Genomic DNA, 57,671 nt, shown 5'->3' with positions numbered 1-57,671 from the left:
ACTGAAGATGGCAGGAATCTCAGACGTAAAGCCCATGAGACCCTGCAGAAAGCGGACGACGATTTTGGTCGACGGGTGCAGTTCAATACTGTCGTTTCTGCCGTGCATGAGCTTGTCAATCTCATCAGCCGGATGACCATTACCGCGCCTGCCGATCGCGCGGCAGTGCACGAAGCGCTGAAGATCGCCGTGCTCGTATTGTCACCGATCGCGCCACACATCACCCAGGCGTTGTGGAACAGGCTGGGTGAGAAGACTCTGCTGGTCGAAGAGTGCTGGCCGGCTGTCGATGAATCCGCTCTGGTTCTGGAGCGGCTGCAGCTGGTGGTGCAGGTGAACGGCAAGGTCCGTGGCCAGGTCGATGTTGCGGCGGATGCGGATCAGGCGGTGGCTCAGGAGGCGGCAATGACAAATGAAAACGTGGTGCGGTTCCTCGAGGGCAAGACGATCCGCAAGGCGATCTTCGTGCCCGGTAAACTTCTGAATCTGGTGGTGGGATGAGAGTCCGGCTGCTGATTCCTGCTGCGCTGCTGCTGCTTGCCGGCTGCGGTTTTCATCTGCGTACCTGGGATCTGGAAACCAATGTCGCATCCGCCGCAGTCGCGGCACAGGGGCGCAGCGTTCTCGATGAGCCCCTCAAGCGCAGCCTGCGGAATTCAGGCGTCGAGCTGCTCGAAGAGGGTGCTCAGATCACCATAGATCTGCTCAACGAACAGCGCGGCCGCCGCAGTATTTCGGTAAATGATCAGGCACGCACCGAACAGTACGAACTGTCGCTGAATATTCAGTATGAGATCCGCGATGAAAGTGGTGCAGTGCTGCTCCCGCCCCGCTGGATTCGAGCGCTGCGGATCTATCGTGTGGATCGGGACAATCTCGTTGGCAGCAGCGAAGAAGAGGCGCTGCTCGAGCGGGAGATGGTCAATGACCTGATTCAGCAGCTCATGCGCAGTGTCGATGCGGTAACCCGGGAGCGGGCGGTTGCAGCTTAAGGCCGCAGCGCTTGGCGGACACCTCAAGAAAACGCTGAGTCCCGTCTACTTTGTCAGTGGTGATGAAACCCTGCTGGTGGAAGAGGCCTGCGACGACATCCTGAAGCAGGCCAGGGCTGAGGGCTTCTCCGAACGATCCGTGCAGCATGTGGAAGCCGGTTTCAGATGGCACGACCTGCTGCAGGAGGCCGCGAGCCTCTCCCTGTTTGCCGAGCGACGTATTATCGATCTGCGTAATCCGTCGGCGAAATTTGAAAAAGAGGCTTCCGAAGTATTACGCACTTACTGTGAATCACCCGCCGACGATACCCTGCTGCTGCTGCGCTGTCCGCGCATCGACGGCAGACAGAAAACGAGTGCCTGGTTCAGGGCGCTCGATGAAGCGGGGGTGATCGTGCAGATCTGGCCGATCGGCCATGCGGAACTGCCGCGCTGGCTGCAGAGCCGGCTCAGCCAGGCGGGGCTGCAGCTTACCCCGGGAGCGCTCGGAGCTCTCGCGGAGCGGGTGGAAGGCAATCTGCTGGCCGCGGTGCAGGAGATAGAGAAGCTGCGGCTTGCCGAACTTACCCGGCCCGTGTCAGAAGAAGCGCTGCTCGCGGTAATGGAAGATTCGTCACACTACGGTACCTTCGATCTGCTCGATGCGGTTTATGCCGGTGACCGCACGCGGGTAGCGCGGATGGTGCACGGGCTGCGCAACGAAGGCGTCGCGGTGTTTGCCATTCTTGGTGCGCTGACTTCCCAGCTGCGGATGCTGCAGTCTGGTGCGGGAGGGCGGATGCCACCCCAGCGACGCCGTCAGATCGATGCGTTTCTGTCACGGCTCGGGCGGGTCGAAGATACCCTCGACCGTGCGCTTGCCCAGTGCGCGCTGGTGGATCAGCAGGGCAAGGGGCAGCTGCTGGGTGATCCCTGGTTGTCCCTCGAATCCCTGCTCCTGCGGCTGGCCGGTGTGCGGCTGCCTTCGCTCGAAGCATCGGCCGGTTATCTGACTCGACCCTGAATCCAGAGTTCTGTAATGACCCCTCAGGCGGGTTCGACCAGCAGTCCGTCGATGGCCCGGGGCAGCTGGGTGGTGATGATCGCCGTATCGGTCTCAAGCTCGGGGGAACGAACCAGTATCCGATACTCGCCTTCCGCTGTCTGGCTCTCACCGACCCGCTCCACCGTGATGGCCTGGAGGCGGTTGTTGTGCACCTGATAGATGCGGTCATTTTCGTAGATTGACTGTACCGGGACAGCCACCACGGCCGCTTCCTCCGGCAGGGTGATCACCAGTTCCATGAGTCTTCCCAGCGCGTTGGCCGGAGTCGGGGTCGAAGATTCGAAACCGAAGAAGGCATCGAGGCCCGACTGGCCCCGCTTGACCTGGCTCGAGAGCCGGCTGAGCTGCAGGTTCAGACCCTCCTGGCTGGTGGCAGTGATGGATTCCGTATCCAGCATTCTCCGCTGCAGACGTTGTGCGTAGCCATCCGGCAGCTGCACACGCACTTCGAAGGTCCGGGCATCCGCGACATCCGCGAGAATCATGCCCAGGTTTGAACGATCACCGGGTGCGACGAACACCCCCAGTACGGGCCCGCTGAAAGGAGCCAGTACCCGGGACTTCTCCAGGTCATACTGAGCCTGCTGCACCCCTGCCGCAGCGCGTGCCACGGCAGCGTCCAGCGCGGCGGATCGATTCGGAAAGTCAGCCAGCGCCCGCATGTGTGCCTGATACTGAATGTCTGCTTCGTCGGCCTGGGCGACCACCTCGTCGAGCAGTGACTGACTGATCAGCCGTTTGGACATCAGGTCTTTGTGGCGCTGCAGTTTGTTCCGGGCCACGGTGAGCATCGACTGGTAGCGCCCGGTGTTGCCCTCGGTAGATGCCTTTTCAATCTGCAGAGAGTCGCGTGCGGCCTGGAATTCGGCGAGCTCGGCGCGGGCCTCGATGAGACGCAAGGCCAGCTCACGATCGTTCAGGGTGATCAGCCGGTCACCCGCCTGCACCCAGTCGCCTTCCCGTACGTGCACTTCGTCCACTTCCGCCACCAGGTCGGTACGCAGGTGTGCGATCCGGCTGGCCTCCACCCGTCCATAGGCGCGGAAGGTCGGGCAGATCCGTCCGGGAGTTACCCGCATGGTCGCGACCGGCCAGGCTTTCTCCAGCCTCGGCTCGGGGATGGCCTGGGGCCCGGTGGCGAAAATGGAAGCGCTCATCAGCGCGGCGGCTGTCAGAAAAGCCGCGCCGGCCCAGAGTCTTCTGCCCTGAACGGAGCGGGATTGAAAAAAGCGCAAAATTGGGGCGAACATGATCAGGAGTCTCCTTGGAGCCTGGTGTTGCCGGTTGCCACCGGACTGGATCCGCTATCGGTCTGGAACCAGTGACGCTGCAGATGGCCACCCAGGGACTGGAAACGATCCCGACCCGACTCCAGCAGCACGATGAGAGCGGGAATCACGATCAGTACCAGCAGTGTGGCAAAGGCGAGGCCGAAACACAGTGTCACTGCGATCGGCGCGACATAAAAGGCCAGTGACGAGGTTTCGAACATGAGCGGCAGCAGGCCGGCTATGGTGGTCAGTGAGGTCAACAGCACCGCGCGGAATCTGGCGCGGACGGCCTGATCCATGGCGGATCTCACGCTGGCACCAGCCTCGATCGATCGCTTGAAGAAGCTGATCAGCACGATGGAATCGTTGACCACGATTCCGGTCAGCGAAAAGAACGCGAGCAGCGTCATCGCACCCACATCCCAGCCGGTGACCCAGTGGCCGAATACCGCTCCGGTAAATCCGAAAGGGATCGCCATCATGATGGCGAGCGGCCACAGGTAAGAGGCGAATACCCAGGTCAGAATCAGGTAGATGAGCAGCAGCGTGAGCAGACCGCCGAGCGCCATGGTGTCCATGATCACCTCATCCTGCTCGGACTTGCCGCCCAGCCCGAAGCTCAGGTTATAGCGATCGAGAATTTCCGGGAGTGCATTCCTGCGCAGCTCGCCGGTGATGGCGATGGCGTTGCCCTGCTGCGGATCCACGTCCGCTTCCACCGTGACCGCCATCTGTCCGTCAGTATGTCGGATCACATCGATACCGCGACGGTTGTAGAGCACGGCCACACTCGACAGCGGCACGAAAATGCCCTCCGCAGTGCGTACCGGAAACTGCTGCAGGCGGGCGAGATCGTTACGCTCGACATCCGGCAGCATCATGCGGACTTCGAGTTCACTGTCCCTGTCATTGAAGATCTGTACTCTTGCGCCACTGTAGGCTGCCCGGAGCTGGCGGCCGATGCTGTCTGAGGTAAGTCCCAGCGATCTGCCCTGGGGGGTGATTTCGAAGATGACCTGCTCCCGGCCATAAGGGAGGTTGTCGATCACGTTCGATACGCCCGGATAGCGGGACAGGGCTTCGGCCAGTTCTTCCGCGCCGCGCTTGAGTGCATCCAGATCTTCTCCGCGCAGGACCAGCGACAGATCCGCTTCGCCGTTGTTCGCACCTCCGGCGACCTGCACCGTGAGCTGTTCGACAAAGGCGGGTTTCACGATCCGTTGCCGCCACTGATCGAGAAAGGCCGCCGGGGAGAGGGTGCGGGTCTCTTCGTAGCGGTAGCTGGCTGTAATCGACGCGTACTGCTCACCCGTCATGCGCTCCTGTCCGAACCAGGCGAGATTGTGTTTGGTGACCCAGCCGAGCAGGTTAGGGCTGGATTCGTTCACCGCCGCCAGTTCGGTTTCCACATGCTTGAGGAACTCGATTTTATCCGTTTCTGTCGCTGCGGAAGAAAATTCGACATCCGCCTGCAGCGACTCGATGTCGAAGCCCGTGACGAATGCGAAGCCAACATGCTGGGACAGCAGCAGCGACAGCGCGATCACCACACCGCCGATGGCGGCGCACAGGGTTGCCCCCGGGTAGTCCAGCGCGCGGTTCACGAAGGGCATGAAACGGCGATCGCGGAAGCCGAAAAATGCCCGATCAAAACGCGCCCGCCAGCTGTCAGCAGCGGGTCGCTTGAGCCTGCCGAGACTGCCGGAGAGATGGCCGGGCAGCACCAGGAAACATTCCACCAGGGAGGCGACGATCACACAGAGCAGCACCGTCGGCAGCGCCATGATCACATCTCCCATTTCGCCGCCCATGATCAGCAGGGGAATGAAGGCGGCCATGGTGGTCATCGACGAGGTCAGTACCGGTACCCACATGCGTTGCGCGCCGGCGACGGCGGCATCCAGGGGTGATTTCCCTTCTTCGAAGTGGGTGACCGTGTCTTCCGCGACCACAATGGCGTCATCCACCACGATGCCGATGGCCATGATGAAACCGATCAGGGCGATGATGCTGATGCCGTAACCGAATCCCAGATGGAAGAACGCGAGCGCCAGCATGAAGCTTACGGGTATGCCGAGGGTTACCCACCAGCCCACGCGACCACTGAGAAACAGATAGAGGATGCCGATCACCAGCACCAGGCCGGAAAGGCCGTTCTTCAGGATCATGGACAGCTGGGCGCCAAGCAGTTCCCAGACATCGTTGAGCACCAGCATTTCGACTCCGGACGGGAGACTGGCGCGGGTGTCCTGCAACCAGGCATCCAGAATCTCATGTGCCCGGAATGCGTCCGCCTCGGTGGCGCGATGCACGGTCATCTCGATGGCCGGTTTACCTTCCCGGGTGATCAGTGGCTGACCGCGCTGAGGACGCTGCACGATCTCGGCGATGTCTCCGAGCCGGATCACCTGCTCGCCGCTGCGGATGTGCAGTTGCGCAAAGGCGTTGAGATCCCTGCGCTGATCGAGACTGCGCAGTTGCCGGGAACCCTGGCCGCTGCCGATGGTGCCCGCGGGGTTGTCCTGACTGACCCGGGAAACCTCGCCGGCCAGTTCTTCCAGGGTGAGCCCCATGGCCTGCAACTGACGCCCGCCCACCTGGAGGGCGATTTCCTCCATCGGCAGACCGTCGTAGGTGATGGCATCGAATCCCCGGGCGAGCAGGTCCTTTTCGTAGCGTCGCAGCAGCGGGATCAGTTCCGAAACGTCTTCCGCACCGCTGAAGAGCAGGCTGGCCACCGGCTCGAGGTCCACGGGTCGGCGCACCACCGGGGGTTCGATTTCCGGCGGCAGGTTGCGGATGTTGGCCACCCGCTGCTTGACCTGATCCATGGCGTGGGCGATGTCGGCGTCGTAGTCAAAACGCACGTTGATGAAGGTGTAACCGTTGCGGGTGATGGAGTTGATCTCGTTCAGCTCGGTCAGGGTACGCAGCTGCTGCTCAATGGGTGTGGTGACCAGAGTCTCCAGATCTTCGGCGCTGGCGCCGATCCAGCTCACTTCGACAAACACCATGGGAAAGTGCATCGGGGGATCGAGCTGGGAGGGCATCATGCGGATGGCCCAGATGCCGGCGAGGATCATCATGACCATGGCCAGATTTGCCGCGACTCTGTGGGTCGCGAAACGCGCGATTAACGATGTGCCCCTCACTGTCGTTCAGATTCCGCTGATTTTTTAAAAAGGAATATGGCCTTCAGATAATCAGAATTCGTGCCAACTGGGGAAACGGGAAAAAAGCGTGGAAATTCAAGGGATCAGGAAGGGCCGGGGGTACCACGGGAGGGCGGTGGAGCAGGAATTCTGGCGAGATCTGCCAACTTGTGGTCAGGGGTTCGGGATCAGTTGATCCGCTGGTCAGGGTTCCGGGATCAGTTGACCCGGGTGACGGCGGTGCGACCCAGTTCGAGTACCTGCAGCTGACTGCCATCGGTACTGATCCGGGTGATGGAGCCGTTGTCCGGAGAAAAGATCACCATGCGGTCGTCCTCCCGGGCGGCACCCACCACCACATTGATCGCGATGAAGTGACAGAACACGACCGAATCCCCGGCCAGCCCGGACACGCAATCGATGAGTGCCCGGCGCCAGGCCAGCAGACTGCTGTCCAGATCGCTCCAGCGTCCGGCCATGGCCCGGCGCAGCCAGGCAGAGCGGGTCGCCAGGTCGTCACTCGGAGACGGTATTTCCGCCACCCGGGGTTCGATGAGGATCTCGCGCTGCCAGCGTCGGGCCAGTGGCTGCGCAGTTTCTCTGGCCCGTGCCAGTGGCGATGAGTAAACGGGCAGAGGTCCCAGCGCCGCGAGATCGTCGGCAACGGCGATGGCCTGCCTGCGGCCGAGTTCACTCAGCCCCGGGTCTGCATGGCCGTCGAACCCGGCCGCCGCCTGGCCGTGGCGGACCAAATAGATTTGGGGCACGTGTTTGGGCTGCTCTTTGGGACGAGGTTCCTTACAATAGCGCGCTCGCCCGCAGTTGGGGAATTGCTTTGACGGTACACGAATCCGGCCTGTCGCCGGAGATGAAGCCGGACACCACCGTGAATGTCCGGGAAGTCTTTAAACTGGATCTCGATCTGGAGGTGCCGGCGTTCAGCCGTCGCACCGACTATGTGCCCGTGCTCGACGAAGACTACCGCTTCGATCACGACACCACCCTGTCGATTCTCGCGGGGTTTGCCCACAACCGCCGGGTGATGATCCAGGGTTACCACGGCACGGGTAAGTCGACCCACATCGAGCAGGTGGCCGCGCGGCTCAACTGGCCCTGTGTGCGGGTGAATCTCGACAGCCACATCAGCCGCATCGATCTGGTGGGCAAAGACGCGATCGTGCTCGAAGACGGCAAGCAGGTCACCGAGTTCCGCGAAGGCATTCTGCCCTGGGCCATTCAGCATTCCGTTGCGCTGGTATTCGACGAATATGATGCCGGGCGTCCGGATGTGATGTTTGTCATCCAGCGGGTGCTCGAGGTGGAAGGCAAGCTGACTCTGCTCGATCAGAACCGGGTGATCGCGCCCCATCCCTACTTCCGGCTGTTCGCCACCACCAACACCATCGGTCTGGGCGACACCACCGGTCTCTATCACGGCACTCAGCAGATCAACCAGGGTCAGATGGATCGCTGGAGTATCGTCACCACACTGAACTATCTCGACCACGATGCGGAAACACAGATCGTGCTCGGCAAGGCCAAGCACTACCTGCTGAGGCCGGATGGTGAGCGCATCATCTCCAACATGGTGAGTGTTGCCGATCTGACCCGCAAAGGCTTCATCAACGGCGATGTGTCTGTGGTCATGTCACCACGAACCGTGCTGACCTGGGCGCAGAATGCGGAGATATTCGGCGATATCGGCTTCGCCTTCCGGGTGACCTTCCTCAACAAGTGCGACGAACTGGAGCGGGCGATCGTGGCCGAGTATTACCAGCGCTGCATGGGCGAGGATCTGGGTGATGCGACTGCCGGAATCACCTTGAAGAGTGCCTAGCACTCTTCAAACGCTGATTAATGCTGTGCCTGCTTCCGATGAGCGTGACTTCTGAGGGCCTCCAGTGAGTGATGAAGATCATCCCCTGGAGCCGTTCAAACGTGCCACCACGGCCACCATCCGGGCGATAGCGGGCAACGATGAACTCGAAGTGACCTTCGGTGCCGGGCCGGTATCCGTGCGGGGCAACCGCATCCGGGTGCCGCTGCCGGCCGTGGGTGCCAGCGAAGAAGAGATCAATGCGGTGCGAGGCGCGGGCGATGAGTTCGCCCTGAAGATGCGCTACCACGACAACGCCGTGCATCAGCGCCGCGCCCCCCGGGGTGGTCCGGCCCAGGAAATGTTCCAGTGGATCGAAGACGCCCGGGTGGCTGCAATCGGATCATTGCGGATGGAAGGGGTCGCGAAAAATCTCGATGCCTCTTTGGAGGTGCAGTGCCAGCAGGCCGCCTTCGATACCATCACGGTCGAGTCTGAAGCCCCCCTTTCCGTGGCGGTCGGTCTGCTTGTCCGCCAGCGTCTGACCGGTCGTGAATTACCGCCCTCGGCGGAGAACGTCGTGCAGTTCTGGCGCGATTACGTGGAAGAACATGCCGGTCGGGATCTGGATCAGCTGCGCGATGTGCTGCTCGATCAGTCCCAGTTCGCGGACGTGTGCCGGACCATCATTGCCGATCTGGGCCTGGCGTCGGAACTGGACGAACCGCCGGAGACCGACGCCAACGATCAGGACTCCGAGTCCATGGACGAAGGTGCCGAGGCAGACTCGGACTTCCTGCCCGAAGACGTGCGTCTGGATGAAGACAATCTCGCCGACGAAAGCGCAGATGGCGAGTCTTCACTGATGGAGATGGACGCCGACGAAGCCGATGATCTCGGCGCGGAAGCCGATCCGGACGAAGCGCCACTGCAGCTGCCCGACGATGCCGGTCGCATACGCATGGATGTGAACTACCACGCCTACAGCGAGGAGTTCGATGAGATTGTGCGCGCGGAAGAACTGTGTGACGCGGAAGAGATGATCCGGCTGCGCGCGCTGCTCGATCAGCAGCTCATTCCGCTGCAGCATGCGACCGCCAAACTTGCCAATCGCCTGCAGCGCAAGCTCATGGCCATACAGAATCGCACCTGGGAGTTCGATCTCGAAGAAGGTCAGCTCGACACCTCGCGCCTGTCTCAGGTGGTGATCGACCCGATGAACCCGCTGGCGTTCAAACAGGAAAAGGAAATGCAGTTTCGTGACACCGTGGTCACGATGCTCATCGACTCCTCCGGTTCGATGCGCGGTCGTTCGATCACCATCGCGGCGATGAGCGCAGACATCCTCGGCCGCACGCTGGAGCGCTGTTCGGTGAAGGTGGAAATACTCGGCTTCACCACCCGCGCCTGGCGGGGAGGCCAGTCACGCGAGCAGTGGATTGCGGCGGGGAAGCCCGCGAATCCCGGTCGCCTGAACGACCTGCGCCACATCGTCTACAAGGCCGCAGACGATCCCTGGCCGCGTACACGCCGTAACCTTGGTCTGATGATGCGCGAGGAACTGCTCAAGGAAAACATCGACGGCGAGGCGCTCATCTGGGCACACAACCGCCTGGTCACCCGCCAGGAGCAGCGCAAGGTGCTGATGGTGATCTCGGATGGCCTGCCGGTCGACAACTCGACCCTGCTGGTGAATCCGTCGAATTATCTGGAGCAGCATCTGAAATACGCGATCGATACCATCGAGAACCACTCGCCGGTGGAGCTGATCGCCATCGGCATCGGGCATGATGTGACCCACCACTATCGTCGCGCTGTCACCATCACCGATGCGGAGCAACTGGGCGGAGCGATGACGGATCAGCTCGCGGAGTTGTTTCAGCAGCAGAAGGTGCGGCGTCGGCGCTGACTGCGGGTTGAGACTGCAGGACCTCAAAGAGTCAGTGCGAGCAGTCTTCGTGTTGGAATCAGGTCAGTTGACCCAGGTTTCCGGGTCGATTTCTTCGATGTCCCATTGGCAGGGTGTGGGGGAGCAGTTTTTTTTCGCGAGAAACTGCCGGCGGCTTCCCGGCTCCCGGGATTTCAGCTTCATGAGGAAGCCGTGGCCGTCGATTGACCAGGCGCCGCCGCAATCCACCGGCACGTAGTCCATCCATGTGAGTTCGTCCTCGCCGGCCAGTTTCTGGATCATCGCGACCGCCGCGTCGGCAACAACCGGAAGTGGTATGTCGTGTCTGGACACCAGACGGACGCCGAGGGAGTCGTTGCTGTTGAGGATAGTTCGGCCGCAATGGTAGGGATCGCCGGCCCGGGTCCGACTGTGTTGCCAGCATCGAATGCTGCCGGAGCGCGCCCAGCCTTCATGGTTTTCAAACACGTCGACCGTCGCTTTGAACAGCCGGGAGTAGCCTGCAACACCGCAATCCTCTATTTCTGTGAGATCGACCGGAAGGTGACCGGACATTGATCTCTTTGCCAGTCCGTAGGCGTCGGAATCCGGGTTGAGCAGCACACAGTCCGACGCAAGCCCCTGGACGGGCAGGCTGACGAGCAGCGCAATGGCCAGCCAGAGTCGGCTCACGGCTCTACGTACTCGATCATCGGATCGTTGTTCTGACGACGCAGAATACTCAGTTCACTGATTCCACCAATCCAGCTTGCGGTACCGCCACCATCCTGCCAGCCGCATTGACCTGCATTGCAGCGCTTGATGAAACGACGCACCACACCACCTTCGAATTCCGGTGGTTCGGCCAGTCGAACTTCGTAGCCGTAGTCTGCTGCCGACCAGGCGCCACCATCCTCAACCACCGTGTACGCGATCTGCACCATCTCGAATCCGGGGTATGCACCTGCTGCGGCTGCGTGGATTTCTGCCACAGTACTGATATCGATCTCGCATTTTCTGATGTCCACGACGACGTGTGAGTTTCCCGCAACCACATGCTCGGTAATCTGACAGAAGAAATCGTTGCTGCGATCCCAGCACCTGGCCGTCGCGTAGCGCTGCCAGCGGCCATCATCGCGTTTCACCTCCTCGAAGGGTTCCCACCTCGCCACCCAGCGCGGTGAGTACTCGTGTACACAGTAGCCAAACTCCACCGGGGGCTTGCCAAGCTGATCCGTCAGGTACTGGTGCACATGGTGATGTCCGGCCCTGGAAGGTTCGACGTCACGACATTCGAATGATTGCGAGTAGGCATACTCTGCCCAGGGAAGCGACATCAGCAGCCAGATTGCGCGGTAAGCCTGAGCGAGGGACACAATGGCAAACCGCGCGTGCGGCTTCTGATCGGCGAGGGGTGCTGAATCAGCCGATGACTTCGAGCCGCTGGATGTCCGGCCGCCCTGCCATCAGCCCCGCGAATTTCGGGCCTGCGGCTTTGAAGTGTTCGGTCTGGCCATGCAGCGCCAGTGCGTCTGCATCTTTGTAGAGCTCGAGCATCAGATAATTGCCATCGGCGTCCTTGCAGAGGGTGTACATCTCGTTGCCGGGTTCCTTGGCACGGACGTCTGCGGCCAGCGCCAGCATGACCTTCTCGAATTCCTCTTCCTTGCCTGCTGCGACCTTCAGATTTGCGATGACTGCCAACATGTTTCGGACTCCGTAGAATGTGTGAGGCAATCAGTATCGAGGCATTCGGATGCACAGGCAACGTGTTCGGCAGTTGATCGAAGAGTACGCCACGCGATATCCATCCGAGATGGATACGGTCGAGCGGTTCCGTGACTTCGTGAATCAAAATGCGCGCTGCTTTGAGCGTGACTGCTGGGCCGGGCATGTGACCGGATCGGCATGGGTTGTGGACAGGGCAGGCACCCGTGTGCTGCTTACCCATCACCGCAAACTGGATCGCTGGCTTCAGCTGGGCGGTCACAGCGACGGAGACCCGGATTCATTTGAAGTTGCGCGGCGTGAAGCACAGGAAGAATCCGGCCTGCGCGTCAGTCACGTGTGGGAGTCTGTTTTCGATCTGGACGTGCATCTGATCCCTGCCCGGAAAGCGGATCCGGCGCACCATCACTTCGATCTTCGATTCGCTTTCCGTGCTTCTGATGGCGAAGGATTCAAGGTGTCCGATGAGTCTCACGATCTCGCCTGGGTTCCCATTGTCAGAATCCGGGACTACACCGATGAGCCATCCATGTTGAGAATGGCGGAAAAGTGGCTGAGGGCGCATGCATGAGCGTGGTGTTACCGAAAGTAACACCAACAGTCCGACACCATTACTCTGCGTACGATTGACCTATTGACTCCCTTATATCAATTCCGTTAACTGTTCGGCCTGTCGATCCGGGTTGTGGAGAGAGCGGAATATCCGTCTCGGCCTGGACGTACTGATTGAGTCATATGGAGGGGATTTTCATGCCTACTGCCTTGTCACGCCTTGCGCGTGTGATACCTGCTGCGGTACTTCTCAGCACCGCAACAGGCAGCGTTTTTGCTGCTGAAGAAGGCGGACGACGGATCGAGGAAGTCATCGTAACCGCAGAACGGAAGGAAGCTTCTGTTCAGGATACTTCGATTTCGATCACCGCGTTCACCGACCAGTTTCTCGATGATTTCGGTATCCGGAATCAGGAAGACCTGCAGAACTTTGTGCCTGCAACCACCATTCAGCCCTACGACGCCACCATCCGTGGTGTGGGCCGTAACTTCCGCGCACTCGGCGGTGACCCGGGTGTGTCGACCTACATGAACGGTGTCTACTCAGAAGACCTGTTGACGGCAACGGCCGCCACCTTCTGGGATGTGGAGCGGATCGAAGTGCTGCGCGGCCCCCAGGGCACCCTGTACGGCCGTAACGCCGTCGGCGGCGCAATCAATATCCTTTATAAGGAGCCGACCGAAGAGTTCGAAGGCGCGGTGAAAGGCATTCTGGGTAACTTCGACACCCAGGAAATTTACGGTGCAGTCTCGGGTCCTCTGGTGCCCGGCAAACTGTACGGACGTGCCACCATCGCCGATCGGAATCGCGACGGTACGATCGAAGACATCGGTGGTGGTCCGGATCTGGACAGCCTTGGCACCGATGCAACCTCGCTGCAGTTGAAGTACACGCCAACCGATTATCTGGAATTCAATGCGCGTCATAACTGGATGAAGACCGACCGTGTCTTCGGCGGTGCGGATGCCGCGGGTCTGGTGATGCTGAACGAAAACGGCGTGAATTCCCGCTACACGGACTCGCTGGTGCCCGGCCACCGTCGCATTGATACGGCAAACACGGCACAGGCGAACTATCTGCAGAGCACCTTCTATGACACCAGCCGGCCGATCACCGTTTACAACGATCCGGTAACGGGCGCTCCGGTCAACACACAGCCTGTTCGCGCGGGTGTCGACTACGGCGACTTCGACGGCTTCCCTGTCTATACCTCTTCGCTGGACGGCTTCGGAGTGTCTACTGCGGAAACACTGGCCGAGTACAACGACTGCGTATTCCCGGGCAGCATCTCCGGAGACGACGTCTGCGGTGCCACCAACGGCCACAACTGGGAAGAATTCGAACAGGAAGGCACCCAGTTCACGGCCTCATGGGATGTGAACGAAGATCTGCAACTCAAGTACATCTTCGGTCTGAGCGATCTGTCCTATGAGCGGATCGCCGACGACGACCGTACTGCCAGCCAGGTATTTGACCGTCAGTACTACGTGAACCACGAAGCCACCTACATGTCCCACGAACTCCAGGCGTTCTGGGATATCACCGATACGGTGTCGGTCACTTCGGGTATCTTCTTCTACGATGCCCAGATCAACCAGCGCGGGGACTACTATACTTCTCTGGGTACCGGCCGTATGACTCAGGCATTCCCGGTTGGTTTCCTTCCGCCATCTGCGTTTCCGCAGGTTACGCTGTTCTCTGCGCGCAATAGCTGCACCAATTCCGCGACCCCGGCACCAACCTGTGAGCGGAACTATGCTGTGAACAATACGGCAGAGGATCTCGGGACTGGATTCATTCCGGGTGCAACACGCAACGACAACCTCCAGCTTTCGAACTGGGGCGGCGACGACGGCTCAAACGATGGCATGAACGTGATTCACGGCCCGAATACTGTTGGTTCTGACCTGTTGTATGCCACCAAGACCGAGCGGGATGCCTTCGCCTTCTACACCCAGGGTGTATGGGACATCAACGAAGCTTTCACCCTGACACTGGGTATCCGCTACGCAGAAGACAAAGTCACCGCGGAGGAGAACCTGTGGCGCTACACCGAAAGTACGCTGGGTGGTGCGATACCGACGGCCGGTATCGGTGCGTTCAATGCCTCGTTTGGTGGCATCGTTCCGGATGGCAATGGCGGATACACACCGGTGCAGGATCTGTACGTAAACGGTGGTGTGCCAATTGCCTTATCCGTCTACCGTCCCTTCAAGCGCACGGATGACAAGATCACCTGGCGCGCCAACCTCGACTGGAACATCAACGATTCCGCGATGATGTACTACTCGGTCACGACCGGATACCGCTCCGGTGGCTACAACCTGGTGTTCTTCTCCAACACTCCGACCTACGAGCCGGAAGAGCTGGTGGCCTACGAGATCGGCTACAAGACCCAGTGGCTGGATGACACTCTGCAGGTGAACGGATCCTTCTACTACTACGATTACTCACACATCCACACCACCGCCAGCGAAGTGACTTCTCTGGGTGGCATCACGACTTCCGTACTGGCAGCACCCGGTGCTGACATCTACGGTATTGAAGGTGAAATCACCTGGCTGGCCACCGACCGGATCACCCTGGGTGGTAATTTCAGCTGGACCCCGAGCGAGTACTCGGAAGACTTCTTCATCAAGGATCCCAGCAGCTTCGAGCGGCCCGAGTCGATCTTCGAAGGCCAGGATGAGCTGACCACCAATGTGAAGGGCAACAAGGTCCTGCAGGTTCCGGAAGGCAAGGCAACCGCCTGGGCCAGCTACGCAATGCCGCTCGCCGGTGGTGCCAGTCTGGAACTGTTCGGCACCTACAGCTGGATTTCCGAGGTGTATTACTCCGCGTTCGAAGCAGAGGCTGAGAAAGCCGATGCCTACGATCGGGTCGACCTGCGGGCAACATACACCAGCGGTGGCGGAAACTGGATCGTGTCCGGTTTCGTGAACAACGTCTTCGACGACGTTGGTCTGCTGCAGGTGCTCACCGACGGCGAACAGGAGCAGTTCGCACACAGTGGTACCACCACAGTGCCGAGACTGTACGGTGTGGAATTCACCTACATGATGGGTAACTACTGATCCACACTTCGGCAACTTGAGTTGCCGGCAGTGCGAAAGTGAAAGGGGCGCTCAGTGCGCCCCTTTTCTTTGGCTGAAAAATGCCGTTCGTGCGTGGGTGAACATTCTGTCGGTGTGACTGACGACGCACGCGGGCTTCAGGAATACAGGTGGCAGGCAACCATGCGGGTCTGGGCTGGCGACTCCGCATCTTTCAGCGGAATCAGCACCGGCGTGGTGGCGCGGCACACATCCATCACCTTCGGACACCGTCCGGCAAACCGGCAGCCGGGTTTCACGTTCACCGGGCTGGGGATTTCCCCGCGGATGGTGGTGGAGGCGCGCTTGCGCTCGGATTCCGGATCCGGCTCGGGATTCGAATGCACCAGAATGTCCGTATAGGGATGCTTCGGCCGGAAAAATACGTCGTTGGCCGGACCGACTTCCACCAGGGTGCCGAGATACATCACCGCCATGCGATCGCTGACATAGCGCACCATGGACAGGTCATGTGCGATGAACAGCATCGTCAGTCCCATCGAACGCTTCAGGTCATCGAGCAGGTTCACCACCTGGGCCTGCACTGAGACATCCAGTGCGGAAATGGGTTCGTCGCAGACGATGAATTCCGGCTCCATGATCAGCGCCCGGGCAATGCCGATACGCTGACGCTGGCCGCCGGAAAACTCATGGGGATAGCGGGACATGTGATCCGCGTTGAGTCCCACACGCTCGAGCCAGCTGGCAACCCGCTCGCGGATTTCGACCGCGCTCAACCGGGTGTGCAGTCGCAGACCTTCACCGATGATCTCACCGATGGTCATGCGTGGATTGAGCGAGGAGTAGGGATCCTGAAAGATCATCTGCATGCTGGCGGCATGGCGCTGAAAATCCTGGGGTCGATACTTCCGCGGCAGACGTTCGCCTTTGAAAATCACATCGCCCGAGGTTTTATCGTGCAGGCCGATCAGGGCTTTGCCATAGGTGGACTTGCCCGATCCGCTCTCGCCCACCAGACCGACAATCTCCCGGGGTGCGATCTGCAGACTGACACCGTCGAGCGCGTGCACGGTCTGACCCCGGCCCAGGGGAAAGTGTTTGGTGAGTTCGATGGTTTCGAGCAGCACGTCACTCATGCCAGTGTCTCCGGACCTGGATCTGGACCTGGAGCTGGCGTCGGGTAGTAGAGTTCGGAGACCCTCTGTGGCGCGGATTCATGGTGTAACCAGCAGCGGCTGCTGTGGCGTTCACCGATGGTAAAGGCGCCTGGATCCCGGTTTTCGCAGACCCGCATCGCGTGCGGACATCGCGCGAAGTAACCGCACCCCGCGGGGGGATGAAACAGATCGGGCGGGCTGCCATCGATCGGCTTGAGCACATGATCGCCGGCAGGGTCGTTGCTGGGCATCGCGTGGCGCAGGCCCAGGGTGTAGGGGTGTGCAGAACGGTAGAACACGTCGTCTACCGTGCCGCGCTCGACGATCTGCCCGGCGTACATCACCAGCACCTCGTCTGCCATGCGCGCCACCACACCGAGATCGTGGGTGATCAGCACGATGGCCATGCCCGTCTCCCGCTGCAGATCGCGCAGCAGGTCGAGGATCTGGGCCTGGATGGTCACATCCAGTGCGGTGGTGGGCTCGTCGGCGATGAGGATGGCTGGCCCGCAGGAAATCGCCATGGCGATCATGGCCCGCTGCAGCATGCCGCCGGAAAACTCAAACGGATACTGCTTCGCGCGCTTGGCGGCTTCCGGAATCCGGGTCATTTCCAGGAGCTCCACCGCCCGGGCCAGTGCCCGTTTGCGCGAGTAGCCTTTGTGTACTTCCAGCGGCTCTGCGATCTGGGCACCGATGCTCATGGTCGGGTTGAGTGAGGTCATCGGATCCTGAAAGATCATGCCGATCTCCCGTCCGCGGATGTCCTTGCCGTCGATGGACTTGCGGCCGAGGATGTCTGTGCCACGCAGTCGTGCGCGGCCTTCGGTGATGCGCCCCGGTGGCATGGGGATCAGTCCCATCATGCTCTGCACGGTGACACTCTTGCCGCAGCCGGATTCGCCGACGATGGCGAGGGTTTCCCCCGCCCCGACCCGGAAGCTCACACCGCGCACGGCCTGCACGATGCCGCCATAGGTTGAAAACTCGACCCGCAGATTGTCGACTTCCAGCAGCGGGTTTTTCATCGCTTCACTCATTCTGTAGACCGCATCCGGGCGTCCAGTGCATCCCGCAGACCGTCACCGAGCAGGTTGAAGGCGAGCACGGTGATGCTGATCGCAAGTGCGGGGAAGATCAGTTCATGAGGCGTGGTGAGCATGGTCTTGATGCCTTCGTTGCACATGCTGCCCCAGGAAGGTGTGGGTGGTGCGACGCCCATACCAATGAAAGACAGGAAGGCTTCGGTAAAAATCGCGCTGGGCACTGCAAAGGTGAGGGTAACCAGAATCACGCCCATGGTGTTGGGGATCATGTGCCGCAGCACCAGGTAGCTGCGGCGTGCGCCCAGCAGCCGGGAGGCCCCGATGTAGCCTTCTTCGCGGATCTGCAGGATCTGACCGCGTACCAGCCGGGAGGTGGCAGGCCAGGACAGCAGCACGAGTGCGACCAGCAGTGGCAGGATGCCGGATTCACCCGGCCCGATACCGAAGGCGATCTTGAAGAGAATCATGAAGAGCAGGAAAGGCAGGGCGACCACGAAGTCGGCGAAACGCATGAGCACCGAGTCGAAGCGTCCGCCGATGAAGCCAGCCGCACTGCCGTAGACCACGCCGAAGAGCACGTAGAGGAAGGGCGCGACAATGCCGATGAACAGCGACACCCGGGCGCCATGCATCAGTCGGGCGAGCAGATCGCGTCCCAGATAGTCGGTGCCCAGCGGATGAATGGCGAGGAAGACTTCATCCCCCAGGTTCACCGTCTCGTCGGGAGCGACCAGTCCGGCTTCCCGGGCCTGCTCGAGGGTGATGACCCGCTTCACCTGTACTTCCAGGGTTTCGAAACCGACTTCGGTTCCGCCAGCAGCGTAGGCGATCACCGAGTAGTGATAGGTCCTGGGGGTGAGATCCAGTCTGTCTTCGAAGCGGGTGTTATCCGTCCCGAAGTTTTCCATCAGCGGCAGGCCGAGAGCCCGATCTGTGCCGACCGGGAACAGACTCCGGTAAATGTGATAGCTGGTGGCACCCTGCACCGGCTCCCAGAGCAGCCGCACGCCTTCGTTGGTGGCGGTCTCGGCAAGCCGCAAGCCGGGTGTGTCAGGCAACAGCGATGTACCGTCCCAGGGGCGATGGGGTGCGACGATGCGGGCGCTTCGGTCAGCGCCCGGCGGCAGGCTGATCTGATCCACATCCTGAGCGGCAGGATCCACGCGCCAGAACACCGGGCCGAGAATCGTGAAGGCCAGCAGCCCGCCCACGATATACAGCGACACAAGCGCCCGGGTGTTGGACTTCAATCGACGCCAGGCATCCTGCCAGTAAGACTGGGAAGGTCGCGAGCCGGTGCGCGCACGTTCATCGTGATGCAGGGGCTGAAAATCGGCCGGACCCAGTGTGGTGAGTTCAGACATGCTCAGTCGAGCCTCACCCTGGGATCGATCAGCCCATACAGCAGGTCAACCACGATCACCATGAACACCAGAAAAGCGCCGTAGAACACGGTTGTGCCCATGATCACCGTGTAGTCGAGCTGCTGCACGGCCTGCACGAAGTAGCGGCCGAGGCCGGGAATCGCGAAGACCAGTTCCACCACGAAACCGCCGGTGGTGATGGCCGCAATGGAGGGGCCCAGCACGGTAATCACCGGCAGCACCGCGTTGCGCAACTGGTGCCGGGTGAAAATCCGGGTGGCGGGCAGACCTTTGGCCTTGGCGGTGCGGATGAAATCAGCGCTCACGATTTCCAGCATGGAAGAGCGCATGAGCCGGGTGAGATAGGCCATGGTGCCCAGTCCGAGCACCATGGCAGGCACCAGCATGTGCCAGATGGAGCCCCAGCCCGCCACCGGCAACACCGAATAGCCGAACAGATTGTTCAGATTCACCAGGGTCAGCTGGCTCAGCGCGGCCACCACGAAGCTCGGTACCGAGATGCCGAGAATCACCAGAAACATGATGATGAAGTCCGGCAGCTTGTTGCGGTACAGGGCAGTCAGTGCGCCCCAGAGCACGCCACCGAGCCCGGCGAACACCACGGCGAGGATGCCGAGAATGGCAGAGATGGGGAAATGCTCGCGGATGATGTCATTGACCTGTCGGTTCTTCTGGGTGAAGGAGATACCGAAGTCACCTTTGAGGATGTTGCCCATGTAGATGAGGTACTGCTCGTGGATGGGCTTGTTGAGTCCGTATTTGGCTTCGAGGTTTGCGCGGATCTCGGCGGTGACCGCGCGATCATTCACCAGGGGATCGCCGGGCACGTTGTGCATCGCAAAGAAGGTGGCGGTCGCGATGAACCAGACCGTGATCACCCCCTGCACCAGCCGCTTTACGGAATAACGCCACACGCTTCTAGTTCCCCTTGAAGCGGATGTTGGTGAAGTCCGGGTCCGGGCCCACAGCACGACGCACCAGGCCGCTGATGCCCGGGTGGGTCACATAGACCACGCCGCGCTCGTAGTTGGGCAGGATGACCGCGTCGTCGATCAGAATTTTCTGAATCTCCCCGAAGGCGTCCATCCGGGTGCGGGGGTCCTGTGAGCGCTGGGCGATACGCACCTGGGCATCGAGGGCGGGATTGTTGTAGCGACCGCGATTGTTCATGTTCCAGGAGGAGAAGAGATCGCCGAAGGTGAGCGGATCGTCGTAGTCGGGTCCCCAGCCGGCGAGCACCAGGTCGAAGTCGCCGGCCAGCATCTTGGCGAGACGCTGCTTGAAGATCTGTTTGTCGATCTTCAGCTCGATGCCGAGGTGTTTGCGGAACACCTGCTGGTAGTACTCGGCCTGTATGTTGGAGACCGGGTTGTCGCCGGAGAGCAGCACCAGGGGGGGAATTGCTTTCAATCCCAGTTCCGCTTTGGCCAGTTCCAGATGCCGGCGGGCGGCAGCAGGGTCAAAGGCGGGCTGGGACGCCGGATACTCTTCCCGGAAGAATCCGTTCACGCCTTTGAGCCAGACCGGAAACAGGGTTTCACCCGGCAGATAGCCGGGCAGTTTGGTGACCTTGTAGACAAGCTCGGCGGAATCGTTTGCCAGTTGCATGGCCCGGCGCAGATTGTGATTACCGGTGAGGCGGCCCTCGCGATGGTTGAACTCGATATAGAACACCCCGCCATCCATGAAGCGGTTGATTTGCCAGCGCTGCACCATGGCTTCATTGAGGTTTTCCGCGAGCAGGGTCGCATAGGCGATCTTGCCGTCTTTGAAGAGATTCAGGGTCGCGTTGGCGTCGGAGGTGATGTAGGCAAAGTCCAGGGTCTGGACCGTGGAGCGGTCCGGATTCCAGTAGTGGGGATTGCGCTCCATCCGCAGACTGGCGCCGTGCACCCAGCGGGATATCGAGTAGGGGCCGTTGTAGAGCAGGGTGTCTGCGTCCGCACCATAGGCGCCGTTGGTCGAGCGGAAGAAGTCTTCCCGGATGGGATAGTAGGTGGAGAAGGCGGCCAGTTTTTCGAAGTAGGCGATTGGCTGCTCGAAGGTAACAGACAGGGTGCGGTCGTCGACGGCCACCGCGCCCAGCGCCTCAAGGGGCAACTCACCGTTATTGATGGCTTCGCCGTTTTTGAGCGGGTACAGAATGTAGGCGTATTCCGACGCAGTTTTCGGATCCACCGCCAGCCGCCATGCAAACACGAAATCATGGGCGGTAACGGGCTTCCCGTCGCTCCATTTCGCGTTTTCCCTCAGCCAGAAAGTGGCACCTCCGGCGGTGATCTCCCAGCGTTCGGCAACCCCGGGGGCGAGCTGATTGTTTTCGTCGTGGCGCAGCAGACCCTCGATCACATGGCCGAGCACCATGCCGCTGACCTGATCGGTGGCACGGGAACTGTCCAGCTGAGGTGGCTCTTCGCGGAGGAAGGCGGTTACCGTGGACGTGCGCGGGTCGGCGGCATCCGCATTGCCCGAAGCGCTGCCGGTAAGGCTCGATGCCCAGGACAGACCCAGCATGAGCAATGCGATACCACCGATGGCGAGCGCGGCGAACAGCAGCAGCTGGCGGCCGGCGGCTCTATTGAAAGCGTCTTCCGAGACTGCCGGATCTGCTCCGGGACTTGTCGCCACTACTGGACGACCCTGAGCAGATTGCCGACGATGCGCTCCAGGTGCATCAGGCTGTTGCACTCTTCCACCTGGTGACAGTAGGCGCCGTATTTGCGCATTTCCGAATCGCCCACGTTCCAGGAAGTTCGAGCCTCCGGATTGAGCCAGATCAGGCGCTTACAGCGGTCGTAGATCTCCTTCATGATCTCTGTACGCGCTTCACCGTAGTTGTTGCGCGCATCTCCCAGAATGATCACGGTGGTGCGGTTGTCCACCTGATCCAGACACTGCTTTTTGAAATCGGACAGGGCTTGACCATAGTCGGTGGAGCCTCCCGCATAGTCGCGCAGGGTTTTGGCGATGGCGTCTTCGAGCTTGTTGCGATCGAAGAGTTCGGTGACTTCGGCCAGGTCCGAGCTGAAAGCGAAAGAGCGGACCTTGGGCATTACTTCTTCGAGGCTGTAGAGAAACATCAGCATGAAGCGCGCGTAGTTGGCCACAGATCCCGAAACGTCGCAGATTGCAAAAACCTTGGGCCGGTCGATCTTCACCGATTTCCAGTGCAGATTGAAGATCGCGCCGTCGTAGCTCATGTTGTGGCGCAGGGTGCGGGAGATGTTGAGCGCGCCGCGCTTGAATACCTTTTTACGCCGGGAGTGCATGGTGGTGAGCTTCTTCGCCATGCGGAAAACGATTTCCTGGACCAGGCGGAAGTTACGCTGCTCGATGTTGGAGAGCTTCACCTTGCGCAGCAGCTCTTCTCTGAGGCGTTTGCCACCGGCATCCGCATGCAGCATGAACTGCTGCTCCACGTAATCCCGGACCTGCTCCCGCAACCAGTCGCGGCGCCGGCGCAGCTCCTGGGAGAGGCGTCGGTCGGCGATCGCGCGGCTGTCCCGGGTGTCGCTGATTTCGCGGTTGAGTTCGCCCAGTCCCATCTCTTCCATGATGCGACGGGTAAAAAGCCCCTTCTGGGTGAAGACCTGGATTTCCTGGAGATCGACCGCCTCGCCTGCGGCGGACATGGCCACGGTCAGTTCGACCCGGGAATTCTGCATCAGCAGCTGGCCCAGGGGCGAAGTCGCTTCACTGGTTTTACCTGGGCCGAGATCGGGTTCCTCTTCCTCTTCGCCGATGGCGCCTTTCTTTTTCTTCGACTTGCCTTTGCCCTTGGGCCCTTTGCTGCGCTGTTCTTCACCACCGGCGCCGCCACCTTCGCCCTCGCCGCCCCCTTCACCGTCTTCCTCTTCCCCTTCGCCGTCCCGGGATCCGTCACCCCGGGCGCCGCGCACGTCCTTGAAGCTGAAGAACTGGTCGAAGCAGTTCTCGAAGGCCTCTTTTTCGTCCTGGGTTTTCGGCAGCACAAGGGACAGGGAGCGTTTCAGAAAGGCCCGGTCCTCGTAACCGACCAGCTCCACCGCATTGAAGGCATCGAGAGTTTCGGCTGTGGAAACCCTGACTTCGGCGTTGCGCAGTGCCCGGATGAAGCTGGTGAGGGTGCGATCCACGCAGACAGCCCGCTACTTGAGTGCCTTGCTGGTCAGAGTGCTGATCTCCGCATCCACGTTCTCGATGTCTTCCTGGAACTTCAGGATCACATTCAGCGTGTCGCGCACGAGCTGAGGGTCGAGGGTTTCGCTGTGCAGCAGCAGCAGGGTGCGGGCCCAGTCGATGGTTTCAGAGATCGCGGGCACCTTTTTCAGATCCAGCTCGCGCAGCTGCTGGATGAAGGACACCAGCTGGCGCCGCAACTCCGGGGGAATCTCCGGAACCCGGGCGTGAATGATGCGCTGCTCGAGTTCCTGATCCGGGAACGGGATGTACAGGTGCAGGCAGCGGCGCTTCAGGGCGTCCGAAATCTCCCGCGTGTTGTTGCTGGTGAGAAACACGATGGGCGGGGCGGTTACTGCCTTCACCGTGCCGATTTCGGGGATAGATACCTGGAAGTCCGAAAGCATTTCCAGCAGCAGGGACTCAAATTCGTGGTCCGACTTGTCCACTTCATCGATGAGGAGCACACAGCCGCCTTCGGTCTTCAGGGCTTTCAGCAGCGGGCGGGGCTCGAGAAATTCCTCGGAGAAGAAGATGTCGCCGAACTCGTGCAGCCGACCCACGGACTCGGCGAAACCCTTCGCACCCTGCAGCACTTCGTCCAGGGTCTCCTTGAGGACCTGGGTGTAGAGGAGCTGCTTGCCGTATTTCCATTCGTAGATGGCTTTGGACTCATCCAGGCCTTCGTAGCACTGCAGGCGGATCAGGGGCAGTTCGAACATCTCCGCCGTGGTCTTGGCGAGCTCGGTTTTACCGACGCCCGGTGGACCTTCGATGAGCACCGGCTTGCGCAGGTGATAGGCAAGGTACACGGCAGTGGCGATCTGATCGCTGCAGATGTAGCGGTGATCGTCGAAATCCGCCTTCAGCGCAGCGACGGATTCGGTGATTTTGGCGATATCGACTTTCTTTTCTGCCACTTAAATGATTCCCCGATCTTCGGCCCGGACTGGGCGCAAAACGCAGTATTATCGCTGCGGTGCAGCATGATGTACACCAAAGGGCCTGGTCGGGGGATCGGGCGGAAAAGCCGCCTGAAGGAGGGAGCTATCAGATGAAGACAGTCAATGAATCCGGGGTGCGCGGCGGGAAACTGCTCTCAGTCCTGCTGGCAGCCTCGCAGACAGTTGCGCTGACGGTAGTCTGCTGGGCGCTTTCCGGGCCCGTTGCAGCGGCACAGAGCGGCGCGCAGATCATCCATGCCGGCCGGCTCATCGACGTGAGCGGGCAACGGGTGCTGCCGGAGCGCTCGATCATCGTCGTCGACGGGCGGATCCAGGCGGTGGAGGCCGGCTACCGACCGGGTGAGCGGGTGATCGATCTGACCGCGTCGACCGTCATGCCGGGCTGGCTCGACATGCACGTGCACATCGCCAGCGAGCAGAGCCCGAACCGGCAGATCGAAGCCTTCACCCTGAATCCCGCCGATCATGCCTACCGCAGTGTGGTGTACGCCGAACGCACCCTGCTGGCGGGATTCACGACGGTCAGGGACCTGGGCACCAGCCACGGCATTGCCCAGTCGCTGCGCCGTGCCGTAGCGGAGGGTCTGGTGGTCGGCCCGCGCATTTTCACGGCGGGCAAGGGCATTGCGACCAGTGGCGGACATGGCGATCCGAGCAACGGCCGCAACCAGGAACTCGAATTCGATCCGGGACCGGCTGCCGGGGTGATCAATTCGCCGGACGAAGCCTACAAGGCGGTCCGTTCGCGCTATCAGGAAGGCTCGGATCTCATCAAGATCACCGCGACGGGCGGTGTGCTCAGTCAGGCGAAAAGCGGGGAAAACCCCCAGTTCACGATCGCCGAGATCGAAGCCATGGTGGCCGCGGCCAGGGATTACGGATTCAAGGTGGCGGCCCACGCCCACGGCGCAGAAGGCATGCGGCGTGCGGTACTGGGCGGAGTCGATTCGATCGAACATGGTACCTACATGACCCCGGAGATCATGAAACTCATGAAGCAGCGGGGCACCTGGTATGTGCCTACGATCATTGCGGGCCGATTCGTGGCAGAGAAGTCAGAGGTCCCCGGCTACTTTTCCGACTTCGTGCGACCCAAGGCCGCCGCCATCGGTCCGCTCATTCAGGACACCTTTGCCCGGGCCTACGCGGCCGGGGTGCCGATCGCTTTCGGCACAGATACCGGCGTCTCACCCCACGGCGACAACTGGAAGGAGTTCACCTACATGATCGAAGCGGGCATGCCGGCCATGGCTGCCATAGTCAGCGCCACGGTCAATGCGGCGGAACTGCTCGGGCAGTCGGATACGCTGGGCAGTATCGATACCGGGAAGTACGCGGACATCATTGCTGTGCCGGGCGATCCGCTGAGTGACCCTGCGGAGTTTGGCCGGGTGCACTTCGTGATGAAGGAAGGGGTCGTGTATCGGCAGGATGGGATCTGACGTCGCGGTGTCACCAATTCACCTGGGCGTTTAGCGTTGGGAGTTCGGAAATGGGTTGATCAGGGCGTGGGCGAGGAGGGGTAATCCCGGGCCTCGCTCGGCAGCTCCGCTGTGCCCTCGTTTAGCGATTTGCCCCGCGGGAAGCCCGCAAGTCAAATAGCCGCACTCGGCCTCGCTACACGGCCCGGGATTGCCCCTCCTCGCCCCCGCTCTCTCACTGTTTCCGAGTTCCCAGGCTGTGCGCCTCGATAGAACTCAGGGCAGGTCGTGCAGCTCGATCTGCATTTTCTGAGCTAAACACGAATCACGCATGGTGTTGCTGTTCCGCTCTGACTGTCCCGTCTTGGATCCATCGTGAAGCTGGGGGGAGATAGGGGGTGTGTCGGACCGTGGAGCGAGGCCGAGCGCGGCGGATTGACTCGTGTTCCTGCGCGAGGCAACTCCGCCAATCGAGGAAAGCCCGGAGGGCCCGAGCGTAGGTCCGACACACCCCCTATCTCCCCCCAGCCTCTCAATACGCTCCGAAAACAGGCCACCCGAAAGAGCCAAAGCTCGCGACACCCATGCCTCTCCATTCGGTCGTGAATCAATGAAGAATCGAGGGTTAAGGCCTCCGCAGCAGCACCGCAAAAGCCCCATGACCCCCCTGCGCCCAGTCCGGCAGCAGTCTGTCCAGCTCAAAGCCCCGTGCCTGTGCCTCGCGCACGATGATCTCCGGCTCGATGCCGTGGCCGGTTCGATCAGCGGGTAGATCGTCCGGTGTCCAGGGGGCGAGCAGCCAGGAGGGTCCGAAGTCGATGATGAGCAGGCGCCCGCCGGGTACCAGCGCCGCGTGCAGGCTCGCCAGGATCGGCTCCGGATCGCTCAGGTGATGGTAGACGTTGCGCATGACCAGGGCTTCACAACAGGCGTCGGGCAGACCGCTTGTGTGTGTACCGGCAGGCAGCACGCTCACCTGAGGCAGGGCGGCGAAACGGGCGGCGAGCTGCTCGAGCAGAGTGGCGTCGATCTCAGTGGCGTAGACCCGGCCGGATGCGCCCACCGCGCCGGCCAGGTGCGCGGTGAGATCTCCCTGCCCCGCACCGATGTCGGCGACCCGCACGCCGTTCGAAATACCCAGGACGTCCTGCACCCGGTGTGCTTCGTCGTTACTGACGCCCTCACATCCGGCCAGCAGGATCAGCATCCACAGCACAGGAGCAATTTTCATCACGTCGAATCTCCGAATTGCGGAGACCCCATTGTAGAGCGGTCGGGGATTACGCCGGGTTACCGACTGTAACGGCGGATGTCAGGACAACCTGTCGCAGATGTCGGGCATGGGTTTACTGTCGGGTCTGCGCACCGGGGTAGGGTTCAAACAGCGTCATCCAGGCGCAGATCCGTCCATCGGGCGAGGGTTGAAAAGTCACTGTCGAAGTGGAGCAGGGAGACGCCTGCGCGGATTGCCGTGGCTGCAATCAGGCAGTCGATCAGTCTGCGGACCGTTTCCCCGTTGCTTCTGCAGCGCCGGTAGAGCAGGGCGGCCTGCTCGTAGTCGATCGGCTCAGTCGAGATTTGAGTGGCTCGAGCGAGCAATCCGCGCAGTTGCGCCAGATGCGCATCATCGCGGGCGCCGGCGAGAATCTCCATGCGTATTGGATCGCTTGTTGCAATCTCGTAATCAAGCAGTGCATCGACCCGCTCGCACACAACACTACCGGTGTCGCGCAGGAACTCTATCCAGGCTGAGCTATCGATGAGAATCAAGTGCTGCGAGTGCGCCGCAGCTCATCAAGATCGCCTTCCCAGCCGGAGCCGCGCAGCGACCGGGCGGCGGGCAGCGTAAGGGGTTCAGCGGCCAGTGTGCGCAGGGCGAGATTGACAGCGTCGCGTTTGCTGGACAGCTGGTACCTGCGCATGACTTCGGCGCAGGCGGCTTCATCGATGTCGATGTTGGTGCGTGCCATACACCAACAATACACCAGATTTCGCGATAGATCTTCAGGAACGTCCATCGGCTGTTCTGCAGAGTAAGCTGGACGGCCAGGCTGGAGCAAAACGCCTCCCAATCGAACCGGCCTTTGGCTTCCTGGCCTGCAGGCCGATTCACCCATTACCAGTGAGGCGGCGCCGGTTGCAGGAGTGTCGTCCGCCTGTACTGGCTGTCAGCCTGCTGCGGTGTCGTGCATGCGGATCAGGCCTTCCTGTGCCGCTGAGGCGACCAGCACCCCTTTCTGGTTGTAGATCAGGCCCCGGTTCAGTCCGCGGGCGCCGCTGGCGCTGGGACTGTCCTGCACATACAGCAGCCACTCGTCGGCGCGGAAGGGCCGGTGGAACCACATGGCGTGATCCAGGCTCGCCATCTGCAGATTGCCCTGGGTGAAACTCACCGCATGGGGCAGGGTGGCGGTGTCGAGCAGGGACCAGTCGGAGAGATAGGCCAGCACACACTGGTGCAGGCGCGGATCGTCGGGCAGGGGATCCCGGGACTTCATCCAGCACATCTGGAAAGGCGGTCGCTTTTCCGGCTTGAAGATGTCCATTGGATTCACGGGCCGCACATCGATGGGACGCTCCCGGTTGAAGGCATCCGCATATTCCGGCGGCAGCCGGCTCGACCAGTCCATGCGCAGTTCCCGCTCATCCTGGAGCAGATCCGGCTGGGGGCTCTCCGGCATGGGCATCTGGTGGTCGAAGCCCGGCTCCTCGGTGTGGAAGGAGATGGACATGTTGAAGATCGCCCGGCCGTGCTGCACGGCGACCACCCGGCGGGTGGTGAAGCTGCGGCCGTCGCGGATGCGATCCACGGTGTAGAGGATGGGCACACGGGTGTCTCCCGGCCGCAGAAAGTAGCCGTGCAGGGAGTGGGCGTGGCGATCCTCGGGTACGGTTCGGGACGCCGCCACCAGGGCCTGGCCGATCACCTGACCCCCATAGACCCGCTGCCAGCCCTCGCTGGGGCTGGTGGCGCGATAGTGGTTCTTCTCGATCTCTTCGAGGTCGAGCAGGGCGATCAGTTCATTGATGGGTTCGCTCAAAGGGCGGCTTCCGATTCTGGCTGGCTGGCGGCGCGGTATTGTAGTGGGCTGGTCCGTGGTGGCAACTCCGGTTGTGGTTCAACCGGGTGCTGCGACTCCAAACATGGCAAGTAGCCGGCCGTCCTTGCGCCAGGAATCCTGCAGGGCGTGGGGAGTCTGTGCCAGCACGATCTTCTCGAAGCTGCTGACGACGGCGGCTGTTTTTAACCGGTAGTCGGCCAGCGCGGCTTTGATCCGCGTCCTGTCCGGGATGGTTACTGCCAGGCCTCTGCCCTGTGCGGCTGTGGCATCCGCCTCGGCTGCGACTGCGGCCGCCGACGCCATAGCGGGCACCGATCCCGCTGCGTGCGAGGCGAGCCCCCGGGCATGGGCTGCGATGCAGGCGTTCAGAGCAATGAGTATGAACAGCGGCTCCGCAGCGCGGAACCAGTGCCTGCGTAGCGGTGCCTGGAGGCGACGATCCGGGGCGATCGACACCTGGTCAAAGTGTGCGACCCCCTGGTTCATTTCCGCGAGGAAAGTCGGCGTGCGGGGCAGCTCGATGGTTACCCCGGGAGCGGTCCGTTCCACCGCCACGAATTCCATGCTTTCATCCTGCCCGATACTCACCACCAGGTGATCCACAGATCCCGCCCCGGCGATCCAGGACTTGGTGCCGTTGAGCAGCGCATGGCCGTCTGCCTCTGTCAGGGTGCAGCCTGGTGAGCGTTCAGACTCGGCCGCTGCGAAACACGTCCACCCCTGGTCCGGGAACTCGGGAAAACAATGGCGCACCGCGGCCTGGTAGCCGCTGACGAATACCCAGGCAAGTCGATCTGCCGCAGCACCACCGAGTGCGGCCAGTGCCGCCGGATCCTCCGCGCGACGCGTGGCCTCGCCCCAGTGCGCATACCATTGGGCTTCTGTCGGGCAGGCAAGCGGGGCCATGGCAGTCGTGGGCTTCAGTACTTGTAGCTTTCGGGTTTGAAGGGGCCTTCGCCGCTCACCCCGATGTAGCCGGCCTGGGCATCCGTGAGCCGGGTGACGACACCGCCGAAACCGGCAACCATGAGCTGGGCGACCTCTTCGTCGAGTTTTTTCGGCAGTACTTCCACAGCGATCGGTGCGCGCTGATTGTCCGGCTGGTCGGCCCAGCGCTGGTCGTACAGGTGCATCTGCGCCAGCACCTGGTTGGCGAAGGAGCCGTCCATGATCCGGGAGGGGTGGCCCATGGCGTTGCCTAGGTTCACCAGCCGTCCCTCGGACAGCAGGATGATGTAGTCCGAGGCATCGTCGCTGCGGAAGATCTGATGAACCTGGTCCTTAATCTTCTGCCACTTCCAGTTCGAACGCATGAAGGCGGTGTCGATTTCGTTGTCAAAGTGGCCGATGTTGCAGATCACCGCACCGCGCTTCACCGATTTGAGCATGCTGGCATCGCACACGCCGACATTGCCGGTACAGGTCACGATGAGATCGGTATCTTTGAGCAGACGCTGGTCGATGTCTTCGAGACGGCCGGTGTTGACGCCTTTGTTATAGGCTGAAACGACTTCGTAGCCGTCCATGCAGGCCTGCATCGCGCAGATCGGATCGATTTCGACCACGCGCACGATCATGCCTTCCTGGCGCAGGCTCTGGGCCGAGCCCTTGCCGACGTCGCCATAGCCGATCACCAGAGCGCGTTTCCCGGCCATGAGCATGTCGGTACCGCGCTTGATGGCGTCATTGAGACTGTGGCGGCAGCCATAGCGGTTGTCGTTTTTCGACTTGGTCACAGAATCGTTGACGTTGATTGCAGGGACCTTGAGTTCGCCCCGCTTGATCATCTCCAGCAGACGATGCACACCGGTGGTGGTCTCTTCGGAAATGCCATGCACATGCTTGAGCATCTGCGGATACTTTTTGTGCAGCAGTTCGGTGAGATCGCCGCCGTCATCGAGCAGCAGGTTGGCGTCCCAGGGCCTGCCGTCTTTGTTGATGGTCTGTTCGATGCACCACCAGTACTCTTCCTCGGTCTCTCCCTTCCACGCAAACACGGGAATACCCGCCGCGGCCATGGCGGCTGCCGCGTGATCCTGGGTTGAGAAGATGTTGCAGGACGACCAGCGGACTTCGGCGCCCAGTGCGGTCAGGGTTTCGATGAGCACCGCCGTCTGCACGGTCATGTGGATGCAGCCGATGATCTTTGCGCCGGCCAGGGGCTGGTCCTTCGCGTACTTGCGGCGCAGCGCCATCAGGGCCGGCATTTCGGCTTCGGCCAGCGTGATTTCCATGCGGCCGAAGTTGGCGAGTTCCATATTGGCTACTTTGTAGTCGGTCATGTTCCTGGTTTTCCGTGGGTGGTTGTGAGTCCGGGTCGTTCAGTTTGCGGGCAGTCGATAACACTGCACCTGGATGCGAAAGCCGTTTTTCTGGGCGAGGTACTGGGAGTGGCTGCAGATCAGACCGGCAGTTTCGGCCCACTGCGTGAGGTCCGCCGTGTCGAAGCCCAGCCACAGATCGCCGCAGGCGTCACTCGCCCACTGCTGATCGTGGCTGCACAGTTCGGCGACGATCAGTGCGCCGCCGGATTTCAGAATCCTCGCGGCTTTCTGGAAAAATCCCGAGGGTGAGGCCTGATGGTGCACCACCATCGCAGCGACGATGAGCTGATAGCGGCGCTGATCGGCCTGCTCGTGAAAATCCCGATGGGACAGGCGCAGATTGGCGATGCCCCGGGTGCCGGCCCGGGCTGCCTCGAGCATGCGTTCCGAGCTGTCCAGCCCGGTTACCCGCTCGAAGGTGCCGGCCAGCCAGCGCAACAAGTGTCCATCACCGGGTCCGACCTCGAGAGCGTGTTCAGCAGGCAGTCCTGCAGCCAGCAACTCGCAGATCAGCTCGGAAATCGTCTCGGTATAGACGGCGCTCTCACAGATCTGGGCCTGTTCGCTCGCGATATCCGTGGCGTTCTGTGCGAAGAACTCCTCGCTGCGTTTCCTTCGCGCGGCATGTATGGCGCGAATGCGCTGCGCGACCTCGGCGGGCAGTCTGGTCTGATCCAGTGCGCCGAACAGCGCCTGCCGCAGTGCGCTGTCTGCTGCGGATGCGCGGCGGTAAAAAATGCTGTTGCCCTCACGGCGCTTGGCCAGCAGTCCGGCGCCGTGCAGGATTTTCAGGTGGTGGCTGAGGGCCGGTTGGGGAACCTGAAAGAGTTCGCACAGCTCGGTCACCGAATAGGAGTCTTCGTGCAGCACCTGCAGAACCCCGGCACGAAGCACATCGCCTACTGCCTTGCCGAGCGCCACAAGCTGATCGATGCCGGCTGGTGCAGCGATACCTCTCGCGGGAGCGTCGTCAATGCGGGCTGTCAGGGCCATGGGTTGCAGGGTGAGGCCGGATGATCGGGCCGGGGATGCTAGCAGCGTGGCAGGTGAATATCAAAATATTTTGATATTGGAAAATCGCATCCGCATGTCAGAATGCGCGGCCATGAATGCATCAGCCCCAATCCGCAGCAAGCTGCCCGACATCGGCACGACCATATTTACCCTGATGTCTGAGCTTGCGCGGGAGCAGAATGCGTTGAATCTGTCCCAGGGCTTTCCGGATTTCGACTGCCCGCCGCCACTGCTCGAAGCGGTGCAGCACTACCTGACCCACGGTCACAATCAGTACGCGCCGATGATGGGCGTGACGGCACTCCGGGAGGCCATCTGCGGCAAGGTGGAAGACCTGTATGGCCGCAGCCTCGATCCAGTTACGGAAGTGACCGTGACCTCCGGAGCAACCGAGGCACTGTTCTGTGCAATTGCGGCCCTGGTCTCCGCCGGGGATGAAGTCATCGTCTTCGATCCGGCTTATGACAGCTACGAACCGGTGGTGCGTCTGCAGGGTGGCATCACCCGACATGTTCCCATGCTGCCCCCAGGCTACGCCATCGACTGGGGTCGAGTCGCGGATCTGGTGAACGGGCGTACCCGGCTGATCATTCTGAACACGCCCCACAATCCCACGGGCACGGTCTGGGATGTCGCCGACATCGAAGCGCTGCGCACCATCATCGCCGATCGGGAGATCTATCTGCTCGCGGATGAGGTGTATGAGCACATTCTCTTCGATGGCCGCACCCATCAGAGTCTGTGCCGCTATCCCGAACTCTTCGCACGCAGTTTCGTGGTGAGTTCCTTCGGCAAGACCTATCACGCCACCGGCTGGAAGATCGGCTACTGCTGTGCGCCTGCGGACCTTACGCTGGAGTTCAGGCGCATCCATCAGTACGTTACTTTCACTTCGAACACGCCGGTACAGCTCGGACTGGCGGATTATCTGGTCGCCCATCCGGAATACCATCGTGGTCTGGGGGATTTCTATCAGCGCAAGCGGGACCTGTTCTGCTCCCTGCTGGCTGACTCTGCATTCGATGTGGTGCCCAGTGCGGGCACCTACTTCCAGCTGCTCGATTATTCTCGTTTCTCTGCGGAGCGGGACCTGGACCTCGCCCGGCGCCTGACCTGCGAAGCGAAGATCGCGTCGATCCCCGTGTCCGGATTCTACGAGCAGGATCCCCAGGCCCGGGTGCTGCGCTTCTGCTTTGCGAAGGACGATGCCACACTGCGCCGCGGCGCGGAAATACTCTGCGGCCTGTGAGCCAGGCGCTGCGCGAACTTTGACTTCTCACGGATGACAACATGATCAGATTCAAGCTGCTCGCGACTTCTTATGGCCGTTTTCGTAACGCGAAGCGCAGCCTTCGACCTCTCCTGCTGACTGTCACTGCAGGGTTGCTGGGTTGCGGAGAACCGGGTGCCGATGGCGGTGGTGCGCAGAGCACTGCCGGTGAGGACACCTACAACCGCTACTGCTTCTCCTGTCATGCAGCCGGGGTCGCCGGCGCGCCGAAGACGGGGGATGTGGAAGCCTGGGCACCGCGGATCGCGAAAGGGCCGGAGCTGCTGCTGTCTGCCTCGAAAAGCGGAGTTCCGCCCGGTATGCCGCCGATGGGCCTGTGCACCAGCTGCTCGGACGAAGAGATGGCGGCCGCCATAGAGTACATGGTCAGCCGATCCAGGTAACAGGACGGGCGCGCCTGACGCGCGCCTTAAGAAGTGCGATATCTGCCGGATTGACCAGATTCTGGCTTCGGCAGCCAGGCTCCCTCGCGCCATGCAGGCCACAGCCCTGATTCTCCGGGGGCTGTGGCTGTCTGATGGGTGGCGTGATTCCTGCATGGCTGGGTGGAGGAAACAGTCGGACTGGATGGTTATGGCATCGAGGCGAAGGCGGAGCAGCACATGACGGTTTTTCGAGCAGGCGATGTGGTGTACCGGCGCAAAGGGCTGGTTCGCCACAAGGGGCTTGTGCTCGGCGACGGCCGGGTGCTCCACAACGCCCCGGGACGGGGTGAACACATCAGCCACATGAGCGAATTCGGCGCCGGCCAGCGGGTCTGGATCGAGCAGCGGGGGGTGGCGTCCAGCCGGAGTACGGCCACCGTTCTGCCTGACCGGAGTCGGAACTATCATCTGCTGACCAACAACTGCGAACATACCATTTCCCGGGCAACCCGGGGTCGCGCGGAGAGTCCCCAGCTGAAATCCTGGATCGCCGGAATCGGACTGGGGGCACTGGCTTTCGCGCTGACCCGGCATCCGGGTGCAGCCGCGGCGGGTTACGCACTCGGCCGCGGACTGGCCCGGCGAATACCCTGAAACCGGGTGAGTGAATGCGTTGGTGTCGCTTCGAACACCACCCGGATTCTGTGATTCCGCGGTGCACCTCTGGGATGTTTCAGGGCAACCAGTCCGTCGTCTGCCTGGCCACGAAACTGCGGCCGTCGGGCAGCACGATCCGGTGACTGTGCAGCTGCAGCCGGTCTGCCTGCTGGGCAGGCGCGAGTGGTGCGCCGTAGAGTTGGTCCCCCAGGATCGGATAGCCGATCCAGGCAAGATGGACCCGCAGCTGGTGGGTGCGGCCCGTCAGCGGCTGCAGCAGCACCAGACTGCGCCCGGATTTCCGCTGCAGTACCCGCATCCGGCTGGTGCTGGGATGCCCTTCCGGGTCCATCGTGGTACCTGAAGCCAGCACCCAGCTTCCGCCCGCCAGGGTGATCTGCTCGCGGGGCCCGGCCACCCGGTAGCGACTCTTACGGCCTTTGCGCAGGGGCAGGTCGATGACGCCGGCATCCGGTGGTTGTCCGGTGACCCAGGCCAGATAGAACTTGCGGATCTGACGAGCGGTGAAGGCCCGGGTCAGTGTCTGCTGGGTCTGACGATCCAGGGCGATGAGGAGCACACCGCTCGTCGGTTTGTCCAGGCGGTGCACCGCATAGGGTTTACGGCCGAGCAGATCAGGCAGATGGTCCCAGAGATTGTCGGCGCCGCTGCGGTCAGCGAGCAGGGAAACGTCCGCAGGCTTGTTGAGAACCGCCAGTTCATCATCCTGATAGAGAATCTCAACCACGGCTGAGAGCGATCACTAGTGTCTGCATGGCCTTGTTGAGCCGTGCGGCTTTGTCCATGTCAACCGCATCCGGCCACCGATCCGCCGGATGATGAAACCAGCGGTTGCTGCCGAGCAGCGAAATGTAGCGGCCTCCGCCATCATGGATGTTGCGTGCCTCGCCGAATGGTCGGGTGCCCGCCGGGGTGGTTTCGATGTCGGTGATACCCTCAGTTCTGAGCGCATCAAGCCCTTCGGCCAGCAACTCGCTGCTCGAAGCCTGAAAGCGGATCGGTGCAGCCACCGCAGCGAAATTGGCGCCCAGGTGTACCCAGACGTGTGCGGCGGCGATCAGCCTGTGCGCGGATTCCAGATAGTGATCCAGTCCCAGATGGCTGAGTTCGTGGCCGCTGTTGGCGGTGAAGATCACAGTGCGATCGGGCGGGTGATGCGCGAAGTAGCGGATGGCGTTGAGCCACAGAGCGATGCCCCCCGCGCGCTCCGCCGTACACGTCCACCAGGCGCTGCGCGGTGTCATGATGATCAGGGCTGGCAGCTCGGGTCGGCGGCCCGTTATACGGGTCTGAACGTTGCTGGCGGTTGTGTTCTCCAGCTGCGTCTCGATATCGACGGTCAGGGCGCGCCCTGCTGCCACGGCTTGCTGAATCCAGGCGCCGGACTCGGTCGGCACCTGAATCACTGCGGGGCCGAACGGGGTGCGGAAGTTTTCCGCGTTCACCACCGCCAGTCCCGGCGCGATCTGATCGCCCGCTGCGATGGCGATGATGGCCTGGTGGGAATCCTTCTTTCGCGCCTCATGCAGGGCTATGGTGCGGGGATCCCGATCGACGGGTCCGAACCGGGTGACCGCGATCTGAGCGTCACTGCCGAGTGCACCGGCAGTGGCAGTCAATTGAATCGAGGTGACGGCACTGTCGAACAGCGGCAGTCCGCCGACACGATTCGCTCCGTCGCTCACCGACGCGCGCAGAGGTATGCGCCGGGTCAATGGAAACTCGACGGTTTCAGGTGTTGCCCCGGCTTTTTCGATTTCCGAGGCAAGCCAGCGTGCGGTTCTGAGATCACCCGGGCTGCCGGTGCGGTGATCTTCAATGGCATCCCAGGCACGGATGTCCGCTTCGAGTTGGAACAGGGAAGCCGGCTGACTGGATGGCATGTTCTGCATGTTGCCCTCTGCTGCGGTTCCGGTACGGCTGTCCGGGGCGGCGGCGAGAATTGTAGTGGCAGCGCTGGTTCCTGCAGCGGCAGCGGTGGCAATCAGCATTCTGCGCCGTGTGATCATGGCATTCACCCTCTTAAGGAGCCGGTCCAAGTACCATAGCCGCTCCAATGAGCGCGTGGTAGGTGAACAGTGGCTGCGCGGGCAGCTGTACCAGGAGTGAGACGACGATGAACCTGCGGGATCTGAAATATCTGGTGGCGGTGGCCGAACACCGGCATTTCGGCCGGGCGGCGGACGCCTGTTTCGTCAGTCAGCCCACCCTCTCCACCCAGCTCAAGAAGCTGGAAGAAGAACTCAATGTCACTTTAATCGAACGTAATAACCGGGGGGTTATGCTCACCCCGGTGGGCGAAGGCATCGTCCAGCAGGCGCGCCGGGTTCTGCGGGAGGTGAACCAGCTTGTGCACATGGCCGAAGAACACGTGGACCCGCTCGGTGGTGACTTCCGACTCGGCATTATTCCGACGGTGGCACCCTATCTGCTGCCGCGGATCCTGATGCCGATCCGTAAGGCCCTGCCCAAGCTCAAGATCCAGCTGACCGAAGGCCAGACTGCAGTGATCACCCGGCAGCTCAAAGATGGTGATCTCGATGCGGTCGTGCTTGCGCTGCCGGTGGGCGACGATCAGATCGTGGAGCGGCGTCTGTATCGCGAGCCTTTTCTGATGGCGGTTTCCAGGGATCATCCGAAGGCGAACCGCAAGTCGGCGACACTGGACGATCTCGACCATGAGCAGGTGCTGCTGCTGGAAGACGGGCACTGCCTGCGGGATCAGGCGCTGGAAATCTGCAAATCTCACAATGCGGTTGAGAACACGAACTTCCGTGCCACCAGCCTGGAAACCCTGCGCCAGATGGTGGCGGCGGACATTGGCATCACGCTGATGCCGAAACTCGCGGTACCGGCCAGGACGGGAGGCAACGTGCGTTATCTGCCTTTCAGAGGTCAACCCCCGTACAGGGATGTGGGTCTGTGCTGGCGTAAATCTTCCACCCGGGAGGCACTGATCGAAATGCTCGGGGAGCTGCTTGAGCGGACCATGCAGTGATTGCGGTTGCGAACGGGTCAGGCGTCTTCTGAAGACGTGGACAGAAACGCATTTACCCGATCTGTAGCATTGCTGCGGAGGTTTGCGTAGAAGAGGCTGTAGTCATACACGTGCATGCTGTCACCTGGCATTCTCGACGGGAAGGACTCGGAGCGAAGCTGCCGCACCTGTAACACGCCCTCGTCGCATATGGCATCCGCAGCCTCCGGCTCCAGCGACATCAGGGTCGGATCCTCGCCCTCAGCCGGACGGCCGTAGGAGGGATAGCCGACTCCGCCGGCATTGAGCGAGTGACCGGCATAACCCCCATCCGCCACCCAGCTCAGGGGGTTTGTGCACACCAGATTGGGGACATCGCCGAACACGCCCCGGGCGTCTCCCTCTACCGCATTCCAGCCGATCACGCAGCCGGTCTGGGTTGCACTGGTGCATACAGGCACTTCGCCGAGCTGATCCCTGGCGATGGAGAATCCGATCAGGTAGGCGGCGATCAGTTCAGACTGCAGCGCGGTGCCCGAGATTCGTTCCCGCAGCAGCCGGGCGGCATGAGCAGTTCCCTGGGAGTGACCGGCCAGAATGAATGGCCCGTCTGTGCGTTCCAGGAAGGCATCGAAGGCGCGTGAGACGTCGCTGTAGGCAAGGTCGAGTGCGGCGGTGCCGTTAACACCATTGTCCATGAACGAGAAGAAAGTGGCCTGCCGGTAACGCGGGGCATAAACGTCGCAGCATCCATTGAACACCGAGGCCTGATGACGCAGCACCCGGTTGTCCACCACCCAGTTGGCGTCCGTGTCGTCCAGGGGCTGATTCCAGTTCGCTTTGCTCATGTAGCTGGTTGGGTGGACGAAAAACACAGCCACACCCCGGGTGTCTTCCGCCAGGGTAAATTCGATGGGGTGATCGTCCGAAGGATCGCGCCTGTCCGGCAGCGCCGCCCAGGCGTCTGCCGTGCTGTAGTCCGGGGCAGCGGGTGCCAGTGCCGGATCAAAATCCGTCTGGGGTTTGATCTGTGTGGCGATCAGCGCCATGGAGAGTTCGGCACGGAAGAGATAACCCATGGTGAGGGTGATCAGAGTGAGTACGGCGACGACAAGCAGAACTTTTTTGAACATGATGAGACCGGCCCGGGGCGAGCGGGCATGGTAGCAGGTGGACCGGCAGGCCTGTTAAGGGGTCTCTAGAGTCCGAGTACCCGTTTTGCCAGCACGTCCCGCTGAATTTCGCTCGCGCCAGAGTAGATGGTGGCGGCGCGCTCATTGAGATAGGTGGGCATTGCGGTGATGGCCGCTGCGGGTCCTATGGGCGCCTGTCCCGCAAAGGGATCGAGGGCTTGCGGTTGGAACGGCAGGCCGTAGTAGCCGACGGCTTCAGCAGCCAGCTCCGTGATCTGCTGCTTCACCTCGGAGCCGAGGGTTTTCAGCACCGAAGAGATCGCGCCCGGGCTGGCTCCGGTCTGTGTGGCGGCGAGCACCCGCAGTTCGAGCACCTCGACCCGGCTTAAGAAGATTTCTGCTTCGTTGAGTCGCCGCGCGAACCCCGGCTCGGCGGCGAGTGCGCTGCCATGGCCGTCGGTCTCCTGAGCCACCAGTCTGCGCAGACGTGCCAGGGCTTCGTGCACCCAGCCCGTATTGACGTTGTTCGAACGGGCGTGCTGCATGAGGAGCTTGGCTACCTGCCAGCCATCGTTCTCAGCACCGACCCGGTTGGCGACAGGAACCCGTACCTGGTCGAAGTACACCTGGTTGAACTCGTGGTCACCGCTGATGCTGAGGATGGGTTCTACCGTCAGCCCGGGGCTGTTCATCGACAGCAACAGGAAGGTGATGCCTTCCTGTTTGCTGCGTCGATCCGATGTCCTGACCAGTGCAAACATGTGGGTGGCAAAATGTGCGCCGGTGGTCCAGATCTTGGAACCATTGAGCACGTAGTCGTCGCCGTCGCGGCGGGCCTTCAACTTCAGGGAGGCCAGGTCCGAACCAGCGCCAGGCTCGGAATAGCCCTGACACCAGACATCCTCACCGCTGAGGATGCGGGGCAGGTAGCGGCGCTGCTGCTCACGGCTGCCTTCTGCAATCAGGAGGGGGCCGATGTGGCGCACCCCCATGTTGAACAGCAGGGGCGCACCGGCGCGGAAACACTCCACGCTGAACAGATAGCGTTCCAGATCGCTCCAGCCGGTTCCACCCCATTCGACAGGCCAGGTGGGCGCTGACCAACCCTGCTCCGCGAGAATCCGGTACCAGCGCTGTCCGGCTTCGATGTGGGTATAGACGCCGGTGGTCAGACGGGATGCGCGGCGCAGATCATCATCCAGTTTATTGTCGAGAAACGCCCGAACCCGGTTGCGGAAGTCCACAGCCTCGGGTGGCAGAGCAGAGTGCACAGTAACCTGGCTCGCATGGCGACGCCCGCAGGGCGACGGTGTCACTCAGCGTAGCGATCTGCAATACCCACTTCCCTCCGGGGATCTCCTTAGGGGACCAGCGGCTCCGGATAACGCGGTCCGCTGGAAATCGCTGTTCAGTCGAGATCTGCAGCCAGGGCCTGGAGCTGGTCAGGGGTGAGAGTTACCGATTCCTTCAGCTGCGGGTGGTCGATGCCAAGCTGCACCCGTCCTCCGGCTTTGAAAGCCGCGATCGTGCCATCGTCCAGTTCGAAGCGCAGGAAGTGCACCGCAGATGCTTTGTCTTCCCTGCTGCGTTCCATGTCTTCATTGGCGATGGCGGGGATCCGCGGCTGGCCTTCGGCCTGCAGCCACAGGGTGTCTTCGATACCGCCCAGTCTGCCGAGTGCCACTCGACGTTCTTCCGGGTCCGGATACTCGATCATGAAGGTTGCCTTGAGATTGCGGCCATCGGGAATCAGCGGATTGTAGGCTTCCAGCTCGGCAAGAATCTCCTTCGCGTCGAATATCCGCTCCACGCGCAGCATCTCCTGAACCTGATACTTCATCGTGAGGAAGTCCTCGAAGTAGAAGGTTGCGTGAGCGCCGACCGGGACGCGCCGGGGTTTCTTGTGCTCGATGACCTCGGCGCGAAAAGCAGGCCGTTGCTCAGCGTACTGCTCCAGGCTCCAGAGACTGGCTTTGTCGAGTTTGCGCATGCTCATACTCCGTAGGCGCGGCGCACCATGGTGATCGGGTGTTCCGCGTGTCGATCTCCGTCGTCGAGTCCGTCTGCGATCATCCGCCCCGCCATCGGGCAGTCGGATCCGAAGCTGTCCGCTTCCGCCTGCTGTACCCGGTTTACCACAGGACGCGCGATTTTTTTTGCGATCTCGTGTGTCTCAGACTTGATGGCGTAGGTGCCATCGTGCCCCGAACAGCGCTCGATCGCGGTAACCTCGGTGCCATCGATGAGCTGCAGAAAATCCCGGGTCTTCATGCCGATGTTCTGCACCCGCTGATGACAGGCCACGTGGTAGGCAACCTTGCCCAGGGGCTGTTTGAAATCCGTTTTCACCAGGCCCGCTTTATGGCGCAGCATCAGGTACTCAAAGGGGTCGAAGAACGCCCTCTCGACTCTTTCGACATCTGCATCCCCCGGAAACATCAGCGGCAGTTCCTGCTTGTACATCAGCACACAGGAAGGGATCGGCGCGAGAAGGTCATACCCTTCGTCGATGGCCTTGAGGAACAGCGGAAGGTTTGCATCTTTCAGCTTTTCCACTCTGCCCAGGTCGCCGAGCTCGAGTTTCGGCATGCCACAGCACTTTGCGTCTTTGAGGACCTTTACCGGGATGCCGTTGTGGTTCAGCACGCTGATCAGATCCTCGACCATCTGCGGTTCGTTGTGATCGCCGTAGCAGGTGACATAGATGGCGACTTTTCCGGTGGTGCGGGTGCAGGCGACAGTTTCCAGTTCCGAACCCACCTGGTCGGCGACCCGCCTGCTCAGGGTGCGGCTGTGGAAGGTCGGCAATGGGGCCTGCGGATGCACCCCGGCGAGGACGTTCCCCAGTGTGCGGAGTGTTTTCGACCCGGCGGCGGCGTTGGCGAGCCCGGTCAGGCCCGGTGTGCTGATGGTGTCGAAAATCGGATCGGTGCTGGTGATCAGCCGGTCGCGCCAGCGGGTGTCCCCTTCGCGGAACTTGTAGGCTTTGGCCCGCAGCATGAGATGCGGGAAATCCACCGCCCACTCATGGGGGGGTAGATAGGGGCATTTGGTCTCTGCGCACAGGTCGCAGAGATAGCACTGATCAACGACCTTCATGTAGTCGCTTTTATCCACACCATCCACTTCGAAGGTGTCGGACTCATCTACCAGATCGAACAGGGTCGGAAAGGAGTGGCACAGGCTCACACAGCGGCGACAGCCGTGACAGATGTCGAAGACCCGTTCGAGTTCGCCGTAGAGATCGTCTTTGTCGTAGAACTGCGGGTTCTTCCAGTCCAGCGGCTGCCGGTCGGGCGCCTGCAGATTGCCTTCTTTCACAGGGTTACTCCGGAAGATGGATGAAAAAGGGGCCATTGCCGGCCCCGTGTCTTCTCATGGGAGACAGCGCGGTCCGGTCGGGCCGCGCGGCTCCCGGGGCCGGATCAGGCCATCGCGTCCAGGGCTTTCTGGAAGCGGTTGGCGTGTGATCGTTCAGCCTTCGCCAGAGTCTCGAACCAGTCGGCGATTTCCTCGAAACCTTCCTTGCGGGCGGTTTTCGCCATCCCGGGATACATGTCGGTGTATTCGTGAGTCTCACCGGCGATGGCGGCCTTGAGATTGTTGGACGTGCTGCCGATGGGCAGACCGGTGGCCGGGTCGCCAACCGCTTCCATGTATTCAAGATGACCATGGGCGTGGCCGGTCTCACCTTCTGCGGTGGAGCGGAACACCGCGGCGACGTCGTTTTCTCCTTCCACGTCCGCCTTTGCGGCGAAGTAAAGATAGCGGCGATTGGCCTGGGATTCACCGGCGAATGCGTCTTTCAGATTCTGCAGAGTGTTGCTGTCCTTCAGATCCATGTTTGCGTCCTTCTTTCTGTCCACTGTCAAACTACGGGCTGGTTGAGTAATTTTCTACTCAACTGCCTCATTACTGTCGAATTTCGAGACTGTCGAATTTCGAGTCACTGTCGAGTTTCGAGTTACTGTCGATGTTCGAGTCGCCATGATCAGGCAACCCGGGCAGTATAAGCCCTCAGGGATGTCGATCTATTCGATTGTGGCTATCGTGATGATAGTCGCAGGCTATTGAAAGCCGGAAATTCGAAGCCCTTTTAAATTCACCTGTTCAGCAATCATTCGCATTGCCACTCACACAAACAGAGCTTAAGAGGGTCCGATGAGCGACCGCGCCGGAGGCAAAATCAGTCTGCTGGACGAAACCGGGCTGCTGCTGCGGCTGGCGATGCCCATGATGCTGACCCAGATTGCCCAGATGGGCATGGGCGTGGCAGACACCATGATGGCCGGCCGGGTCAGTTCTGCGGATCTCGCCGGCGTAGCCCTGGGGGGAAATTTCTACTGGCCCAGCGTGCTGCTGCTGTCCGGGGTCATCATGTCCCTCACCCCTTCCGTATCACAACTGCACGGCGGTGGCCGGGAGTCTGAAGCCGGCGAAGTGGTCCGCCAGGCGTTCTGGATTGCGCTGGTCGGCGGCCTCTCACTGATACTGCTGTTTAACAACGTTGAACCGCTCTACCACCTGATCGGTGTGGACCCGCGGGCGATTCCCATTGCGGTGGACTATCTCCAGGCCCTTTCCTGGGGTGTGCTGCCCATGCTCGGATACTTCACGCTGCGTTATCTGTGCGAAGGTCTGTCCTGGACCTTTCCGGCCATGCTGATCGCCCTGTCGGCTCTGCTGCTCAAGATCCCGCTGAACTATCTCTTCATTTACGGCAATGAAGGTCTTGGCATCCCCGCCTTTGGAGGCCAGGGCTGCGGCTGGTCCAGCGCGGTGGTCATGACCTATCAGCTGTCGATGATGCTGCTGGTGATCGTCTATTCCCGGATTGGCGCTATCGGGGTTTTCAGCCGCTTCAGTCCGCCGGACCGGACAGCCATCCTGCGGCTGGTGCGTCTCGGTCTGCCCATCGGCCTGACCATGTTTCTCGAGATGTCGATGTTCTCGGTTGTGACCCTGCTCATCGGCCGTCTTGGAGTCGAGGGTGTGGCTGCGCATCAGATAGCCGGCAATGTCGGCGGCATGACGTTCATGGTACCCCTTGCCCTGGGCATGGCAGTGTCGATACGCGTTGGCTTCAATGTCGGCGCAGGGGATCTTGCTGCCGCGCGACGCAGCGGCTGGCTGGCCATCGGTCTCTCCCTGGGATTCGCCGTGCTGGCGGCGGCCGTGGTGTTTTCGACACGCGTTTTTATCGTGGGTCTGTACAGTACGGAGTTTGCCGTGGTGACGCTGGCCATGGATCTGCTGCTGTTCGTTGTGCTCTATCAGTTCTTCGACGACGCACAGGTCACCGCGCTGGGCGCGCTGCGCGGTTTCAAGGACACCCGTACGCCCATGTGGGTCGCCATCATCAGTTACTGGCTGGTGGGGTTGCCGGTCGGTGTGCTGGTCGGATTCGGGTGGGTGGGACCAGAGGAATTCGAAGGGGTGCGCGGCTTCTGGGTGGGGCTGCTGGCGGGCCTGATTGTTGCAGCGGTGGTACTGCTTGTGCGCTACCGCTGGCTGTCTGTGCAGCGCCATCGCATTCTCGAATTCTCAGCGCGCTAGCGGCGCTCTTATCCTGCTCATCTGAGGTCCCATGGAAGCCTGGATCCCGATCACCATAGCTGCGGCATTCCTGCAGAACGTCCGCTCCATGCTGCAGAAGCAGGCGATGCGTGCGCTGTCCAGCAACGGCGCGGCCTACACCCGCTTCTGTTTCGCACTCCCTTTTGTGTGGGTGTATTTCGCCGTGCTGCTGAGCGCCCAGGCGATGCCGGAATTGAACTGGACGTTTCTTGGCTATTGTGTGCTCGGCGGTGTCGCCCAGATCGCTTCCACGTCCCTGCTGGTCGCCGCCTTTTCCCACGGTAATTTCGCCGTGGCCACGGCTTTTTCGAAAACCGAAGTCGCCCAGACCGGGCTGGTCGGTCTGGTGCTGCTTGGGGATGCCCTCACCCTGTCTACCGTAAGCGGTGTGATCGTCAGCTTTTTCGGGGTCGTGATCCTTTCCACCCGGGGTCGGATCGGTTCAATCCGCGATGGTCAGCGAGCGCTGGTGCTGGGTCTGCTCGCGGGAACCGGGCTTGCGTTGGCTTCCGTCAGTTATCGGGCGGCCGCCCTGTCCCTGTCGGATGGCGGATTCCTGATCCGTGCGGGTACCACGCTTGCGGTGACCGTGACGCTGCAGTCACTGCTGATGGGTGTCTATCTGTGGGCCCGTGAGCCCGGGGAAATCGGCCGGGTGCTGGGCAGCTGGCGCAGTTCGGTGTGGGTGGGCTTGAGCGGAGCCCTGGCATCCGTGGCCTGGTTCACCGCCATGACTCTGGTCAGTGCGGTGCTGGTCCGGGCGCTGGGACAGGTCGAGCTGCTGTTTACCTTCGCAGCGTCTGTGTGGTTTTTCAAAGAACAGGTGCATGCGCGGGACCTCGCCGGAGCGGGACTGATTGTGGCCGGGGTTTTACTGCTGCTCTGAGCGGGCTTCCGGGGACGGGGAGTTCTCGAGGGGAGCAACCGCATCCGCGGTATCCTGGCGGTCGTCCACAGGTTCCCAGGCCCCGTCGCGGCACTGCCATTGCCGACCTTCGCTGAGAACACGGGGTGACCTTTCTCCTGTAGGGAGGATTTCATACACCCTGCCGTCGAAGTACGGTGAGAGTTCACAGGTCGGGGAATCTGCTTCGGCGTCAGCCCTGATCTCTGCAAACTGCCTCATGCCGGAGACAGCCAGTGTCTTTTCCGCTGGCGCAGCAGCCGGCAGCGACTCGACCGCCGATGCTTTGCGGGTGACTGGAGCAGGCGGCGAATCATCCTGGGCACGCTCACGCCCGGGGCGCTCGCGCCTGACCTCGGCAGCTGGGGCACCGATATCGTCGCTGACTGACTCTGCGGTCGCGCTCAGATTTCCGGCGTGCTCGAACTCGATGGCCGGACCGGGGGATGTGGCGACGGGCCCCTCCTGCACAGGCAGATACTGGAGACTCACAAGACCCGCCGCGATCAGCAGGGCGGCGGCCGTGGAGATTCCTGTCAGCGGTCCGCGGCGCTGGTACCAGGGTTGCAGCGCGCTTCGCGCGGCGGCGCTGATGGCGCGATCGATGCCTTCGGGCGGCTGCTCGGTGGCGCCCTCGCGATAGAGCGTTTCGAGATGATCAGTTTCTTTCGGCATAGCGAGCCATCCCGGCTTTGAGTTTGTCTCTGGCGTAACGCAGCCGGCTCTTCACACCTTCCGCAGTCGCCCGGGTGACCTCAGCGATTTCCTCCAGCGACAGGTCGGTCTCCTGCCGCAGCAGCCAGACCTCGCGCTGATGCAGCGGCAGGTTCCGTACCAGTGCATGCAGCGCGTCCAGCAGGCGCTGGCCATCCACTGCCAGAGCCGGATCTGAACCGGCGGTATGAATCTGTCCGGGCATATCCGCCAGGGAGACCTCGACCTGGGTGCTGTCCGGATCGGACAGGCCGGTCTGTGACAGGTCAACGTCTGTCAGAAGCCGGCGGTTTTTGCGGTGGTGGTCCATAAGTACGTTGTGAGCCAGGGTGTACAGATAGTGTCTGAACGGCGCATCGGGCCGGTAGCGCAGTCGATTGTCGATCACTTTGAGCCAGAGCGCCTGGTAGCAGTCGTGGGCTGCATCCCGATCGACCTGCCGCAGGAAATAGCGGTACAGGGCGCCCTTGTAGCGTGCATAGAGCGTATCGAAGGCGTCCGCATCGCCCCTGTTGTAGGCGGCAAACAGGGCTTCATCTTCGGCCCCGCCGGAGGGCGGGGCCGCATTGTCCGTGGAGTCCGTTACTTTCAGATCCTCTCTGGGTTCACGTCCCGGCGATTCCGGCGGCGTCTGCGTCGTCAGTGAGCTTGCCGGCGGCAACCCTGCTGGCGGCGAGTACATCTGCCGTGCGAACCAGGTTCAGAAACTCTCCGCGATAGCCGAAGAGGTCTTCGCCTCTGGCGCCAGCGGCCAGCGCTGCGGCATCAGCATAACTGAAGGATCCGGTGTGTTCGCCACCGCGCAGCAGCTGGCCGAAGGCGGAGACCGCCGCGGCGAAGCGGAAATTCTCGCTGGTTGCGGCGAGCGTGCTGGCGATCGTGGCGCGGTGTACGGCTCGTGTCAGCAGACGGCTCGACTGGCTGCCGGGGGCCTTGTAACGCAGCTTGATGAACGCGAGTTCGGCGTCTGCACTCCCGGCCTCGCGGCTCGGTGAACCGGTTCCGCTGGTGTTGCGGCCGTTGTCGCGCAGCGGGTCGCTTTGCAGCGGGTCGCCATACCGCAGTGGATCGATGAAGTGGCCACCGCTGTCCACCAGGGTGATCTCGTAGAGTGCAGTGACACTGTGACCGGCGCCGATGTCACCGGCGTCTACTGCATCGTTGTTGAAATCTTCCCGCTCAAGATGCCTTGTTTCGTAACCTACCAGCCGGTACTCGGAGACCGTGGCCGGATTGAATTCAACCTGAATCTTCACGTCGCTGGCGATGGTGTGGAGCGTTGCAGCGAGCTCGTCCACCAGTACTTTGCGGGCCTCGGAAAGGGTGTCGATGTAGGCTGCGTTGCCGTTACCGTTCTGCGCCAGCTCCTGCATGAGCGCATCGTTGTAGTTACCGCTGCCGAAGCCAAGTACGGTCAGCGCCACACCGCTTTTCCGCTCTGTTTCCACAAGGTTTTTCAGGGCCTGCTGATCGGTGGTGCCCACATTGAAATCGCCATCGGTGGCGAGAATGACCCGGTTTACGCCGTCCTGGAGAAAGTTCTGCCGGGCCATCGCGTAGGCGAGCGCAATACCGGCGCCACCGTTGGTGGACCCGCCCGCGGTGAGGCTGTCGATGGCGGCGTCTATGACCGCGCGCTGGTCGCCTGCAGTGGGGGAGAGCACCGCGCCTGCTGCGCCGGCATAGACGGCGATGGCGATGCGGTCGGCGGAGTCGAGTTGTGCGGTCAGCAGCTTCAGCGCCGACTTCAGCAGACCGAGCTTGTCCTGACTCTGCATGGAACCGGAGACATCGATGAGGAATACCAGATTGGCGGCAGGGTTCCCGGCGGGCTGCTGGCCCTTGATGCCGATGTGCAGCAGGCGCCGGTCCGCGTGCCAGGGACTGGGTCCAACCTCGGTATAGATGGCAAAGGGGTCTTCCCCGTCGGGTACCGGGTACTGGTAGGAGAAGTAGTTGATGAGTTCTTCCACGCGGACCGCGTCCTGTCGCGGCAGGCTGCCGTCGTTGAGCCAGCGGCGAACGTTGCTGTATGAGGCCGTGTCGACGTCAATGGAGAAGGTGGATACGGGATCGGTGCGTACCAGATGGACCGGGTTGATGTCGAAACGGGTGTAGGACTCCCGGTCCTGAGGCTGCTGAGCCGCACGCAGCTGTTCGAGCCCGCGAACGTCCCCATGCGACTGCATGCCGGCCATCTGTTTCGCGATGCTCAGCCGCACTGCGCTGTCCCGGCTGGTGGCCGCGTCTGCTTCGTTGCGCGTGCGTGCCGGATCCGGACGGATTTCTGCTGCGGACTGGGGGGGTGGGAGTGGCGCAGGCGATACCGTTGGCGGTCCGGCCTGATGCTTTTCCTCCTCGGTTCCTGGCAGTCGAACATTCGCGATTTCCGTGGGTTTAACGGACGGGTGCTGGCTTATCGGTGGACCGTCGTCCACGGGTTCGGGTACTTCAGATGAGCTGCAGGCGCTGATGCTGACCACCAGGGTCAGCGGCAGGATGAGCTGGTGTACACAGGTAAGGCGTGGTTTCTGGAAATACATGGTCGGGTCTCAGGTTGTGGATTCACTACCAACAACGTGCGAGCCGGGAGAAAGGGGTTAAATTTTTCTGGCGGGCAGCCGCTCGGGAAATTCCCGGTTCAGGCGCTCCCATTCCATGATCAGCCAGGGCGTATAGGAGTCCGGATCGGCGGCTATGGCACTGCTCAGGCGGGCCGGGTCAACCCAGCGCCAGTCGCTGATTTCGGTCACGTTGATGACCGGCTCCTGGTCGGATCGTCCGACATAGACCCAGCACAGTTCGTGTTCGGCACCCAGATCAGCAAACCGGGCCTGGTATTCGAACTTGTAGGTGAACTGCAGATCCGCCGCCATGCCGAGTTCCTGCTGCAGGCGTCTGCGTACGGCCAGGTCCATGGTTTCCCCCCTGCGGGGATGAGAGCAGCAGCTGTTGGACCAGTATCCGGGCCACAATCTTTTTTCCGCCGCACGCTGCTGCAGCAGCAGTTCACCGGCGGGATTGAAGATGAAGAGGGAGAAGGCCCGGTGGAGAATACCGGCGCCGTCGTGACAGGCGGATTTGTCGAGGAATCCGGTTTCCTGATCGTTCGAATCGACAAGGATCAGCGGCTCTGCCTCGGAGGATACGATTTCGTCCTTGGTCTGGGACTGGTTGTGAGGGTTGTTCAATGCCTGATTCAATCTTCCATTCTGACCTGCTGTTACCGCCCCCTGCCAACCTGCCGCGGCGCCGCAGCCCGGGGCCAGGCAGTGTACCGAAATCTCGGCTACCATGCGCCAGCGAAGCCAGTCCCGACAGCCAGTGATGCTGTAAATTCGCGGGCTTACGAATCGCTCAGACCTGGTCCGAGGAGGAACATGACAGGCACAGAAAGGCCGGTGCCCGCAGGGCGCACAGAGCCCACGCGGCACGATTTTCAGGGCAGCAGTGCCCGACTCACCTGGTTCGAGTGGGGGGAGCCGGGCGGCAAACCGGTGTTCCTGGTGCACGCAACCGGTTTTCACGCGCGCTGCTGGGATGAGGTGGTTGCAGCACTTCCCCCGGACTTCCATGTGTTTGCGGTCGAGATGCGCGGTCATGGCCGCAGTGAGCGTGTGCCACCTTATGTCTGGGCGAGTTTCGCCCGGGATGTGACGGAGCTGGTCGAGCATCTGGGGTTGCAGCATGCGATCGGTGTGGGGCATTCCATGGGTGGCCATGCGCTGGTGCAGGTCTGTGCCAGGCTGCCGGGTGCCTTTGAGCGCCTGCTGCTGGTGGATCCGGTCATATTTGAGCCCGATGCTTATGCCACCGATCGCTACCGGGGCTTTCAGGGGCCCGAAGATCATCCGGTGTCGAAGCGCCGTAACCAGTGGGCGTCCTGGGAAGAAATGTATGAGCGCTTCGCGGATCGGGGCTCATTCGCGCTCTGGAAGGATCAGGTACTGCGCGATTACTGCCAGTACGGTGTGGTTCCCGCAGCCAGCGGCGAGGGCTTCGAACTGGCCTGCCCGCCGCTGGTAGAAGCATCGGTCTATCTGGGCAACACCGGGACCGATGTGCACGATCTGATGCCCGGCATCGATATTCCGGTTGTCGTGCTGCGTGCGCGGGGCCGGGATCCCGCTGCGTCGGATGCGATGGACTTTTCCCGTTCACCGACCTGGGAGAAGGTCGCCGCTGCGTTTCCGAAGGGCCGGGATGTATATCTGCCGCACCTTACGCACTTCATTCCAATGCAGGATCCACAACTGGTTGCCCGTTTCATCATCGATGCCGATGCGACGGTTGCGTTGACCGTACCGGAAGGGCGCTGAGACCGATGCTCAGCCTGCTTTCCTGGCTGCTGGTGGGTCTCGTGGTCGGCGTGGCCGCAAAACTCATCCTGCCGGGCCGTGATCCGGGAGGGCTGTTTGTCACGATCGGCATCGGTCTGGCGGGCAGTTTCATCGGTGGCTACGGAGGTTCACTGCTGGGTTTGGGCAGTGTCTCCGGATTCAATGTGGAAAGCCTCGCCCTTGCCACCGCAGGGGCGGTGGTTCTGCTCGCCGCGTACCGCCTTATCAGGTTTTGACAGGCAGCTGCAGCGGCAGTCCGGTCGAGCGGTAGTCCCACAGTCCGCTGCTCCTGGCACCGAGCAGGAAGATCAGCAGAGAAATTGCGATGCCGGGCAGCAGGGCATCCAGCGGGGAGGTCTCTGCGATCAGCAGACCCAGAAGCAGTGAGCTCAAGGGTGAAGACACCAGAAAGCTCAGCAGCAGCACCGACAGTATCTGTGCCCGTGCTGCGGGCGGTGCCAGCTCCTGCACAGTGGCCCTCACCAGCGTCGTGGTAACACCCATGTTCAGTCCCCAGCAGAACATCATGAAGTAGAACAGCCAGGGCTCGGGCTGCAGCATGAGTATCCCGAGCACGACGATCCGGGTGAGCTGCATGTAGAGAAACAGTCGTCCCGGTCGCAGCAGCGGCATGAAGAACAGCAGCAGAATGTTCGATCCGACACTGCCCGCTGTGAACACGATCATGACCGTGGCGAACATCTCTGCGCCGCCCAGATAAACCGCTTTGACGATAAAAGGGATGGCGATGATGTAGGCGCCTGCGTTGAAGAGGCTCGACAGCAGGTTCAAGCCGATGATGTTGCGGATCAGTGGTACCTGCCAGAGCGTCTGCAGTCCTTCGCGCAGCCGCATCGCCGCCGCAGCGGGTATGGGCATTCGGGGCAGGTGCGCAACGGCGATCAGACCCAGCAGAAACAGGCCCGACTGCACGAGCAGCACCGGCCCCAGTCCGAGGCGTTCGAGATTGCCCCCGAGATAGATTCCGCCGATGCCTACCAGGGAAGTGAACACGGTCATCACCGTCACCGCCCGCTGCACGTCCAGCAGGGCGACCCGACTCAGGGCCGATTGTCTGGCCGGATCGGAGAGCGCCTGAATGCTCGCTGTGAGGATGCCGAACACCACCACCCACCAGTAGTTGAGCAGACCGGCCAGGTATACGGCAGCGATCAGCAGGGGAGGCAGTGCCATCAGCAGGTGCATCGCGCCGAGATAGCGACGCCCCTCGATTCGGTCGCCGAGCAGGCCACCGAGGAGCAGAACCAGCAGCGGCGGAAATTCCGCGATGGAACGCGCCGCTCCGGCAGCAGCGGCCGGAGTTTCCAGCACCCCGATCAGCAGCCAGGTAAACAGAAATCCCTGCAGACTGATGCCGGCCATCCACAGGCCGGAGCTGGCCAGGTACCAGGGGAAGGCGGATCTCGGAGGCGGGGCGGGGAGCATGGGTACAGCGGTTGCCTTGTTAGTCAGAACATGAAAAAAACATTGTTTTACAAAGAGTTAGGCCTACAAGTCGTCGAAAAAAAGTGTGGAATCCTTCACATCTGGACTACAGACTCTGCGCAGGCCAGACCTGACACTCCGTCCTGATTCGAATGCGAGCCAAGCACTATGCATGCAGTACGCGAGAATGAAAAACGCAAGACATGGTTTCGTTCTGAACGTGTCTTCTTAAGCGATGGCAAGTGGTTCTTCCACACCCGGGAGGGGGTGGATGTCGGCCCGTACGACTCCCAGTTCGAGGCGGAAATCGAAGCCGGCATGCTCAAGGAGCTGCTTCGGGAACGCGGTTGCAAAGGAGACGGCTCACTGTCGGTGATCCGCGAGTTCGTACTCGACTCCTATGCGATGGGCCGTCCTCTCACACCGAGCTTCACCCACGCCATCGCCCACTGATTCACCCTGGCGGACCGAGCGGAGCAGTCCGCACGAAGTTCGCGCAGGCGCGGGCAGGATTGCCTGGAGCCAGCGCAGCGCGCGTCCTCAAGTTCCCCTTTTCCGTAGTCATCCGCTGCTGCGGGCACCATAATGAGCGTTCAACGGGACGGAGTGCTTCGCAGCGCGCGTTCTCCCAGAAGCGCACGTTCCCCGGAGCGCGCATTCGCCAGTGCAGGTGTGCACTCGTGCACGCCTGCATCAGGAGCCGAAATATGCCCAGACTACGCCAGGTCAGCAAGGAAGAAGCGCCGGAAGAGATCCAGCGCATGTACAGTTTTCTTTTCGGTGACCGGGACCCGGTCGCGGAACCAGGTACGGACACCGGAACCCCGGGCGACTGGTGGACGGTATTCGCTCTGGTGCCGGACTGTTTTGAGCACAGCGTTGCGGGGTTTCGACTCTACCGCAGTCCGAAACGATCACTGGAACCACAGTTGCGGGAACTGGGCCAGACCCGGGCCGGCTATGCGCGCGGCAGTCAGTTCGTGTTTTCCCAGCACTGCAAATCCATGCGCTACCTGGGTTTTTCAGAAGAACAGATCGAGGCGATTCCCAACTGGCAGATCGCGGACTGCTTCAGCCCTATCGAGCGGATGGTGCTTGCCTACACCGATTGTCTGGTTCTCGAAGGTGGCCGCACTCCGGACGATCTGTTCGACGCCCTCAAGGAGCACCTCAGCGACGAAGAAATCCTCGAGCTGACCTACATCACCTGCATGTACGACATGCACGCCACCATGTGCCGGGCGCTGCGACTCGAATACGACAATGTGCCGGAGCGGATCACCGAAATACCCGCACCGGAGGATTCGGGAGACATATTCGGGGCGCTGGATCAGGACAGTTCGGATTGATCAGGTAACGGCGGTCGGCGCGCTCATTCCGGTCCATGAATGGCATTCTGCGATTTATCCCAGAACGGAGCCCTCAACTCGCGGCGCAGAATCTTACCGACCGCGGTTTTCGGTAACAGATCGACGATGTGTATCTCTTTGGGAACCTTGTAGCGGGTGAGTGACTGACGGGCAAATTCGATGATCTCGTCCGCTGTTGCCGAAGCCCCCGTACGGAGGACCACGGATGCATGCACGGCTTCTCCCCATTTGGGATCGGGAACCGAAAACACACCGCATTCGGCGATTGCGGAATGGTTCATCAGACAGTTCTCGACCTCGGCGGGATAGATGTTGAAGCCGCCGGAGATGATCATGTCCTCGCGACGATCGGCGAGGTAGATGTATCCCTGATCATCCATCCGGCCGAGATCGCCCGTTCGCAGCCAGCCCCGCTGGAGGCGCTGTGCGTCGAGATCGGGTCGCTGCCAGAAACCCGGCGTCGTCCAGGGGGCACAGACCCAGATCTCGCCTACCTCACCCAGTGGTACGTCTGTACCGAATTCATCGCATAGCCGAACCTGGGCCGCGGGACATTGTCGTCCGACCGAGGACAGGCGGTTGCCGGCAGAGGTCAAAGCCTGATCGTGTTCTGCGGGTCCCATCAGAGTATTGAGTCCATAGGCCTCGGTCTGACCGAAACCGGTATAGAGCACCGATCCGAGCCGCTCACCAGCCCGTTGCACCAGTGCGGGCGCGGCGGGGGAGGCGGCATAGACGACGGCCCGCAGGCTGTCGAGATTGCAGGAAGCCGCGGCGGAGTCGTCGAGCAACATGCGCAGCAGAGTCGGAACGACCAGCATCATGGTGATGCGCTGTTCGGCGATGGTTTGCAGGATGAGCGCCGGCTTCGCCTCATGCAGGATCACCAGACGCGCACCGGCGACCCAGCAGCTGTCCATTGCACGACCACCGAAGTGACTGAGCGGCAGTTGCCCCAGCAGCGCGTCGTCGGTTCCGAGATCGAAAGTCTGGGCCCAGAAATTCATTGCAGCCGCCACGCTGGCGTAGCTGTGGGTTACGCCCTTCGGCAGTCCGGTCGTGCCGGACGTGTAGAGGATCTGCGCAAGCTCAGCTGGTGGCCGGTCCACCGGTTCGAGCGCAATGGCATCACCAGGCTGGGTGAGATTCAGATTCACCATGTCGGGAACGGCTCCGAAGGCGAGCAGCCTCAGGGTGCCATCCGCCACATCGCGCAGATGCGGTGCACGCTCGGGTGACAGCGCAATGCCGAAGGCCGCAGTACAATCGCGCAGGATGTGCCGATGTTCGGTGGCCGTGAGTGCCCCGAGCAGTGGTACCAGGACCCCGCCTGCTCTGGCCACTGCGATAACCGCCAGCACGTACTCGAGGCGGTTCTGTTGCAGCACGGCAACCCGATCGCCCACTCTCAGGCCCTGCTGCTGCAGCGTGATCGCCATCGCCGTGGCGCGTGCGTCGAGTTCTGCATAGGTACAGCTGCGTTGCCCATCGACCACGGCAATCCGGTCCGGCCAGTGCCGGGCGGCCCGGGCGGGATAGTGCGAGTAGGGTGGAATCACGATCCGTCTCCAAGATGTCGCTCGGCTGGACCCGAGTAGTGAGCGCCGAGTGCTTCGGGGATGATGCGCAGCGGCACGCCTTCCCGGATCTCTTCGGTGATGTGCGCAAGCAGCGCCATGCCATAGGTGAGCGCGCCGAGTCCGCCGATCACCAGAGGATCAAATCCGAGATCGGCCAGCACCGCACCGATTGCTCCGGCCAGGTTGATGGGAATGCGCCGGCCTTTGCGGATTTCGAGAGCGGACTCTATGGCATCCAGCTGGAGTCCGTGTTTGCCCCAGCCGTCGAGATCCCGGGCGAGTGAACGGACCGTGACAGCGCGAGGTTCCGCCTGTTTGTGCAGAGGATGTCCAAGTCCGGGGACACTGCCCTGACGCGCAAGCCACAGATCCAGCGCGCGCTCACTCGCCTGGCTCGCAGGGAGTCCCCAGGAGACCGTCTCCATCAGCATTTCAGCAGGCTGCTGGGGCGAGCCGGTGACAGATCCTGTTGCCAGGATGCCGCTGGCAAGCGCAGGTATCGCCGATTCCGGGAACGCCGAGGCAGTGAATCTTGCCGCGCCCGCCGCAGCGCTGATGAACTGCTGATCCATGGCGCTGCGCAGGACCAGATCGAACAGAGCGCCTTCGCGCGGGTCGGGCAGTTCACCGGTGAGGATCAGGAAGGCAGCTTCGGTGTAGGTCGTACCGCGGATCAGCTCCTCGACCGGATAACCCCGCACGTTGATATGGCCGTTTTCTGCACTGCTTATCCGGGTAGTCCAGTAGTCGTGCCAGTCGCCCGAGGCAACGTAGTCGCCGATCCGCCGCCGGGGTGTGCTCCGGGTCTGTTCGAGGTCCTTCATACGGATGATCTCCTTCCCAGGGGGACAAAGCGGGGTAGCAGAAAGCCCTGAACCGAGTCGAAACGGACCTGCACCCGCAGGCCGACGGCGACCTGATCAAACGGGCAATCCTCTATGTTGGAAACGAGGCGCGGACCTTCGTCCAGTTCGATCAGAGCGATGATGTAGGGTGCCGGAATGGCTGGATGGTAGGTACGCCGGTAGATGGCGAAGCTGAACACCTGCCCTGTGCCTGATGCCGTACTGGCAGCGATTTCTCCAGACCAGCATTGCGGGCAGACGGGCGCGCCGGGCAGGAATCGGTGTCCACACTGCCTGCATGTACTGAAAGTCAGCCGACGCTGCTGACAGGCCTCCCAGAAGGGTTGTGTAAAACCGTTCGTCGCAGGCAGCGGATGCGTCGGTGGGAAAGACTGGCTCACGAAATCACCGCTACTGGCGCGCGAGAATGAGGGTCGCATGGGTGTTCATACCCAGGCCGTGGCCGCTCACCAGAGCGAGTTCGGGGTCGTTGAGTTGCCGATCTCCGGCGCTGCCACGCAGCTGGCGGACGGCTTCTATCACGTGCAGCATGCCGCCGCCGTACCCCTCTGACAGCAGGCCGCCACTGGTGTTGACCGGTAGACAGCCACCGGGTCCGATCCGCCCCTCCGCAACGAACGGGCCTGATTCTCCTCTGCCGCAGAAGCCATAGTCTTCGAGCTGCATCAGCACCACGATGGTGAAGCAGTCGTAGAGCATGGCGAGGTCGATATCGGCAGGTGTAACCCCGGCGCGCGCGAACGTCGCCGGTCCGCAACGGGCAGCAGGCAATTGCTCGAAGTGATCCGGCGATGACCAGGTCGACAGACTGCTGGCCTGACCATGACCGAGGATGCGCGTAGGTGCCTGTTTCAGGTCCGCAGTCCGATCTGCCGACACCACCACAACCGCGGCAGCACCATCCGACACCAGGCAGCAGTCGGGAAGTTTCAATGGCTCCACCACTGCAGGTGCGGCGTGATAGTCGGCAAGCGTCAAGGGAGTACGCTTCTGAGCGTGGGGGGTGAGGGCTGCATGCGCACGGGCGGCGATGGCCACAGCCGCCAGGTGTTCGGGTCTGGTGCCCCAGCGGTGCATATGACGGCGAGCGGCGAGGGCGTGAACGCCAACGGCGCCGAATAGCCCGAACACCGCATCATCACCGCGGCCGTAGTTGAACGATCCCGGGGCGGACAGTGCCGAATCGCCGTAGACGCACAGACACACCGAACACAGGCCCGCTTCGACGGCGAGAACGGCGCGCTGGATGATCGCCGCGCTGCTTGCGCCGCCGAGAATATCCGAGCCGACATAGTCCGGATTCAGACCGAGGTACTGACCGAGTGCCAGATAGTGCGGAGTAATGCCATCGACAATGCCCTGAGCCGGGCCTGGATCGGTGATCAGGCCGTCGACGTCACCCGGAGCGAGGCCGGCGTCGGCCAGCGCTCTGCGGCAGGCTTCAATTTCCAGATCGAAGGCGCTGCGCTCGGGCAGTCGGCCGAATGCGGTGTGACCGATACCGCCGATGACGGCCTCCCGCTTCATTCCTCAAAGCCGTTTGCGTTCGGGCTTGTCTGGTCCTGACCTGGTCGCCTCATTCCTGTTCCTCGACACGGCGAAGAGAGTATAAACATCATTCGATTACTGAGTAATACTTGATTACCAAATTGTATTCATTTATCGTCCGCCGGATTGCCGAACCCGACATCGAGGCCTGTCATGAACTTACCCCTGACCGAAGAGCACGAACTGCTGCGCCGTGCGGTGGCGGATCTGGTGGAGCGGGAGATCAAACCGAATGTCCAGCAATGGGAACGTGACGGTGAGGTGCCGCGGGCGCTGTTCACCCGCCTGGCCGAACTCGGCTATCTCGGTGTGCGGCTGTCGCCGGAGTTCGGTGGTGGTGGTCAGGACTTCTGGTTCACCACCGTGTTGCTCGAAGAACTGATGAGATGCGGGTCGATCGGTGTGCCGGTGGCGGTCATGGCGCATGCGGAATTCGCCACCAAGGTGATCGATCGTGGCGGTTCCCGTGCGCTGAAGGACAGATATGTGCGCGCAGCTGCTGCAGGCAAGCTGATCGGCGCGCTCGGCGTGTCCGAACCGGGTGCAGGCAGTGATGTAGCTGCACTTGCTACACGTGCAGTTCGCGATGGTGAGGACTATGTCATCAATGGCTCGAAGCTCTACATAAGTAACGGCACGATTGCTGACTACATCACCACAGCCGTTCGCACAGGCGGGCCTGGACACCGCGGTATCTCGCTCATAGTGGTACCGGCCGACAGCCCGGGTCTGACCCGGCGCCGTCTGCAGAAGATCGGCACGCACGCCTCGGACACGGCAGAGCTGTTTTTTGACGACGTCCGGGTTCCGGCAGAGAACCTCGTTGGTGAAGAAAACGGTGGCTTCCCTCTG

General features: G+C 61.6%; 55 protein-coding genes (2 of these 55 running past the window's edge). 19 read left to right on the top strand and 36 right to left on the bottom strand.

Annotated elements, in window-relative coordinates; translation table 11 throughout:
- The 3 genes in view from leuS to holA are tightly spaced (each overlapping or abutting the next) and all read left to right on the top strand, a layout consistent with a single transcriptional unit that may run on beyond the window.
- Positions 1-501 carry the 3' end of a leucine--tRNA ligase gene (leuS, locus tag R3E82_13440; GenBank protein MEZ5551892.1) on the top strand. 1,956 nt of this gene lie to the left of the window's left edge, so 501 of the gene's 2,457 nt are visible here — the last part of the coding sequence; its start codon lies beyond the left edge, outside the window; it ends in the stop codon at positions 499-501.
- On the top strand, positions 498-992 hold the full coding sequence (gene lptE / locus R3E82_13435; GenBank protein MEZ5551891.1) for an LPS assembly lipoprotein LptE: 495 nt from the start codon (positions 498-500) through the stop codon (positions 990-992). Before leuS ends, lptE begins: the two co-directional genes overlap by 4 nt.
- Positions 982-1,995 carry a DNA polymerase III subunit delta gene (holA, locus tag R3E82_13430; GenBank protein ID MEZ5551890.1) on the top strand — a complete coding sequence of 338 codons (1,014 nt, stop codon included), beginning with the start codon at positions 982-984 and terminating at the stop codon, positions 1,993-1,995. The genes lptE and holA overlap by 11 nt, the downstream gene beginning before the upstream one ends.
- Before the next feature lie 23 nt (positions 1,996-2,018).
- Here holA and R3E82_13425 read toward each other — a convergent pair whose 3' ends face one another.
- The 3 genes from R3E82_13425 to R3E82_13415 form a co-directional block, all read right to left on the bottom strand.
- The gene (locus R3E82_13425) at positions 2,019-3,287 is read right to left on the bottom strand and encodes a biotin/lipoyl-binding protein (GenBank protein ID MEZ5551889.1); all 1,269 of its coding nucleotides are present in this window, start codon (positions 3,285-3,287) and stop codon (positions 2,019-2,021) included.
- A 2-nt stretch (positions 3,288-3,289) separates the two neighbouring features.
- Positions 3,290-6,460, bottom strand: a complete 3,171-nt coding sequence (locus R3E82_13420) for an efflux RND transporter permease subunit (GenBank protein ID MEZ5551888.1) — start codon at positions 6,458-6,460, stop codon at positions 3,290-3,292.
- A 218-nt stretch (positions 6,461-6,678) separates the two neighbouring features.
- Complete coding sequence (locus R3E82_13415) at positions 6,679-7,227, bottom strand: histidine phosphatase family protein (protein ID MEZ5551887.1); 549 nt, start codon at positions 7,225-7,227, stop codon at positions 6,679-6,681.
- 68 nt (positions 7,228-7,295) lie between these two features.
- On the opposite strand from R3E82_13415, the gene cobS reads away from it, so the two are divergent.
- Positions 7,296-8,297 (top strand): cobaltochelatase subunit CobS, encoded by a 1,002-nt coding sequence (cobS, locus tag R3E82_13410; protein ID MEZ5551886.1) that lies wholly within the window; start codon positions 7,296-7,298, stop codon positions 8,295-8,297.
- Positions 8,298-8,361: 64 nt separating this feature from the next.
- Positions 8,362-10,185, top strand: a complete 1,824-nt coding sequence (cobT, locus tag R3E82_13405; protein MEZ5551885.1) for a cobaltochelatase subunit CobT — start codon at positions 8,362-8,364, stop codon at positions 10,183-10,185.
- A 63-nt stretch (positions 10,186-10,248) separates the two neighbouring features.
- Here the strand turns inward: cobT and R3E82_13400 are convergent, their stop codons facing one another.
- From R3E82_13400 to R3E82_13390, 3 genes are read right to left on the bottom strand one after another with little or no spacing between them, the layout of a single operon-like run.
- Positions 10,249-10,857, bottom strand: coding sequence for a hypothetical protein (locus tag R3E82_13400; protein MEZ5551884.1), 609 nt, complete (start codon positions 10,855-10,857; stop codon positions 10,249-10,251).
- Complete coding sequence (locus R3E82_13395; GenBank protein ID MEZ5551883.1) at positions 10,854-11,540, bottom strand: hypothetical protein; 687 nt, start codon at positions 11,538-11,540, stop codon at positions 10,854-10,856. Before R3E82_13395 ends, R3E82_13400 begins: the two co-directional genes overlap by 4 nt.
- Before the next feature lie 46 nt (positions 11,541-11,586).
- A complete protein-coding gene (locus R3E82_13390; protein MEZ5551882.1) occupies positions 11,587-11,871 on the bottom strand; it encodes a putative quinol monooxygenase in 285 nt (94 codons plus the stop codon).
- A gap of 49 nt (positions 11,872-11,920) precedes the next feature.
- Here R3E82_13390 and R3E82_13385 point away from each other — a divergent pair, with 49 nt between their 5' ends.
- Together R3E82_13385 and R3E82_13380 are read left to right on the top strand one after the other, a co-directional pair.
- Positions 11,921-12,463 carry an NUDIX hydrolase gene (locus R3E82_13385; GenBank protein ID MEZ5551881.1) on the top strand — a complete coding sequence of 181 codons (543 nt, stop codon included), beginning with the start codon at positions 11,921-11,923 and terminating at the stop codon, positions 12,461-12,463.
- A gap of 179 nt (positions 12,464-12,642) precedes the next feature.
- A complete protein-coding gene (locus tag R3E82_13380; GenBank protein MEZ5551880.1) occupies positions 12,643-15,519 on the top strand; it encodes a TonB-dependent receptor in 2,877 nt (958 codons plus the stop codon).
- A gap of 137 nt (positions 15,520-15,656) precedes the next feature.
- Here R3E82_13380 and R3E82_13375 read toward each other — a convergent pair whose 3' ends face one another.
- The 7 genes from R3E82_13375 to R3E82_13345 are packed head-to-tail and all read right to left on the bottom strand — an operon-like array spanning position 15,657 to position 24,164.
- Positions 15,657-16,634: an ABC transporter ATP-binding protein gene (locus R3E82_13375; GenBank protein MEZ5551879.1), complete on the bottom strand. Its 978-nt coding sequence runs from the start codon at positions 16,632-16,634 to the stop codon at positions 15,657-15,659.
- A complete protein-coding gene (locus tag R3E82_13370; GenBank protein ID MEZ5551878.1) occupies positions 16,631-17,683 on the bottom strand; it encodes an ABC transporter ATP-binding protein in 1,053 nt (350 codons plus the stop codon). Before R3E82_13370 ends, R3E82_13375 begins: the two co-directional genes overlap by 4 nt.
- An 8-nt stretch (positions 17,684-17,691) precedes the next feature.
- Positions 17,692-19,065 carry an ABC transporter permease gene (locus tag R3E82_13365; GenBank protein ID MEZ5551877.1) on the bottom strand — a complete coding sequence of 458 codons (1,374 nt, stop codon included), beginning with the start codon at positions 19,063-19,065 and terminating at the stop codon, positions 17,692-17,694.
- Between the two features lie 2 nt (positions 19,066-19,067).
- Positions 19,068-20,000, bottom strand: a complete 933-nt coding sequence (locus tag R3E82_13360) for an ABC transporter permease (GenBank protein ID MEZ5551876.1) — start codon at positions 19,998-20,000, stop codon at positions 19,068-19,070.
- A gap of 4 nt (positions 20,001-20,004) precedes the next feature.
- On the bottom strand, positions 20,005-21,714 hold the full coding sequence (locus tag R3E82_13355) for a peptide ABC transporter substrate-binding protein (protein ID MEZ5551875.1): 1,710 nt from the start codon (positions 21,712-21,714) through the stop codon (positions 20,005-20,007).
- Positions 21,714-23,201, bottom strand: coding sequence for a VWA domain-containing protein (locus tag R3E82_13350; protein ID MEZ5551874.1), 1,488 nt, complete (start codon positions 23,199-23,201; stop codon positions 21,714-21,716). Before R3E82_13350 ends, R3E82_13355 begins: the two co-directional genes overlap by 1 nt.
- 12 nt (positions 23,202-23,213) lie before the next feature.
- Positions 23,214-24,164, bottom strand: coding sequence for a MoxR family ATPase (locus R3E82_13345; GenBank protein ID MEZ5551873.1), 951 nt, complete (start codon positions 24,162-24,164; stop codon positions 23,214-23,216).
- A 134-nt stretch (positions 24,165-24,298) separates the two neighbouring features.
- Between R3E82_13345 and R3E82_13340 the strand changes: the two genes are divergently transcribed.
- Positions 24,299-25,651 (top strand): amidohydrolase family protein, encoded by a 1,353-nt coding sequence (locus R3E82_13340; protein ID MEZ5551872.1) that lies wholly within the window; start codon positions 24,299-24,301, stop codon positions 25,649-25,651.
- Between the two features lie 604 nt (positions 25,652-26,255).
- On the opposite strand, the gene R3E82_13335 is transcribed toward R3E82_13340, so the two are convergent.
- From R3E82_13335 to R3E82_13305, 7 genes are all read right to left on the bottom strand, one after another.
- Complete coding sequence (locus R3E82_13335; protein ID MEZ5551871.1) at positions 26,256-26,861, bottom strand: methyltransferase domain-containing protein; 606 nt, start codon at positions 26,859-26,861, stop codon at positions 26,256-26,258.
- A gap of 146 nt (positions 26,862-27,007) precedes the next feature.
- Positions 27,008-27,400: a PIN domain nuclease gene (locus tag R3E82_13330; GenBank protein ID MEZ5551870.1), complete on the bottom strand. Its 393-nt coding sequence runs from the start codon at positions 27,398-27,400 to the stop codon at positions 27,008-27,010.
- Entirely contained in the window at positions 27,397-27,600 is a 204-nt protein-coding gene (locus tag R3E82_13325; protein ID MEZ5551869.1) for a type II toxin-antitoxin system VapB family antitoxin, read from the bottom strand. Before R3E82_13325 ends, R3E82_13330 begins: the two co-directional genes overlap by 4 nt.
- Positions 27,601-27,798: 198 nt before the next feature.
- Complete coding sequence (gene tesB / locus R3E82_13320) at positions 27,799-28,671, bottom strand: acyl-CoA thioesterase II (protein MEZ5551868.1); 873 nt, start codon at positions 28,669-28,671, stop codon at positions 27,799-27,801.
- A 78-nt stretch (positions 28,672-28,749) separates the two neighbouring features.
- Positions 28,750-29,598, bottom strand: a complete 849-nt coding sequence (locus R3E82_13315) for a hypothetical protein (protein MEZ5551867.1) — start codon at positions 29,596-29,598, stop codon at positions 28,750-28,752.
- Between the two features lie 14 nt (positions 29,599-29,612).
- Complete coding sequence (ahcY, locus tag R3E82_13310; GenBank protein ID MEZ5551866.1) at positions 29,613-30,974, bottom strand: adenosylhomocysteinase; 1,362 nt, start codon at positions 30,972-30,974, stop codon at positions 29,613-29,615.
- A 39-nt stretch (positions 30,975-31,013) separates the two neighbouring features.
- Positions 31,014-32,009, bottom strand: a complete 996-nt coding sequence (locus tag R3E82_13305; GenBank protein ID MEZ5551865.1) for a metalloregulator ArsR/SmtB family transcription factor — start codon at positions 32,007-32,009, stop codon at positions 31,014-31,016.
- A gap of 112 nt (positions 32,010-32,121) precedes the next feature.
- On the opposite strand from R3E82_13305, the gene R3E82_13300 reads away from it, so the two are divergent.
- From R3E82_13300 to R3E82_13290, 3 genes are all read left to right on the top strand, one after another.
- Entirely contained in the window at positions 32,122-33,279 is a 1,158-nt protein-coding gene (locus R3E82_13300) for a methionine aminotransferase (GenBank protein ID MEZ5551864.1), read from the top strand.
- A 41-nt stretch (positions 33,280-33,320) separates the two neighbouring features.
- Positions 33,321-33,704, top strand: a complete 384-nt coding sequence (locus tag R3E82_13295) for a c-type cytochrome (protein MEZ5551863.1) — start codon at positions 33,321-33,323, stop codon at positions 33,702-33,704.
- Between the two features lie 162 nt (positions 33,705-33,866).
- Positions 33,867-34,340, top strand: coding sequence for a hypothetical protein (locus R3E82_13290; GenBank protein MEZ5551862.1), 474 nt, complete (start codon positions 33,867-33,869; stop codon positions 34,338-34,340).
- Between the two features lie 79 nt (positions 34,341-34,419).
- Here R3E82_13290 and R3E82_13285 read toward each other — a convergent pair whose 3' ends face one another.
- Positions 34,420-35,091, bottom strand: a complete 672-nt coding sequence (locus R3E82_13285) for an RNA pseudouridine synthase (protein ID MEZ5551861.1) — start codon at positions 35,089-35,091, stop codon at positions 34,420-34,422.
- Entirely contained in the window at positions 35,084-36,373 is a 1,290-nt protein-coding gene (locus R3E82_13280) for a hypothetical protein (GenBank protein MEZ5551860.1), read from the bottom strand. The genes R3E82_13285 and R3E82_13280 overlap by 8 nt, the downstream gene beginning before the upstream one ends.
- Before the next feature lie 107 nt (positions 36,374-36,480).
- Between R3E82_13280 and oxyR the strand changes: the two genes are divergently transcribed.
- Positions 36,481-37,362: a DNA-binding transcriptional regulator OxyR gene (gene oxyR, locus R3E82_13275; GenBank protein ID MEZ5551859.1), complete on the top strand. Its 882-nt coding sequence runs from the start codon at positions 36,481-36,483 to the stop codon at positions 37,360-37,362.
- 17 nt (positions 37,363-37,379) lie between these two features.
- Here oxyR and R3E82_13270 read toward each other — a convergent pair whose 3' ends face one another.
- The 5 genes from R3E82_13270 to R3E82_13250 all read right to left on the bottom strand — a co-directional run bounded on the left by R3E82_13270 (position 37,380) and on the right by R3E82_13250 (position 42,316).
- A complete protein-coding gene (locus R3E82_13270) occupies positions 37,380-38,474 on the bottom strand; it encodes a DUF3089 domain-containing protein (GenBank protein MEZ5551858.1) in 1,095 nt (364 codons plus the stop codon).
- 65 nt (positions 38,475-38,539) lie between these two features.
- Positions 38,540-39,745 (bottom strand): acyl-CoA dehydrogenase family protein, encoded by a 1,206-nt coding sequence (locus R3E82_13265; protein MEZ5551857.1) that lies wholly within the window; start codon positions 39,743-39,745, stop codon positions 38,540-38,542.
- 137 nt (positions 39,746-39,882) lie between these two features.
- Complete coding sequence (locus R3E82_13260) at positions 39,883-40,464, bottom strand: DUF3501 family protein (GenBank protein MEZ5551856.1); 582 nt, start codon at positions 40,462-40,464, stop codon at positions 39,883-39,885.
- A gap of 2 nt (positions 40,465-40,466) precedes the next feature.
- The gene (locus R3E82_13255; GenBank protein ID MEZ5551855.1) at positions 40,467-41,795 is read right to left on the bottom strand and encodes a heterodisulfide reductase-related iron-sulfur binding cluster; all 1,329 of its coding nucleotides are present in this window, start codon (positions 41,793-41,795) and stop codon (positions 40,467-40,469) included.
- 104 nt (positions 41,796-41,899) lie between these two features.
- Positions 41,900-42,316 (bottom strand): rubrerythrin family protein, encoded by a 417-nt coding sequence (locus tag R3E82_13250; GenBank protein MEZ5551854.1) that lies wholly within the window; start codon positions 42,314-42,316, stop codon positions 41,900-41,902.
- A gap of 319 nt (positions 42,317-42,635) precedes the next feature.
- On the opposite strand from R3E82_13250, the gene R3E82_13245 reads away from it, so the two are divergent.
- Positions 42,636-44,030: an MATE family efflux transporter gene (locus tag R3E82_13245; GenBank protein ID MEZ5551853.1), complete on the top strand. Its 1,395-nt coding sequence runs from the start codon at positions 42,636-42,638 to the stop codon at positions 44,028-44,030.
- A gap of 31 nt (positions 44,031-44,061) precedes the next feature.
- Complete coding sequence (locus tag R3E82_13240; protein MEZ5551852.1) at positions 44,062-44,937, top strand: EamA family transporter; 876 nt, start codon at positions 44,062-44,064, stop codon at positions 44,935-44,937.
- Here the strand turns inward: R3E82_13240 and R3E82_13235 are convergent.
- Genes R3E82_13235 through idi form a run of 4 tightly spaced genes read right to left on the bottom strand, consistent with a single transcriptional unit; the run spans position 44,923 to position 48,872 of the window.
- Positions 44,923-45,630, bottom strand: a complete 708-nt coding sequence (locus R3E82_13235; protein MEZ5551851.1) for a hypothetical protein — start codon at positions 45,628-45,630, stop codon at positions 44,923-44,925. The genes R3E82_13240 and R3E82_13235 overlap by 15 nt on opposite strands.
- Positions 45,614-46,351 (bottom strand): sigma-70 family RNA polymerase sigma factor, encoded by a 738-nt coding sequence (locus R3E82_13230; GenBank protein MEZ5551850.1) that lies wholly within the window; start codon positions 46,349-46,351, stop codon positions 45,614-45,616. Before R3E82_13230 ends, R3E82_13235 begins: the two co-directional genes overlap by 17 nt.
- The gene (locus R3E82_13225; protein MEZ5551849.1) at positions 46,275-48,212 is read right to left on the bottom strand and encodes a von Willebrand factor type A domain-containing protein; all 1,938 of its coding nucleotides are present in this window, start codon (positions 48,210-48,212) and stop codon (positions 46,275-46,277) included. The genes R3E82_13230 and R3E82_13225 overlap by 77 nt, the downstream gene beginning before the upstream one ends.
- Positions 48,213-48,269: 57 nt before the next feature.
- Positions 48,270-48,872 (bottom strand): isopentenyl-diphosphate Delta-isomerase, encoded by a 603-nt coding sequence (gene idi, locus R3E82_13220; protein ID MEZ5551848.1) that lies wholly within the window; start codon positions 48,870-48,872, stop codon positions 48,270-48,272.
- 177 nt (positions 48,873-49,049) lie between these two features.
- On the opposite strand from idi, the gene R3E82_13215 reads away from it, so the two are divergent.
- Positions 49,050-49,988, top strand: a complete 939-nt coding sequence (locus R3E82_13215; GenBank protein MEZ5551847.1) for an alpha/beta hydrolase — start codon at positions 49,050-49,052, stop codon at positions 49,986-49,988.
- A 5-nt stretch (positions 49,989-49,993) separates the two neighbouring features.
- Positions 49,994-50,245, top strand: a complete 252-nt coding sequence (locus tag R3E82_13210; protein ID MEZ5551846.1) for a GlsB/YeaQ/YmgE family stress response membrane protein — start codon at positions 49,994-49,996, stop codon at positions 50,243-50,245.
- Here the strand turns inward: R3E82_13210 and R3E82_13205 are convergent.
- Positions 50,235-51,455, bottom strand: a complete 1,221-nt coding sequence (locus R3E82_13205; protein MEZ5551845.1) for an MFS transporter — start codon at positions 51,453-51,455, stop codon at positions 50,235-50,237. The genes R3E82_13210 and R3E82_13205 overlap by 11 nt on opposite strands.
- A gap of 168 nt (positions 51,456-51,623) precedes the next feature.
- On the opposite strand from R3E82_13205, the gene R3E82_13200 reads away from it, so the two are divergent.
- Positions 51,624-51,908 (top strand): DUF6316 family protein, encoded by a 285-nt coding sequence (locus R3E82_13200; protein MEZ5551844.1) that lies wholly within the window; start codon positions 51,624-51,626, stop codon positions 51,906-51,908.
- Between the two features lie 254 nt (positions 51,909-52,162).
- Positions 52,163-52,804: a carboxymuconolactone decarboxylase family protein gene (locus R3E82_13195; GenBank protein MEZ5551843.1), complete on the top strand. Its 642-nt coding sequence runs from the start codon at positions 52,163-52,165 to the stop codon at positions 52,802-52,804.
- A gap of 23 nt (positions 52,805-52,827) precedes the next feature.
- On the opposite strand, the gene R3E82_13190 is transcribed toward R3E82_13195, so the two are convergent.
- Genes R3E82_13190 through R3E82_13175 form a run of 4 tightly spaced genes read right to left on the bottom strand, consistent with a single transcriptional unit; the run spans position 52,828 to position 56,798 of the window.
- Complete coding sequence (locus tag R3E82_13190) at positions 52,828-54,384, bottom strand: AMP-binding protein (GenBank protein MEZ5551842.1); 1,557 nt, start codon at positions 54,382-54,384, stop codon at positions 52,828-52,830.
- A complete protein-coding gene (locus tag R3E82_13185; GenBank protein MEZ5551841.1) occupies positions 54,381-55,229 on the bottom strand; it encodes a citrate/2-methylcitrate synthase in 849 nt (282 codons plus the stop codon). Before R3E82_13185 ends, R3E82_13190 begins: the two co-directional genes overlap by 4 nt.
- Complete coding sequence (locus R3E82_13180) at positions 55,226-55,690, bottom strand: OB-fold domain-containing protein (GenBank protein ID MEZ5551840.1); 465 nt, start codon at positions 55,688-55,690, stop codon at positions 55,226-55,228. Before R3E82_13180 ends, R3E82_13185 begins: the two co-directional genes overlap by 4 nt.
- A complete protein-coding gene (locus R3E82_13175) occupies positions 55,662-56,798 on the bottom strand; it encodes a hypothetical protein (protein ID MEZ5551839.1) in 1,137 nt (378 codons plus the stop codon). Before R3E82_13175 ends, R3E82_13180 begins: the two co-directional genes overlap by 29 nt.
- Before the next feature lie 174 nt (positions 56,799-56,972).
- On the opposite strand from R3E82_13175, the gene R3E82_13170 reads away from it, so the two are divergent.
- Positions 56,973-57,671, top strand: partial view of an acyl-CoA dehydrogenase family protein gene (locus tag R3E82_13170; protein ID MEZ5551838.1) — the 5' portion only. 453 nt of this gene lie beyond the right edge of the window; the window shows 699 of its 1,152 coding nt (coding positions 1-699); its start codon is at positions 56,973-56,975; its stop codon lies off the right edge, out of view.

Source organism: Pseudomonadales bacterium (assembly GCA_041395945.1).
Classification (GTDB): Bacteria; Pseudomonadota; Gammaproteobacteria; order Pseudomonadales; family Azotimanducaceae; genus SZUA-309.
The sequence above is the reverse complement of the archived record's forward strand: the minus strand, read 5'-3'. Positions and strand labels throughout refer to the sequence as shown.

Excerpts from the sequence above, each read along its gene's own strand:
- lptE (MEZ5551891.1), top strand. The coding sequence starts at position 498 with ATGAGAGTCCGGCTGCTGATTCCTGCTGCGCTGCTGCTGCTTGCCGGC.
- R3E82_13425 (MEZ5551889.1), bottom strand. The coding sequence starts at position 3,287 with ATGTTCGCCCCAATTTTGCGCTTTTTTCAATCCCGCTCCGTTCAGGGC.
- R3E82_13390 (MEZ5551882.1), bottom strand. The coding sequence starts at position 11,871 with ATGTTGGCAGTCATCGCAAATCTGAAGGTCGCAGCAGGCAAGGAAGAG.
- R3E82_13385 (MEZ5551881.1), top strand. The coding sequence starts at position 11,921 with ATGCACAGGCAACGTGTTCGGCAGTTGATCGAAGAGTACGCCACGCGA.
- R3E82_13380 (MEZ5551880.1), top strand. The coding sequence starts at position 12,643 with ATGCCTACTGCCTTGTCACGCCTTGCGCGTGTGATACCTGCTGCGGTA.
- R3E82_13375 (MEZ5551879.1), bottom strand. The coding sequence starts at position 16,634 with ATGAGTGACGTGCTGCTCGAAACCATCGAACTCACCAAACACTTTCCC.
- R3E82_13370 (MEZ5551878.1), bottom strand. The coding sequence starts at position 17,683 with ATGAAAAACCCGCTGCTGGAAGTCGACAATCTGCGGGTCGAGTTTTCA.
- R3E82_13365 (MEZ5551877.1), bottom strand. The coding sequence starts at position 19,065 with ATGTCTGAACTCACCACACTGGGTCCGGCCGATTTTCAGCCCCTGCAT.
- R3E82_13340 (MEZ5551872.1), top strand. The coding sequence starts at position 24,299 with ATGAAGACAGTCAATGAATCCGGGGTGCGCGGCGGGAAACTGCTCTCA.
- R3E82_13335 (MEZ5551871.1), bottom strand. The coding sequence starts at position 26,861 with ATGAAAATTGCTCCTGTGCTGTGGATGCTGATCCTGCTGGCCGGATGT.
- R3E82_13325 (MEZ5551869.1), bottom strand. The coding sequence starts at position 27,600 with ATGGCACGCACCAACATCGACATCGATGAAGCCGCCTGCGCCGAAGTC.
- R3E82_13315 (MEZ5551867.1), bottom strand. The coding sequence starts at position 29,598 with ATGGCCCCGCTTGCCTGCCCGACAGAAGCCCAATGGTATGCGCACTGG.
- ahcY (MEZ5551866.1), bottom strand. The coding sequence starts at position 30,974 with ATGACCGACTACAAAGTAGCCAATATGGAACTCGCCAACTTCGGCCGC.
- R3E82_13305 (MEZ5551865.1), bottom strand. The coding sequence starts at position 32,009 with ATGGCCCTGACAGCCCGCATTGACGACGCTCCCGCGAGAGGTATCGCT.
- R3E82_13300 (MEZ5551864.1), top strand. The coding sequence starts at position 32,122 with ATGAATGCATCAGCCCCAATCCGCAGCAAGCTGCCCGACATCGGCACG.
- R3E82_13295 (MEZ5551863.1), top strand. The coding sequence starts at position 33,321 with ATGATCAGATTCAAGCTGCTCGCGACTTCTTATGGCCGTTTTCGTAAC.
- R3E82_13280 (MEZ5551860.1), bottom strand. The coding sequence starts at position 36,373 with ATGATCACACGGCGCAGAATGCTGATTGCCACCGCTGCCGCTGCAGGA.
- oxyR (MEZ5551859.1), top strand. The coding sequence starts at position 36,481 with ATGAACCTGCGGGATCTGAAATATCTGGTGGCGGTGGCCGAACACCGG.
- R3E82_13270 (MEZ5551858.1), bottom strand. The coding sequence starts at position 38,474 with ATGTTCAAAAAAGTTCTGCTTGTCGTCGCCGTACTCACTCTGATCACC.
- R3E82_13260 (MEZ5551856.1), bottom strand. The coding sequence starts at position 40,464 with ATGCGCAAACTCGACAAAGCCAGTCTCTGGAGCCTGGAGCAGTACGCT.
- R3E82_13250 (MEZ5551854.1), bottom strand. The coding sequence starts at position 42,316 with ATGGATCTGAAGGACAGCAACACTCTGCAGAATCTGAAAGACGCATTC.
- R3E82_13245 (MEZ5551853.1), top strand. The coding sequence starts at position 42,636 with ATGAGCGACCGCGCCGGAGGCAAAATCAGTCTGCTGGACGAAACCGGG.
- R3E82_13240 (MEZ5551852.1), top strand. The coding sequence starts at position 44,062 with ATGGAAGCCTGGATCCCGATCACCATAGCTGCGGCATTCCTGCAGAAC.
- R3E82_13235 (MEZ5551851.1), bottom strand. The coding sequence starts at position 45,630 with ATGCCGAAAGAAACTGATCATCTCGAAACGCTCTATCGCGAGGGCGCC.
- R3E82_13230 (MEZ5551850.1), bottom strand. The coding sequence starts at position 46,351 with ATGTACTCGCCGCCAGCAGGGTTGCCGCCGGCAAGCTCACTGACGACG.
- R3E82_13225 (MEZ5551849.1), bottom strand. The coding sequence starts at position 48,212 with ATGTATTTCCAGAAACCACGCCTTACCTGTGTACACCAGCTCATCCTG.
- R3E82_13215 (MEZ5551847.1), top strand. The coding sequence starts at position 49,050 with ATGACAGGCACAGAAAGGCCGGTGCCCGCAGGGCGCACAGAGCCCACG.
- R3E82_13210 (MEZ5551846.1), top strand. The coding sequence starts at position 49,994 with ATGCTCAGCCTGCTTTCCTGGCTGCTGGTGGGTCTCGTGGTCGGCGTG.
- R3E82_13205 (MEZ5551845.1), bottom strand. The coding sequence starts at position 51,455 with ATGCTCCCCGCCCCGCCTCCGAGATCCGCCTTCCCCTGGTACCTGGCC.
- R3E82_13200 (MEZ5551844.1), top strand. The coding sequence starts at position 51,624 with ATGCATGCAGTACGCGAGAATGAAAAACGCAAGACATGGTTTCGTTCT.
- R3E82_13195 (MEZ5551843.1), top strand. The coding sequence starts at position 52,163 with ATGCCCAGACTACGCCAGGTCAGCAAGGAAGAAGCGCCGGAAGAGATC.
- R3E82_13185 (MEZ5551841.1), bottom strand. The coding sequence starts at position 55,229 with ATGAAGGACCTCGAACAGACCCGGAGCACACCCCGGCGGCGGATCGGC.
- R3E82_13180 (MEZ5551840.1), bottom strand. The coding sequence starts at position 55,690 with ATGCGACCCTCATTCTCGCGCGCCAGTAGCGGTGATTTCGTGAGCCAG.
- R3E82_13175 (MEZ5551839.1), bottom strand. The coding sequence starts at position 56,798 with ATGAAGCGGGAGGCCGTCATCGGCGGTATCGGTCACACCGCATTCGGC.